Source organism: Micrococcus sp. 093350064-1 (genome assembly GCF_053627955.1).
The window spans coordinates 1-53,519 of the sequence record NZ_JBSEYU010000006.1; the positions used below are offsets into that span (position 1 = coordinate 1).

At 73.7% G+C, this 53,519-nt stretch carries 57 protein-coding genes and 2 pseudogenes (1 of these 59 running past the window's edge); 36 read left to right on the plus strand and 23 right to left on the minus strand.

The features are described 5' to 3' along the window. Positions 1-239 precede the first annotated feature (239 nt). A pseudogene (locus ACUW6W_RS07825) lies at positions 240-407 on the minus strand (helix-turn-helix domain-containing protein); the annotation flags it as partial. Positions 408-504: 97 nt separating this feature from the next. Next, positions 505-1,701, minus strand: a complete 1,197-nt coding sequence (locus ACUW6W_RS07830; protein WP_454180098.1) for a GNAT family N-acetyltransferase — start codon at positions 1,699-1,701, stop codon at positions 505-507. Positions 1,702-1,811: 110 nt separating this feature from the next. Between ACUW6W_RS07830 and ACUW6W_RS07835 the strand changes: the two are divergent. The 11 genes and pseudogenes from ACUW6W_RS07835 to ACUW6W_RS07885 all read left to right on the plus strand — a co-directional run. After that, positions 1,812-2,159: pseudogene (locus ACUW6W_RS07835) on the plus strand (GNAT family N-acetyltransferase); the annotation flags it as partial. Beyond that, the gene (locus ACUW6W_RS07840; protein ID WP_063189449.1) at positions 2,156-3,376 is read left to right on the plus strand and encodes a Fic family protein; all 1,221 of its coding nucleotides are present in this window, start codon (positions 2,156-2,158) and stop codon (positions 3,374-3,376) included. The pseudogene ACUW6W_RS07835 and the gene ACUW6W_RS07840, both read left to right, overlap by 4 nt. 220 nt (positions 3,377-3,596) lie before the next feature. After that, positions 3,597-3,938 (plus strand): alpha/beta fold hydrolase, encoded by a 342-nt coding sequence (locus tag ACUW6W_RS07845; RefSeq protein ID WP_063189451.1) that lies wholly within the window; start codon positions 3,597-3,599, stop codon positions 3,936-3,938. Positions 3,939-3,961: 23 nt separating this feature from the next. Continuing rightward, positions 3,962-4,558, plus strand: coding sequence for a DinB family protein (locus ACUW6W_RS07850; RefSeq protein WP_063189453.1), 597 nt, complete (start codon positions 3,962-3,964; stop codon positions 4,556-4,558). 43 nt (positions 4,559-4,601) lie between these two features. Then, positions 4,602-5,468 carry an 8-oxoguanine DNA glycosylase OGG fold protein gene (locus ACUW6W_RS07855; protein ID WP_145993066.1) on the plus strand — a complete coding sequence of 289 codons (867 nt, stop codon included), beginning with the start codon at positions 4,602-4,604 and terminating at the stop codon, positions 5,466-5,468. Between the two features lie 288 nt (positions 5,469-5,756). Next, entirely contained in the window at positions 5,757-6,008 is a 252-nt protein-coding gene (locus tag ACUW6W_RS07860; RefSeq protein ID WP_369022748.1) for a hypothetical protein, read from the plus strand. A 102-nt stretch (positions 6,009-6,110) separates the two neighbouring features. After that, a complete protein-coding gene (locus ACUW6W_RS07865; RefSeq protein WP_063189455.1) occupies positions 6,111-7,118 on the plus strand; it encodes a GIY-YIG nuclease family protein in 1,008 nt (335 codons plus the stop codon). A gap of 268 nt (positions 7,119-7,386) precedes the next feature. Continuing rightward, positions 7,387-8,094: a GntR family transcriptional regulator gene (locus ACUW6W_RS07870; RefSeq protein ID WP_041104849.1), complete on the plus strand. Its 708-nt coding sequence runs from the start codon at positions 7,387-7,389 to the stop codon at positions 8,092-8,094. Further along, positions 8,091-8,453 (plus strand): CidA/LrgA family protein, encoded by a 363-nt coding sequence (locus tag ACUW6W_RS07875; protein WP_063189456.1) that lies wholly within the window; start codon positions 8,091-8,093, stop codon positions 8,451-8,453. Before ACUW6W_RS07870 ends, ACUW6W_RS07875 begins: the two co-directional genes overlap by 4 nt. Next, a complete protein-coding gene (locus tag ACUW6W_RS07880; protein WP_063189457.1) occupies positions 8,450-9,184 on the plus strand; it encodes an LrgB family protein in 735 nt (244 codons plus the stop codon). Before ACUW6W_RS07875 ends, ACUW6W_RS07880 begins: the two co-directional genes overlap by 4 nt. Positions 9,185-9,361: 177 nt before the next feature. Continuing rightward, positions 9,362-10,114 (plus strand): metal-dependent hydrolase, encoded by a 753-nt coding sequence (locus ACUW6W_RS07885; protein WP_063189458.1) that lies wholly within the window; start codon positions 9,362-9,364, stop codon positions 10,112-10,114. A 182-nt stretch (positions 10,115-10,296) separates the two neighbouring features. Here ACUW6W_RS07885 and ACUW6W_RS07890 read toward each other — a convergent pair whose 3' ends face one another. Next, positions 10,297-11,799 (minus strand): long-chain-fatty-acid--CoA ligase, encoded by a 1,503-nt coding sequence (locus ACUW6W_RS07890; RefSeq protein ID WP_371450215.1) that lies wholly within the window; start codon positions 11,797-11,799, stop codon positions 10,297-10,299. A 262-nt stretch (positions 11,800-12,061) separates the two neighbouring features. Between ACUW6W_RS07890 and ACUW6W_RS07895 the strand changes: the two genes are divergently transcribed. Beyond that, positions 12,062-13,123 (plus strand): zinc-binding dehydrogenase, encoded by a 1,062-nt coding sequence (locus ACUW6W_RS07895; RefSeq protein ID WP_063189460.1) that lies wholly within the window; start codon positions 12,062-12,064, stop codon positions 13,121-13,123. 214 nt (positions 13,124-13,337) lie between these two features. Here the strand turns inward: ACUW6W_RS07895 and ACUW6W_RS07900 are convergent, their stop codons facing one another. Genes ACUW6W_RS07900 through otnK form a run of 6 tightly spaced genes read right to left on the minus strand, consistent with a single transcriptional unit; the run spans position 13,338 to position 19,284 of the window. Then, a complete protein-coding gene (locus ACUW6W_RS07900; protein WP_049147437.1) occupies positions 13,338-13,961 on the minus strand; it encodes a class II aldolase/adducin family protein in 624 nt (207 codons plus the stop codon). Positions 13,962-13,971: 10 nt separating this feature from the next. After that, entirely contained in the window at positions 13,972-15,369 is a 1,398-nt protein-coding gene (locus ACUW6W_RS07905; RefSeq protein WP_063189464.1) for a GntP family permease, read from the minus strand. Positions 15,370-15,411: 42 nt separating this feature from the next. Further along, positions 15,412-16,371 (minus strand): D-erythronate dehydrogenase, encoded by a 960-nt coding sequence (gene denD / locus ACUW6W_RS07910; protein ID WP_002855531.1) that lies wholly within the window; start codon positions 16,369-16,371, stop codon positions 15,412-15,414. A 10-nt stretch (positions 16,372-16,381) separates the two neighbouring features. After that, the gene (locus ACUW6W_RS07915; protein WP_002855529.1) at positions 16,382-17,170 is read right to left on the minus strand and encodes a DeoR/GlpR family DNA-binding transcription regulator; all 789 of its coding nucleotides are present in this window, start codon (positions 17,168-17,170) and stop codon (positions 16,382-16,384) included. Beyond that, a complete protein-coding gene (otnI, locus tag ACUW6W_RS07920; protein WP_113914404.1) occupies positions 17,167-17,964 on the minus strand; it encodes a 2-oxo-tetronate isomerase in 798 nt (265 codons plus the stop codon). The genes ACUW6W_RS07915 and otnI overlap by 4 nt, the downstream gene beginning before the upstream one ends. A gap of 42 nt (positions 17,965-18,006) precedes the next feature. Continuing rightward, a complete protein-coding gene (gene otnK / locus ACUW6W_RS07925) occupies positions 18,007-19,284 on the minus strand; it encodes a 3-oxo-tetronate kinase (RefSeq protein WP_454180099.1) in 1,278 nt (425 codons plus the stop codon). Positions 19,285-19,408: 124 nt separating this feature from the next. Between otnK and ACUW6W_RS07930 the strand changes: the two genes are divergently transcribed. Together ACUW6W_RS07930 and ACUW6W_RS07935 are read left to right on the plus strand one after the other, a co-directional pair. After that, positions 19,409-20,284 (plus strand): NAD(P)-dependent oxidoreductase, encoded by an 876-nt coding sequence (locus tag ACUW6W_RS07930; RefSeq protein ID WP_002855523.1) that lies wholly within the window; start codon positions 19,409-19,411, stop codon positions 20,282-20,284. 95 nt (positions 20,285-20,379) lie between these two features. Further along, a complete protein-coding gene (locus tag ACUW6W_RS07935; protein ID WP_002855522.1) occupies positions 20,380-20,535 on the plus strand; it encodes a hypothetical protein in 156 nt (51 codons plus the stop codon). Between the two features lie 43 nt (positions 20,536-20,578). Here ACUW6W_RS07935 and ACUW6W_RS07940 read toward each other — a convergent pair whose 3' ends face one another. Both ACUW6W_RS07940 and ACUW6W_RS07945 read right to left on the minus strand, forming a co-directional pair. Next, entirely contained in the window at positions 20,579-20,806 is a 228-nt protein-coding gene (locus tag ACUW6W_RS07940) for a sulfurtransferase TusA family protein (protein ID WP_010079839.1), read from the minus strand. 52 nt (positions 20,807-20,858) lie between these two features. Then, a complete protein-coding gene (locus ACUW6W_RS07945; RefSeq protein WP_113914405.1) occupies positions 20,859-21,986 on the minus strand; it encodes a YeeE/YedE family protein in 1,128 nt (375 codons plus the stop codon). A gap of 167 nt (positions 21,987-22,153) precedes the next feature. Here ACUW6W_RS07945 and ACUW6W_RS07950 point away from each other — a divergent pair, with 167 nt between their 5' ends. From ACUW6W_RS07950 to ACUW6W_RS07970, 5 genes are all read left to right on the plus strand, one after another. Next, positions 22,154-22,879, plus strand: a complete 726-nt coding sequence (locus ACUW6W_RS07950; protein ID WP_113914406.1) for a transcriptional regulator — start codon at positions 22,154-22,156, stop codon at positions 22,877-22,879. 139 nt (positions 22,880-23,018) lie between these two features. Next, entirely contained in the window at positions 23,019-24,563 is a 1,545-nt protein-coding gene (locus tag ACUW6W_RS07955) for an alanine/glycine:cation symporter family protein (protein WP_043281416.1), read from the plus strand. A gap of 98 nt (positions 24,564-24,661) precedes the next feature. Beyond that, positions 24,662-25,252 carry a DinB family protein gene (locus ACUW6W_RS07960; RefSeq protein ID WP_010079843.1) on the plus strand — a complete coding sequence of 197 codons (591 nt, stop codon included), beginning with the start codon at positions 24,662-24,664 and terminating at the stop codon, positions 25,250-25,252. An 11-nt stretch (positions 25,253-25,263) separates the two neighbouring features. Further along, positions 25,264-25,791: a hypothetical protein gene (locus ACUW6W_RS07965; RefSeq protein WP_020627046.1), complete on the plus strand. Its 528-nt coding sequence runs from the start codon at positions 25,264-25,266 to the stop codon at positions 25,789-25,791. A gap of 188 nt (positions 25,792-25,979) precedes the next feature. Beyond that, the gene (locus ACUW6W_RS07970; RefSeq protein WP_020627045.1) at positions 25,980-26,810 is read left to right on the plus strand and encodes an alpha/beta fold hydrolase; all 831 of its coding nucleotides are present in this window, start codon (positions 25,980-25,982) and stop codon (positions 26,808-26,810) included. A 7-nt stretch (positions 26,811-26,817) separates the two neighbouring features. On the opposite strand, the gene ACUW6W_RS07975 is transcribed toward ACUW6W_RS07970, so the two are convergent. After that, positions 26,818-27,555 (minus strand): Pr6Pr family membrane protein, encoded by a 738-nt coding sequence (locus ACUW6W_RS07975; RefSeq protein WP_020627044.1) that lies wholly within the window; start codon positions 27,553-27,555, stop codon positions 26,818-26,820. Between the two features lie 104 nt (positions 27,556-27,659). Between ACUW6W_RS07975 and ACUW6W_RS07980 the strand changes: the two genes are divergently transcribed. Then, positions 27,660-28,109 carry an SRPBCC family protein gene (locus ACUW6W_RS07980; protein WP_454180100.1) on the plus strand — a complete coding sequence of 150 codons (450 nt, stop codon included), beginning with the start codon at positions 27,660-27,662 and terminating at the stop codon, positions 28,107-28,109. A 45-nt stretch (positions 28,110-28,154) separates the two neighbouring features. Here ACUW6W_RS07980 and ACUW6W_RS07985 read toward each other — a convergent pair whose 3' ends face one another. Further along, positions 28,155-29,903 carry an ABC-F family ATP-binding cassette domain-containing protein gene (locus ACUW6W_RS07985; RefSeq protein WP_020627042.1) on the minus strand — a complete coding sequence of 583 codons (1,749 nt, stop codon included), beginning with the start codon at positions 29,901-29,903 and terminating at the stop codon, positions 28,155-28,157. Between the two features lie 61 nt (positions 29,904-29,964). On the opposite strand from ACUW6W_RS07985, the gene ACUW6W_RS07990 reads away from it, so the two are divergent. The 3 genes from ACUW6W_RS07990 to ACUW6W_RS08000 all read left to right on the plus strand — a co-directional run bounded on the left by ACUW6W_RS07990 (position 29,965) and on the right by ACUW6W_RS08000 (position 34,118). Then, a complete protein-coding gene (locus tag ACUW6W_RS07990; protein WP_020627041.1) occupies positions 29,965-31,143 on the plus strand; it encodes a cystathionine gamma-lyase in 1,179 nt (392 codons plus the stop codon). A gap of 189 nt (positions 31,144-31,332) precedes the next feature. After that, on the plus strand, positions 31,333-32,964 hold the full coding sequence (locus tag ACUW6W_RS07995; protein WP_063189474.1) for an amidohydrolase: 1,632 nt from the start codon (positions 31,333-31,335) through the stop codon (positions 32,962-32,964). Between the two features lie 233 nt (positions 32,965-33,197). Continuing rightward, entirely contained in the window at positions 33,198-34,118 is a 921-nt protein-coding gene (locus ACUW6W_RS08000; protein ID WP_036315591.1) for a glucose 1-dehydrogenase, read from the plus strand. Positions 34,119-34,148: 30 nt separating this feature from the next. Here ACUW6W_RS08000 and ACUW6W_RS08005 read toward each other — a convergent pair whose 3' ends face one another. Continuing rightward, positions 34,149-34,850 carry a ZIP family metal transporter gene (locus ACUW6W_RS08005; RefSeq protein ID WP_036337122.1) on the minus strand — a complete coding sequence of 234 codons (702 nt, stop codon included), beginning with the start codon at positions 34,848-34,850 and terminating at the stop codon, positions 34,149-34,151. Positions 34,851-34,904: 54 nt separating this feature from the next. After that, positions 34,905-36,206, minus strand: coding sequence for a tryptophan synthase subunit beta (gene trpB, locus ACUW6W_RS08010; RefSeq protein ID WP_454180101.1), 1,302 nt, complete (start codon positions 36,204-36,206; stop codon positions 34,905-34,907). A 246-nt stretch (positions 36,207-36,452) separates the two neighbouring features. Here trpB and ACUW6W_RS08015 point away from each other — a divergent pair, with 246 nt between their 5' ends. From ACUW6W_RS08015 to ACUW6W_RS08025, 3 genes are all read left to right on the plus strand, one after another. After that, positions 36,453-37,028 (plus strand): hypothetical protein, encoded by a 576-nt coding sequence (locus ACUW6W_RS08015; RefSeq protein WP_454180102.1) that lies wholly within the window; start codon positions 36,453-36,455, stop codon positions 37,026-37,028. A 91-nt stretch (positions 37,029-37,119) separates the two neighbouring features. Then, on the plus strand, positions 37,120-37,683 hold the full coding sequence (locus ACUW6W_RS08020) for a GNAT family N-acetyltransferase (RefSeq protein ID WP_371469898.1): 564 nt from the start codon (positions 37,120-37,122) through the stop codon (positions 37,681-37,683). Between the two features lie 17 nt (positions 37,684-37,700). Beyond that, complete coding sequence (locus tag ACUW6W_RS08025; RefSeq protein WP_454180103.1) at positions 37,701-38,732, plus strand: DMT family transporter; 1,032 nt, start codon at positions 37,701-37,703, stop codon at positions 38,730-38,732. Positions 38,733-38,771: 39 nt separating this feature from the next. On the opposite strand, the gene ACUW6W_RS08030 is transcribed toward ACUW6W_RS08025, so the two are convergent. Then, complete coding sequence (locus ACUW6W_RS08030; protein ID WP_270618105.1) at positions 38,772-40,007, minus strand: MFS transporter; 1,236 nt, start codon at positions 40,005-40,007, stop codon at positions 38,772-38,774. A gap of 24 nt (positions 40,008-40,031) precedes the next feature. Here ACUW6W_RS08030 and ACUW6W_RS08035 point away from each other — a divergent pair, with 24 nt between their 5' ends. Further along, entirely contained in the window at positions 40,032-40,541 is a 510-nt protein-coding gene (locus tag ACUW6W_RS08035; RefSeq protein WP_113914266.1) for a MarR family winged helix-turn-helix transcriptional regulator, read from the plus strand. Between the two features lie 15 nt (positions 40,542-40,556). Here the strand turns inward: ACUW6W_RS08035 and ACUW6W_RS08040 are convergent, their stop codons facing one another. After that, on the minus strand, positions 40,557-41,375 hold the full coding sequence (locus ACUW6W_RS08040) for a spermidine synthase (protein ID WP_454180104.1): 819 nt from the start codon (positions 41,373-41,375) through the stop codon (positions 40,557-40,559). A 35-nt stretch (positions 41,376-41,410) separates the two neighbouring features. Between ACUW6W_RS08040 and ACUW6W_RS08045 the strand changes: the two genes are divergently transcribed. Next, the gene (locus tag ACUW6W_RS08045; RefSeq protein WP_020624868.1) at positions 41,411-41,665 is read left to right on the plus strand and encodes a glutaredoxin family protein; all 255 of its coding nucleotides are present in this window, start codon (positions 41,411-41,413) and stop codon (positions 41,663-41,665) included. Positions 41,666-41,738: 73 nt separating this feature from the next. Then, the gene (locus ACUW6W_RS08050; RefSeq protein WP_113914264.1) at positions 41,739-42,218 is read left to right on the plus strand and encodes an SRPBCC family protein; all 480 of its coding nucleotides are present in this window, start codon (positions 41,739-41,741) and stop codon (positions 42,216-42,218) included. A 145-nt stretch (positions 42,219-42,363) separates the two neighbouring features. Here ACUW6W_RS08050 and ACUW6W_RS08055 read toward each other — a convergent pair whose 3' ends face one another. Further along, positions 42,364-43,638 carry a fatty acid desaturase family protein gene (locus ACUW6W_RS08055; RefSeq protein ID WP_454180105.1) on the minus strand — a complete coding sequence of 425 codons (1,275 nt, stop codon included), beginning with the start codon at positions 43,636-43,638 and terminating at the stop codon, positions 42,364-42,366. A 68-nt stretch (positions 43,639-43,706) separates the two neighbouring features. Then, positions 43,707-44,759 (minus strand): ferredoxin reductase, encoded by a 1,053-nt coding sequence (locus ACUW6W_RS08060; RefSeq protein WP_113914262.1) that lies wholly within the window; start codon positions 44,757-44,759, stop codon positions 43,707-43,709. 90 nt (positions 44,760-44,849) lie between these two features. Here ACUW6W_RS08060 and ACUW6W_RS08065 point away from each other — a divergent pair, with 90 nt between their 5' ends. The 4 genes from ACUW6W_RS08065 to ACUW6W_RS08080 all read left to right on the plus strand — a co-directional run bounded on the left by ACUW6W_RS08065 (position 44,850) and on the right by ACUW6W_RS08080 (position 48,246). Then, a complete protein-coding gene (locus ACUW6W_RS08065; protein ID WP_020624876.1) occupies positions 44,850-46,079 on the plus strand; it encodes a PucR family transcriptional regulator in 1,230 nt (409 codons plus the stop codon). Between the two features lie 99 nt (positions 46,080-46,178). Beyond that, positions 46,179-46,523, plus strand: a complete 345-nt coding sequence (locus ACUW6W_RS08070) for a hypothetical protein (RefSeq protein ID WP_010079880.1) — start codon at positions 46,179-46,181, stop codon at positions 46,521-46,523. Between the two features lie 259 nt (positions 46,524-46,782). Then, positions 46,783-47,898 (plus strand): type I restriction endonuclease, encoded by a 1,116-nt coding sequence (locus ACUW6W_RS08075; RefSeq protein WP_036314529.1) that lies wholly within the window; start codon positions 46,783-46,785, stop codon positions 47,896-47,898. Between the two features lie 135 nt (positions 47,899-48,033). Continuing rightward, positions 48,034-48,246 (plus strand): hypothetical protein, encoded by a 213-nt coding sequence (locus ACUW6W_RS08080; RefSeq protein ID WP_010079881.1) that lies wholly within the window; start codon positions 48,034-48,036, stop codon positions 48,244-48,246. A gap of 35 nt (positions 48,247-48,281) precedes the next feature. Here ACUW6W_RS08080 and ACUW6W_RS08085 read toward each other — a convergent pair whose 3' ends face one another. Then, positions 48,282-48,827, minus strand: coding sequence for a GNAT family N-acetyltransferase (locus tag ACUW6W_RS08085; RefSeq protein ID WP_113914261.1), 546 nt, complete (start codon positions 48,825-48,827; stop codon positions 48,282-48,284). A gap of 72 nt (positions 48,828-48,899) precedes the next feature. Here ACUW6W_RS08085 and ACUW6W_RS08090 point away from each other — a divergent pair, with 72 nt between their 5' ends. Next, complete coding sequence (locus tag ACUW6W_RS08090) at positions 48,900-49,409, plus strand: GNAT family N-acetyltransferase (RefSeq protein ID WP_044659331.1); 510 nt, start codon at positions 48,900-48,902, stop codon at positions 49,407-49,409. Here the strand turns inward: ACUW6W_RS08090 and ACUW6W_RS08095 are convergent. Continuing rightward, on the minus strand, positions 49,399-50,088 hold the full coding sequence (locus tag ACUW6W_RS08095) for a M23 family metallopeptidase (protein WP_020624712.1): 690 nt from the start codon (positions 50,086-50,088) through the stop codon (positions 49,399-49,401). The two genes, ACUW6W_RS08090 and ACUW6W_RS08095, sit on opposite strands and share 11 nt — an antisense overlap. A 12-nt stretch (positions 50,089-50,100) precedes the next feature. After that, positions 50,101-51,357: an NAD(P)/FAD-dependent oxidoreductase gene (locus ACUW6W_RS08100; RefSeq protein WP_454180106.1), complete on the minus strand. Its 1,257-nt coding sequence runs from the start codon at positions 51,355-51,357 to the stop codon at positions 50,101-50,103. A gap of 74 nt (positions 51,358-51,431) precedes the next feature. On the opposite strand from ACUW6W_RS08100, the gene ACUW6W_RS08105 reads away from it, so the two are divergent. Next, positions 51,432-52,199, plus strand: a complete 768-nt coding sequence (locus ACUW6W_RS08105) for a sulfite exporter TauE/SafE family protein (protein WP_036382325.1) — start codon at positions 51,432-51,434, stop codon at positions 52,197-52,199. Between the two features lie 21 nt (positions 52,200-52,220). On the opposite strand, the gene ACUW6W_RS08110 is transcribed toward ACUW6W_RS08105, so the two are convergent. After that, positions 52,221-52,829, minus strand: coding sequence for a TetR/AcrR family transcriptional regulator (locus ACUW6W_RS08110; protein ID WP_020624715.1), 609 nt, complete (start codon positions 52,827-52,829; stop codon positions 52,221-52,223). 72 nt (positions 52,830-52,901) lie between these two features. Here ACUW6W_RS08110 and ACUW6W_RS08115 point away from each other — a divergent pair, with 72 nt between their 5' ends. After that, positions 52,902-53,519: the 5' portion of an ATP-binding cassette domain-containing protein gene (locus tag ACUW6W_RS08115; RefSeq protein ID WP_069941208.1), read on the plus strand. 168 nt of this gene lie beyond the right edge of the window; the window shows 618 of its 786 coding nt (coding positions 1-618); the start codon lies at positions 52,902-52,904; its stop codon lies off the right edge, out of view.

Sequence of the window (53,519 nt, forward strand, 5' to 3'; positions counted from 1 at the left end):
GCAGAGCAGGGTGTTGATCATCGTCTGCAGCAGGTGGCGCATCATGTCCGGGGAGGCCTCGGACAGGGCTTCGCCCAGCAGGCCGGCAGGGTCGACAATATGAGGAGCGGTCATCGTGATGACTCCATTCGAGGATTCTGTGAGAGGTTGACTCGAAGGATCACACGGTGGCCGCGTCCACGTCTGGAACGACGTGCCCGACCACCGGGCGCTACACCACTATGCGGGACTCAACTCTGAAGGCCGGCTTCTCCCTGGGCGCGGTAGCGGGCGACCCAGGTGGCCACCGTGGGCCGGCTCACCCGGAACTCGGCTGCCACGTGTGCCTGCGGGATCCCGTCGTGCAGGTGGCGGTGGACCATCCTGAGTCGGCCAGTGGGGGTCAGGGGTGCGTTAGCGTGAGTCATGAGCGGGTCTTTTCGGGCAGGTCGGTGGTGTAGGAACTTCCATCCTGCGGGAGAGGCCCGCTCGTCTCATCTCAGCCCGTACCCCGTGGCAAGAACCTCATGACCCACAACACCTAGGCGGTTCTTCCGGAGCTGACGTTGTCTTCGCCGTCATAGATGGCCCCCCACCTCCCCGGTCGCTCGCGAGCATCGCGTAGACGAGGGTGTCCGTCCACTCGCCCTTGCTCCACAGGTCCTGCCGGTGGTGTGCCTCTCGACGCATCCCGAGCGTCTCGGCCAGTCGGGCGGACGCCGTGTTGCGGGCATCCATCTGTGCCACCACCCGGTGCAGGCCAGACGTCTCGAACCCCAGGTCCAGCAGCGCAGCCGCGGCCTCCCGGGCGAAGCCTTGACCGGCATGCCGCGGATCCAGTGCCCAGCCGATCTCCGCGACACCGCGCTCGCGGTCCGTCAGCCACAGGATCACGTCACCCACGGGGACGCCCGCGTGCTCCACCACCAGGGACACCGCCCCGGACGGGCCGCCGAGGTCGTCCCACGTGATCCGCTTGGCCAGCTTCGCCCGCGCGGTCGCCTCGTCCCAGGGCTCGTCCAGCAGGTGGCGCACCACCTCGGGCTGCATGTACATCTCCTGCAACCAGCCGAGGTCGTCCTCCCGGTGCGGCCGCAGCGTCAGCCGCGCGGTGGGCAACGGCCAGTCAGGGGCGCGGCCGCCCGCAGCCGCGCCCTCCTTGCGCCCCGCCGGAGGCGGGGCGTCGACGTCGGCGGGGACCGGCGTCGTCGTGCCGGACGCCCAGTCCTGGCGCAACATTGCGTAGGCCACGGACGCGAGCGGCTCGCCGCCGTCCACGGGCCAGCCGCGCCGGTAGTGCGCCTCCTTGACCCAGCCGGCCCGGCGGAAGGCGCGCAGCATGGGGACGTTGTCCTCGCGGGTCTGGCCCTCGAAGCGGTCCACCGCAGGCATCGTCTCGAAGACGTGCCGGGTGATCGCGGTGAGGATCTGCGCGCCGAGCCCGCGCCCGCGGAACCGCTCCGCCACGCGCAGGTCGAACAAGGGGGTGGGGTCCGTGAGGTCCTCCAGGCGCACCACGCCGACGCGGCCGTGCTCGGGATGCTCGATCCAGAAGGTGCGGTGGTCCTCATCCTCCCAGGCGCCGCCATCGACGGCCTTCTCCGCCTCCGGCCGGGTGACGCGCGGGCGCGTGTGGAACGGCCACGCGTTCTCGGTGAGCAGGGCGACGAGCGCGTCCCGGTCGGCGCCTGCCGGGTCGAGCGGAGTGAAGGTGACGTCCATGGGGCCGAGAGTAGGGGAGGGGACGTCACCGCCGCCCGTTGTCGTGACCCCATGGCCACGCCCCTCCTCGACCTCGCGGCGCGCCGCGCGAGGAAGCCCGGGACGCGCAGGCCGAGATCGGCTGGACCATAGCCCCGGCCCACGCCGGCCGGGGCCACGCCACCGAGCTGGCCTGTGCCCTGCTGGACCTCGCCTTCGCGGGCCTCGGCGTCCGACCCGTGGAGGCTCACGCCTTCGCGGACAACGCGCCCATCCTGCGCGTGATGGAGAAGGTCGGCCTGCGCCACGAGGGCACCTTCAAGGAGGAGTCACTGCACCGCACCCGCGGCTGGGTGGACGGCGTCACTTACGCGATGCTCGCCTCGGAGCATCGGGCCCGGGGCAGACGGCTTTCCACCTCACGACGCCCAGAAGTACGCAACGCTCTAGACATAACGTTGCGTAAGGTTGTGGCATGAGCAACGATCCGCGCCCGACCCCGTGGGCCGTCGGCTGGGAACAGCGCCCCTGGACCGCGGACCCGGACGACGCTGGCGCCCTCACCCGCCGCGCTCGCCTGCGCGCGTCGGGCCCGTATCGAGCCGCGCTCCCAGCCCGTATCGCCCGACTCGGGTTCGACCTGCCCTCCGATCTGGCGACCGAGGTCGAGGAGGCGACGGCCGCCGTCGTGCGCTTCGACGCCGAGATCAGCCACGCCCTCCCGGGGCTCACTGGAGAGATCGCCCCGATCGATGCGGTGCTCCTGCGCACTGAGTCCGCGTCCTCCTCGCAGATCGAGCACATCACCGCGGGCGCACGAGCCCTCGCCCTGGCGACTCTCGGCGAACGCACCCGCCCGAACGCAACGCTCGTGGCGGCGAACGTGAGGGCCATGGGCGCTGCTTCCCAGCTGGCCGCCGACCTCGACGAGCCCGCCCTGCTGGCCGCCCATCGTGCCCTCATGGACGGTCAGGAGCATGCCCGGCCGGGCGCCTACCGCGATGCGCAGGGGTGGATCGGGGGCGGGGTGCCCACGCCGCACACGGCGCAGTTCGTCCCGCCCCACCCGGAGCGCCTGCGTGCCGGGATGGACGATCTCTTCGCCTACCTGCGACGCACGGACGTGCCCGCCCTCGTGCAGGCCGCCATCGCGCACGCCCAGTTCGAGACCATCCACCCGTTCGCGGACGGCAACGGCCGCACCGGGCGCGTCCTCGTGCACGCCGTGTTGCATCGGGCCGGCGCGATCACCCGTATGGGGGTGCCCCTCTCCGCGGGACTCCTCACGGACACGGCCGGATACTTCGACGCCCTCACCGCCTACCGCGACGGCGACCCCGCGCCCATCGTGCGCCGCTTCGCGCAGGCCGCCCTGGCCGCCGTCGGCAACGGCCGAGAGCTCGTCGCGGACCTGGACGAGGCCCTGACCGGCTGGCGCGAGCGGCTCACCGCCCGGCGGGACGCGGCGGTCTGGCGGGCGCTCGCGGTGATCATCGCGCAACCCGCCGTGACCGTGGACCACCTGGCCCAGGTGCTGGGTGTCTCGCGCCCGGCCGCCCAGCGGGCCGTGGACCAGCTTGTCGAGGCCGGTGTGCTGCAGCCGGTCTCCAGCCAGCGTCGGAACCGGGTGTGGCTGGCCACCGAGGTGCTCGCCTGTCTGGACGAGTTCGCCGCGCGTGCGGGCCGGCGGGGTTGACGGGGGCGGTCTACAGGGTTGACCAGCCTCAGTGCCGTATGTAGTGCCCCGGCCATGGTCAGGCGAACACACGAGGTGAGGCCCGCGGGATGACTCGCGGTCCGTCAGCCACAGGATCACGTCCCCACGGGCATACCCACGTTCCCCACCACCAGAGACACCGATCCGGCAGGGCCAGCCGAGGTCGTCCTCCCGGTGTGGGCGCAGCGTCAGGCGCGCGGTGCGCAACGGCCAGTCAGGGGCGGGGCCGCCCGCAACCGCGCCCTCCCCGCGCTCCACCCGGGACGTCGACGTCGGCTGGGTGCCACGCTTCGACGTCGACGTGCTGGAGGCCGCCCTGCGGCCCGTCCACGAGCGGCCCCGGTGGGAGGAATGGGGGCAGATCGCCGCGCCAACCCTGCTGATCACCGGGGAGAACGGGTACGTGCCCGCCGGAGAGCTGGACGAGATGCGGCGTCGGCGCCCGGATGTGCGGCACGTGCAGGTGCCCGGCGCGGGGCACGACGTGCACCTGGACGCGCCGGAGCGGGTGGCGGAGCTCGTGCGGGGGTTCGCGGCCTGATTGCTCTGGGGCAGGATCACCTCATGGACCACAAGCAGATCCTCCACGACGGGCTGCGCCGCCAGCGTGCGGCCCTCCTGCAGAAGCTCGAGGGCCTCAGCGAGCGCGACGCCCGCCTGCCGCGCACTCCCACCGGCACCAACCTGCTGGGACTGGTCAAGCACGCCGCCGTCGTCGAGCTGGAGTACTTCGGCGAGACGTTCGACCGCCCCGCGGAGGTGCAGCTGCCCTGGGCGGCGGCGGGGCAGTCGGAGGAGGACAACGTGGACATGTTCGCCGCCGAGGGGGAGTCCCTCGAGGACGTCCTCGAGTTCGCCCGCCGCTGCTTCGCACACGCGGACGCGACCATCACGGCCCTCGGCGCCGACGCCCACGGGCGGGTGGCGTGGTGGCCCGACGACAAGGCGGAGGTCACGCTCGCGCAGATCATCGCGCACGTCGCCCTGGACGAGGCCCGGCACGCCGGCCACGCGGACATCCTGCGGGAGCAGATCGACGGGCAGGCCGGCCTGCGCGCCCCGGGGAACAACCTACCCGTGTGGGACGCCGACCGCTGGGCCGCCCACGTGGACCGTCTGACCGCCATCGCGGAGGGGAGCGGCAGGCCGGGCCGGAACTGAAGGCACATGCCTCCCGTTCCGCCGCTGGGCCTACGCTGTGGCCATGACGAGTATCCCCGCTGCCGCCGTACCCCCTGCCCTCCAGCGCTCATTCGATGCGTGGGCTGCCGCCGGCAGGCCCGCCGACGAGCCCACGCGTTGGTCCTTCGATCACTGGACGGCCCACGTGCCCGACCTGCCCGCCTGCCTCGAGCGCGAGCCGCTGACCCGCGCCGTCGTCACCGGTTACGCCGCGAAGGTGACCGCCGAGGACCGCGCCGTGCAGCGGGACGCCTTCATCGCCGCGATGGTGTGGGGATACGGACGGGTCGGCTACGGCCCCTCCCGGGTGGAGCGCATCATGGCGCAGCCCGGGTTTGAGGAGCAGCTCGCCGACGTCACCCGCATCACCCTCGAGCAGGGCGGGCCCGCGGCCTTCGAGCACATCCGGCAGCAGCGCAAGAGCGGGGTCGGCTGCCTCAAGCACCTCGGCGCGGCCTTCGGCACCAAGTACCTCTACTTCCTCACCAAGGCCCACCGGGAGTCCGACATCGCCCCCGTCCTCGACTCCGTGGTGCGCGCCTGGTTCGCCGAGCATGTGAAGGACGTCGACGTCCGGATCGGCGGCGGTTGGACCTGCCCCCGCAAGTACGCCACGTACGTGGAGACCATGCAGGCGTGGGGTGAGGAACTCAAGATCCCGGCCGACGACGTCGAGCGGCTCATCTTCCTCCAGCAGCAGGACTCCACCCAGGAGCCCTGGCGGGAGAGCTGGAGTTCCGCCGCCGCGGACCCGGAGGCCGGCGAGCTGCTCGAGGCCCTCCGCCTCGCGCTGGCCGACCTGGGCGCCGGGGACGACGCCGAACCCCACCTGCAGGCGCTGGAGGATGTCATCGCCGACGCGGAGGACCGGGCGCCCGACGAGGCGTGAAGCCCCGCCCGCCGGAGTGTCGGCCGGCAGAGGTGGGCGTGCCGCATGCTCGACGCGGCACTGGTTGACGCGTGGCCTGGCCACGGGCTGTCGGCGGCGGTTCCCATCGATGGTTGGGCCTGCTCCCGTGGCTCGTCGGGCTCCGGCTCCTCACTGGAGGTGTGGCTCAGTGGCGGAGGCACTGGCCGAGTGCCTGGAGCAGCTCCTCTCCGTTTGCGGGGGAATCTCACACCTGACCCGCACAGAACCCGGCTTACAGCCGGTTCCCCCTCCAAGCAGGATGGCCCCATGACGCGCCTGCTCTCCGGGGACTCCCTCACGCTCGACCTCGCACCGGAGGACCCCGCCGACCTCCTCGCCCGCCTGTGCGCGGTTGGCGTCGAGATGAACGTGTCCGCTGAGCAGCTGATCGGCGACGAGTCCGGCGTGCACCGCGGCCTGTACCTGCGCGTCGTGGACCACGTCCCGTGGCTGCGCGACTTCGCTTGCGACGACCTCCACGTCTTCGACCCCGAGGACCGGTGGATCCTGGCGCGGTGAGGGGTCAGCGATCCATCGCAAGGGCGCCTACCGTGTCCAGGACCCGCCGTAGGCTCGAGGCGCAGCCGGGGTAGATGTCCCGGACGAAGAGAGGACATTGGCATGACCACCAAGGTGGGGTTCATCGCGGCCGCTTCCCATGCTCTGCAGAACGGTCCCCAGCTGTTCGCACGCGTCGAGGACGGCGGTGTGGTCATCGGTGGGCGTAGCGGCGAGGTCGTGCCGGATTCGACCGGGCTATACGCGGTTGTCGCGCAGGATCCTGACGCGGCGCGAGCCGAGCTGCGATTGTTCACGTCTGTCAGTCGAAGCGATGTGCTTTACATCGGCAAGGCCGAGGGCAGCCTGCGGGCCCGCCTGGAACGCAAGCATTTCGCGGACGGCGGCACCGCGCACTCCACTCTGCGCCGCACCCTGGCCGCACTCCTGGTGGATCGGCTGGACCTGGAGCCGGTCGCCGTCGCCTCCGCGGGTCGATTCACCCTCACCCCGGAGAGCGGCGAGCAGCTGACCACCTGGATGCTGCGTCACCTCGCCGTCCGCGTGTGGCAGGCACCCGCCGGGTTCGCGGAAGTGACACCGCTCGGAGACATTGAGAAGCCTGTGATCGACACGCACACCCCGCCGTTGAACCTCATCTACGGCGGCACCAGCCCCGAAGCACAGCTGCTCCGCCAGCGCATCCGGAAGGCCCGCACGGCCATGGCGGAGCAGGCGAAGCGTGGTGTGGACGTGGTGGGGGCCGATTCGTCGGCGCGCGCGACCGTCGGCGACTTGTTCCGCCGCCGCCCCCGCCAGTACGGGCTGCGGGGAAGCGTGGGTCTCTGGGAGGAGCTCGCTGAACGGCTCGACGACACCCCCATGCCCACCAGTGAGTATGAACTCGGCCGGCTCCTGCGCGATGCGCTCGATCGCTCCCTCGAGGGGGCCGAGCCTTACGACGAGGACAAGGTCAATGTGGAGCGGTTCAACCGCGGAGGCATGAGTCAGGGCCTCGTCCATCTGCCCTGGTGGGAGGACCAGGCCATCCCCCTCCTCCTCGACCGCTGGGGAGCCTGGGCGGACACCCGGGGTCTCCTCGGCCCGGAGGACTACATCGGGAGCTGGTGACCCGACAGTGTGTGGTGCCTGCCGCCGTCCTCGATGGCCTCCTTCGCCACCGGCCGGGTGACGTGGGGCGCACAGGGAAGGGCCACGCGTTGCCGGTGAGCAGCGCAATGAGCTCCGCGCGGTCCGCGCCGGCGGGGTTGAGACAGGTGATGGCGACGGTCATGGGGCGAGGGTGGGCGCCGGCATCTTGGGCCCCTCCCCACCCGGGCGCCTTCCGAGTCCGACACAATGCATACATCCATGCATGCATCTGATTATTCTGGCCCGCATGACTCCACTCTCCGACCCCTTATGGGGCAGTCGTGCCACGGCTGCCGGCCGCCTGGCCCACGACGTCGCCTGGCGCATCGTCCGCGGTGAGATCGCCGCGGGGGAGATGCTCACCGAGGTCCAGCTCTCCACGGAGGCCGGCATCTCCCGGACGCCGGCCCGGGAGGCCCTCCTCCAGCTCGAGCGCTGGGGCCTGGTGCGGCTCCTCCCCAAGAAGGGCGCGGCCGTGCAGGCCCTCACGCCGCAGAGCGTGGCCGACCTCACGGCCCTGCGCGGCCTCCTCGAGTCCACCGCCCTCGCCACGGTCGCCGCGCGGCCCGACGCCGTCGGGCCCCTCGTCGCCACGCTCACCGCCAACCTGGAGCAGCAGCGCGCCGCCCTGGACGCCGGCGACCTCGCGGCGTTCTCCGCGCTGGACGTGCGCTTCCACCGGGACGTGATCGCCACGTGCGGCAACGCCGCCTTCGACGAGGTCGTGCGCACCTTCGCCCCCCGCCTGGCCCGCCTCATCCACGCCGCCACCGGCGGATCCGTCGACGCCGCCCGCCGCCTCCTCGATGGGCACGCCGAGATCTGCGCTCAGCTGGCCGCCGGGCGCGCCGCAGACGCCCAGCGCGCCCTGCAGGCGCACCTCGACGCCGCGGGGAGCGGCGTCGTCCCCGGCCTGCCGCCCGTGGGCCCGTCCGAGGCAGGTGAACCCCGATGATCGAGGGCCTGCTGATCCTGCTGATCTGCCAGCTGGCGGGCACGCTCGTGGCCGACACGCTGCACCTGCCGATCCCCGGGGCCGTGCTGGGCATGCTCCTGCTGCTCGGCCTGCTCGCGTGGCGCCGGCCGGCCGAGGACGCGCCGGTGATGACGGCGAGCCATCACCTGCTCCAGCACCTGCCGCTGCTGTTCGTCCCGGCGGGCGTCGGCGTCGTCGCGGTGCTGGGCCTCATCGGGGAACACCGGGCGCTGATGCTGGTCGGCTTCGTGGTGCCCTGGCTGCTGGGGCTGGTGGTCACCGCCGGCGTCGCCGCCCCGCTCGCTCGCCGCCTCACGGACAAGGAGGACGCACAGTGAACGCCGCCGAACTCACCGACTCCCTCGCCGAGGCCTGGGACGGGCTCCTGCACACACCGCTGTTCGGCATCGCGCTGACCCTCGCCGTCGCCGTGCTCGCCCGCCGCCTGTGGCTCGCCGCCCGGCAGACCGCCCTGCTCACGCCCGTGCTCGTGACGATCGTGCTGGTGGCCGCGTTCCTGGCCCTGACCGGCATCGACTACGAGACCTACATGATCGGCGGCAGCTACCTCACCTTCCTGCTGGGCCCCGCCACCGTGGCCCTCGCCGTCCCCCTGTACCGGGCCGGCCCTGACATCCGGAAGCTGCTGCTGCCGGTCGCCGTCGGGGTCACCGTCGGCTCGCTGACCGCCATGGTGAGCGCCGTGCTGATCGTGCGGGCGATGGGCGGGGACGCCGCGCTGGCCGCCACGTTCGCCCCCAAGTCCGCGACGACGCCGATCGCCATGGCGGTGGCCGACGCCGGCGGCGGGATCGTCTCCCTCGCCGCCGTGCTCCCCGTGCTCACCGGCGTGCTCGGCGCCGTGTTCGCCCCCTGGGTGCTCGACCGGCTGCGTGTGCGCGACCCCCGCGTGCGCGGCCTAGCCATCGGCGTGAGCTCCCACGGCATCGGCACCGCCCGTGCCCTCGCCGAGGGGCCGAAGACCGGCGCGTTCTCCGCCCTCGCCATGGCCTGCTCCGGTGTGCTCACCGCCCTGCTGGCCCCGCTGGTGCTGGCGATGACGGGGTGAGGGGCCGGGCGGTCGCCCCCGGCCGGGCAGCCGCCTCGACCCGCTCCAGCCGCGGCGGCGTCCTTACCGTGTCCGCCCCGCCTGCCACCCTGGTCCTCTTCCTTCCCCGCGGGCCGCCCGCCGGCCCGCACAGGCGCGGTGACGCGGCCCGGTCCTGCGAACGAGAGGACCTCACCCATGATGGGCCCGTCCCACGCGGCCACCGGCGCCGCGGCCTGGCTGGCGCTCACGCACTGGCAGTCGCCGATCGCCGTGCTGCACCTGCCCGCCGAACTCCAGCTGCTCGGCGCCGTGACCACCGCCGGCGCGGCCATGATCAGCGACTGGGACCACCCTCGCGCCACCGTCGTCCACGCCCTGCCGCCCCTGACCGAGTGGCTGAGTCGCGGCATCCGCCACGTGGCCGGCGGGCATCGGCGCGGCACACACTCGCTGGTGGGGATCGCGGCGTTCACCGCCATCGCGACGGCGGCCGCCTCCATCCAGGTGCCGATCGCGGGGCACGTCTACACGCCGGGGCAGGGGGTCATCGCCGCGTTCCTGGCGGCCGTGGCCGCCAAGGCCCTCCGACTGCTCCCGAACCGGGGATGGAGGGCCGCGTGGGCACTCGGCATCCTGGTCGCGGTGTCGGCGACCGTCCTCAGCGACGGGCTGTGGTGGATCCCCGCCTCCGTGGCCGTCGGCGTGAGCGTGCACATCCTCGGCGACGCCCTCACCAACAACGGGGTGGCCCTGCTCTGGCCGCTCAGCCCGGAGCCCCCCGCACGCCTGTGGTGGTGGCAGTCCTCCGGACGGTTCCGGCTCCCCCTTCTCGGCCGGACCGGGTCCTGGCGGGAGTGGGCGCTCGTCTCGGTGGTCACCGCGTTCACTGTGGTGCGGGCCGTGCGGCTCCTCCCGCTCGCCGCGCGGGGGGTGGCGGCACTGTTCTGAGCGGCGGCACCCGGCCACGGCCTCGAGCAGCTCGTCCGACCCGGGGTCGCAGGCGTCGCATCCGCAGTCCGGCAGCAGCGCGTGCACCTGCCCCGGGGCGCCGACCGCCACCCGGCGCGACGGCGGCGCCCGCCTCCGCGAGCACCTCGGCCCACACGCGGGCCCGGGCGGTCATCCCGAGCTCACTCCGTCGGCGTCAGTTCCCGCTTGAGGATCTTGCCGGTGGCGGTCTTGGGCAGCCCGTCCCGCACGGTCACGGTGCGCGGGTACTTGTAGGGCGCCACCTGGGACTTGACGTGCTGGATCAGCTCCTCCTCCGTGGCGTGCGCACCGGGGGCGAGCACCACGTGCGCGGCGACCTCCTGGCCGAGCTCCGGGTGGGGCACCCCCACCACGGCGGCCTCCGCGACGGCCGGGTGCTCGTAGAGCACCTCCTCGATCTCGCGCGGGTACACGTTGAGCCCGCCGCGCAGGATCATGTCCTTCGTGCGGTCCACGATGTAGTAGTTGCCCGCGGCATCGCGCCGGGCGAGGTCGCCGGAGCGGAACCAGCCGTCCTCGGTGATGGCCTGGGCAGTGGCTTCCGGCTTGCCCCAGTAGCCCTTCATCACGTTCTCCCCGCGGATCCACACCTCGCCCAGGGTCTCCTCGTCGCCCTCGGGCACGACGGCCCCGTCCGGCGTCACCAGCTGCAGTTCGCACCCGCGGACGGCGCGTCCGATCGAGCCCGGCTGATGCGCCTCACCCGGATGGTTGAAGCACGCGACCGGGGAGGTCTCGGACAGGCCGTAGCCCTCCAGGATCTCGCAGTCGAAGGTGGCCTCGAAGCGGCGCAGCAGCTCCACGGGCAGGGCCGATCCGCCGGAGACGCCCAGGCGCAGGCTGGCCAGGTCCTCCGGATGGTCCTTGGCCGCGGCCAGCACGGCCCCGTACATGGTGGGCACGCCGATGAACACGTCCACCGCGCACTCCCGGACGGTCTGCGCGGCCACGGCGGGATCGAAGCGGGGGATCAACGCCAGGCTGGCGCCCGTCGTCACGGGCGCCATGAGCGCGCACGTGAGGCCGAAGACGTGGAACAGCGGCAGGCAGCCGAGCACGGTCTCCCCGTGCTGGAGCTGGATCAACGTCTCCGCCACGGTGTCCGCGTTGGTGCCCATGTTCCGGTGGGTCAGCTGGGCCCCCTTGGGGCGGCCGGTGGTGCCGGAGGTGTAGAGGATGACGGCGTCGTCCTCGAGGTCCCGCTCGACGGTCTCGGTCACCGGGCCGGGGCTCGCCGCGAGGTGCGGGGCGAGGCCGTCCTCGCCGAGGGTGCGCAGCGGCACACCGCGCTCGCGGGCGCCCTCCATGGCTTCCTCGGACGGCACGGACCACAGCATCGACGCGCCCGAGTCCTCCAGGTAGTACTCGATCTCGCGGCGCTTGAACAGCGGGTTCATGGGGACGACGACGGCGCCCAGCTGCAGGGCCGCGAAGAACACCACCGGGAACGCCGGGATGTTCGGCACCATGAGCGCCACGCGGTCCCCGGGGCCGATGCCCTCCTGCCGCATGAGCCCGGCCAGACGCTGGGACTGGTCATGCAGCTCCGCGTACGTCATGCGGTTCTCGCCGAGGATCAGGGCGGTGGAGTTCGGGTGTTCGGCGGCGGTGCGCTCGAGGCGGGCGGGCAGGGTGAGGGTCACGACGGGCCTCCGAGGGGAGTCGGATGTGATGGGAACCACAGCGTAACGCCCGGCGTCGCTCGTTCGCTGTGAGCCGAGCGAGGTGTGTCGGCCGACCTCACGCCAGCGACATCACCGCGGGCCTGCCCGGCGGTGATGTCGCTGACGCGCCGCCATCCACCGGCCCCGCCTGCGTCGCCGATCTGTCGTCTTCACAGCACAGGGGCGCAAGACTGTTCCCCGCACACCGCCCGGACCGCCGGGCCAGACCGGAGGACAGACCATGACCGCACAGACCCTCGCCACCCCTGCCATCCCCGCGACGATGAAGGCGGTCGTCATGCGTGCGCCGGGCGACGTCGTCGTGGAGGAGGTGGACACTCCGCGCGTCGCCCAGCCCACGGACGTGGTCCTGAAGCTGGCCGCCGCGTGCGTGTGCGGCTCGGACCTGTGGCCCTACCGCGGCCACAACGACGTCGACCACCGGCGCATGGGCCACGAGTACGTCGGCACGATCGTGGAGAAGGGCGAGGACGTCGCCACCCTCGAGGTCGGCGACTTCGTGATCGGCTCGTTCATGCTCTCGGACAACACGTGCGAGATCTGCCAGGCCGGCTACCAGTCCCGCTGCGTCAACGCCGGCGAGTACACGGGCAGCCAGGCGCAGTACATGCGTGTCGAGCTCGCGGACGGCTCCCTCGTGAAGGTGCCCGGGGGTGAGCCCTCGGACCCGGACCGCCTGGCCGACTACCTCGCCGCCTCGGATGTGCTCGGCACCGGCTGGTACGCCGCCGTCGCCGCGCAGGCCGGCCCCGGCAAGACCATCGCCGTGGTCGGCGACGGCGCCGTCGGCCTGTGTGCCGTCCTGGCCGCCAAGACCCTCGGCGCGGAGAAGGTCATCGTGTTCTCCCGCCACGAGGATCGGGCCGCGCTCGCCCGTGAGTTCGGCGCGGACGTCGTGATCGCCGAGCGCGGTGAGGAGGGGGCCGCGGAGGTCAGGGAGCTCACCGGCGGACTGGGCGCGCACGGCGTGGTCGAGGCCGTGGGCACGCAGGGCTCCATGGACCAGGCGCTCGCCTCCGTGCGCCCGGGCGGACACGTCGGGTTCGTGGGCGTCTCCCACGACCAGACCCTGGACGGCTCCGACCTCTTCGGCCGGCAGATCCACCTGGAGGGCGGCCCCGCCCCCGTCCGCCGTTTCCTGCCCGAGCTGATCGAGCGGATCCAGTCCGGCGAGATCCAGCCCGGCCGCGTGTTCACCGCGCGCATGCCGCTCGACGAGGCCGCCGAGGCGTACCGGGCCATGGACGAGCGCCGCGAGATCAAGGTGCTGCTGGAGGTCTGAGGCACCCGCGCGCTGAGCGTGTCCGCCTCCGCTTGGAAGGTGGGCGGCCCGGCCACGTCCGCGCCGGCCACCCCCGTCCTTCGAGGAGGACCTCCGCTCATGACGTGCCCTTCCCATGCGGCCACCGGCGCCGCAGCCTGGCTGGCACCGACCGGGCCGACGTCGCCTGCCGCGTGGCTGCACCACGCCCCGCGCGCCAGCCATCGGCCTCGGGTCACTGCGGCCCGAGGAGCTCCTGGACCTGCGCCTCGGTCAGCGGGCGGGTGGGGCGCCCCTCCAGCAGGAAGGCGAGCTGCGCCGACACCTCCAGCTCCTCCGCGGCGTTGACCGCGCTCTCCAACGTGGCACCGGCGACGATCGAGCCGTGGTTGGCCAGCACCACGCCGGGGGACCGGCGCCCGGCCCCGAGGATGTCGTCCAGCATCTCCGCCGAACCGGGTCGGTGGTAGGGGACGGTCGGCACGTCCCGGCCCAGCCGCATCACGAAGTACGGGGTGAGGGGCGGGATGCCCCCGTCCTCGGCCAGGCAGCTGTACGCCGTCACGTAGGTCGAGTGCAGGTGCACGATCGCCTGTGCCTCCGGGCGGGCCTCGTACATGGCCCGATGCATCACCACCTCCTTGGACGGCCGGGGACCAGCCTGGTGCCTCCAGTGTTCATCCAGCACGGAGAGCGCCTCGGGGTCCAGCCGGCCGAGGGAGGAGTTGGTGGGCGTCATGAGATACCCGCCCTCGATCCGGACGCTGATGTTGCCGGCGCTGCCCACGGAGAATCCACGGGAGAACAGGCTTGCACCGAACTCGGCGATCTGACGGCGCAGCAAGGACTCGTCGGTCACGGGGCTCCTCTCAGACGAGTGCGTTGGCGATGAGCAGGGCGACCAGGGTGGTCGCCCAGGCGATCGTGGTGGGGATGGACCACGCGAGGATCTGATGCTTGGCGTTCTTGATGCCCAGCATCCGGTTCACCACCCAGAAGAAGCTGTCGTTGAAGTAACCGAAGAACAGCGAGCCGAGGGCGGCGGCCTGCGCGGCCAACACCATGTTCACATCCGGCATGGCCGCGAGGATGGGTGCGGAGATCGAGGCGGAGGTGATGATGGCCACCGTACCGGACCCCTGGATGAGGCGGACGATGGTCGCGATGACGAACGGGATCAGGATGGTCGGCAGGGGGAGGCCGGCCACTGCCTGGCCGATGGACTCCGCCGTCCCGGACTCGCGCAGAACGCCGCCGAGGGCTCCGCCGGCGCCGGTGACCAACAGGATGATGCCCGCCGACTGTACGCCGAACTCCATGTCGTCCAGAGTCTCCTGGCGCGACTGGTTGCGGGCGAGGCCGTAGATCGCCACGAGGACGCCGAGCAGCAGGGCGATGACGGGGTTGCCGATGAAGGCGAGCGTGGAGACCAGCCCGGCAGGCAGGGCACCTTCGTTGTCCTCCACCATGGTGGCGGAGAAGGTGTTCAGGAAGATCAGGACGATCGGCAGCAGGATCGGCAGGATCGAGATGAACAGCCCGGGCAGCTCGCGTTCCCGGACGGCGGCACGCTCCTGGAACTCCCCGAAGGCCTCCGCGGGGGAGAGGCGTTCGCCCGTGTCCCGTTCGATCATGGCCTCGATCTTCGGACCCATGACCTTCGCGTACAGGGTCACCGCGATCATGGCGGGGAAGCTGAGGATGAGGCCCCAGAGGATCATCTCGCCGACGTTCACGTCGAAGATGCCGGCGGCGCCGAGCGGGCCCGGCGTCGGGGGGACGGCGTGGTGGGTGACGACCAGGCCGCCGGCGAGGGCGATGCCCAGGGTGAGGATGGACCGCCCGGAGGTCCGGGCCAGCGACCGCACGAGCGGCTGCAGGATCACGAAGGCGGAGTCCACGAAGATCGGGATGGAGATGACGAAGCCCGCGCCGGCGAGCGCCCACTCCTCCTTCCCCTTACCCAGCACGCGGATGAGGGAGTAGGCCAGCTTTTCCGCGGCCCCCGAGACCTCGAGGATGCGCCCCATCATCACGCCCATGCCGATGACGAGGCCGATGGTCCCGAGGGTCGAGCCGAAGCTGGTGGTGATGGCCTGGATAACGGCGTCCGGGGCCATCCCGGCCGCCAGACCCGCGATGGAGGCGGCGATGACCAAGGCCAGGACGGCGTGGATCTTGGTCCGGATGACGAAGAAGATGAGCAGGGCGACGGCTGCCGTGAGGCCGACCAGCGCACCGATCTCGGAGGCTTCGAGCCCGTTCATGGTGGTTCTCCTAGTGGTGTGGATCCGAGGGGTGAGGCCGACTCAGGCGACGAACTCGCGGTGGAACTGACGGACGGCGGCCTCGAAGCTGCTGTCTGGGCGGAAGCCGAGGGACAGGGTTCGCTCGACGTCGAACTCGCCGGGCCACGAGCACACGATGTCCATGACCCGCTGATCCGGGCGTGGGACGACCCGTGCCCGTGCCTCGGGCCCCCCGACGGCCTCGAGGGCGTCGAGCATCTCCGCCACGGTCACGGAGACGCCCGGGATGTTCAGCACCCGCCAGCCCCCTAGCCGCTCGGACTCCACGATGAAGGCGTGCACGAGGTTCTGCACCGCCGTGTCGGGGGAGGACAGCCACATCCGGGTGTCCTCCGGCACCGGCAGCTCAGCCTGCAGACCCTGGAGGGGCTCGCGGATGATGCCGCTGGCGAACGAGGACGCGGCCGAGTTCGGCTTCCCGGGTCGCACCGAGATGGTGGGCAGCCGGCAGACCCGGCCGTCCACGTACCCCTTGCGCGAGTACTCGTTGACCAGCAGTTCGCCGATGGCCTTCGTCGCCCCGTAGGTGGACTCGGGCTGGGTGGCCAGGTCTTCGGGGACCACCGTCGGCACGGCGCTGCCGAACACGGCCAGGGAGCTGGTGAAGACGAACCGGGGCCGGGCCCCGGTGCCACGGGCGGCCTCCAGCAGCCGCTCCGTGGCGTCCACGTTCACGCGCAGCGCGAGGTTGAAGTCCTGCTCGGCGCCGCCGGAGAGCACGGCGGCGAGGTGGAAGATCCCTGCCGTGTCTGCGGTGATGGCCTCGGCCAGGACCGCGGGGTCGGCCATGTCGCCGACCCGGGAGCTCACCCGGGGGTCCTCCACAGGGCAGGGCGCCAGGTCGAGCGAGACGACGGAGTCCACCGGCACGGGCAGGCGGCCGGCGTCCTGGGCCTGGAGGAGGGAGCGGATCACGCGGCTGCCGAGGAAGCCGGCGCCGCCGGTGACGACGATGTTCATGGGTGTTCTCCTACGTGGGAAGGGTCGGGAGGGGGGTCAATAGGAGGTCCACACCGACCGCGGTCGCCCGATCGCGGACGGCGTCGGGCAACGCGGGGTCGGTGACGATCGCGTCGAAGGCCCGGAGGGGGAGGGCCTTGAAGGTGGACACGCGCCCGTACTTCGAGGAGTCCGCGACGAGCACGCAGCGGTCCGCGTGCTCGGCGATGCTTCGCTTCACGATCGCCTTGCCTTCGGTGGGCACCGAGAGTCCGCGGAGGTCGAACGAGGACGCCGAGATGAACGCCAGGTCGATGTTGAAACCCGCCAGCTCCGCGGCGGCAGTGGGCCCGTCCGTGGACAGGTTCCCGGCGTCCAGGCGGCCGCCGAGCACGTGGATCTGGGCTCCCGGGTGCTCGCCGACGGCCGCCGCCACGGCCAGGTCGTTGGTGACCACGTCGACCCGTTCCGCGGCGGGGCGGGCCGCAAGCAGTCGGGCCAGGGCGAGCATGGTGGTCCCGGCGTCCAGATAAAGGAGGTCCCCCGGGCGGATCAGCTCTGCGGCTCGGCGGGCGATGGCCGCCTTCTCCCGGGGCCGGATCCCAAGCTTCACCCGATGCGTCGCGTCCAGGGACAGGCGCGCCGGCTTGGCGACGCCGCCAGCCACGGAGACGAGGCGGCCCTCCTCCTCGAGCCGCTTCACATCCCGGCGCACGGTCATGGAGGACACGCCCAGCTCATCCGCCAGCGCGGTCACGGAGGCAGAGCCGCGCTCCACCACGAGGTTGACCAGACGCCGCCGCCGCTCGTCCGCGATCATGCCCGTTCTCCGGGGCGCTGGGACCCGCGGTGTGCCGCGAACCAGCCGAGGCCGTCCTCGGTGCGCCCGGCGGGGCGGTACTCGCAGCCCACCCAGCCCGTGTAGCCGGCCTTGTCCAGGTGCGCGAACAGGTGCTCGTAGGCGACCTCTCCGGTGTCCGGCTCATGACGGTCCGGGACGCCGGCGATCTGCACGTGGCGGGTGAGGTCCACAGACGCGTCCACCAGTCGGGTGAGGTCCCCCTCGGTGATCTGGGCATGATAGAGGTCCAGCTGCAATCCGACGTTGGGGCGGTCAACCTCCTCCAGCAGCTCCCGGGCCTGCGGGACGCGGGACAGGAAGTACCCCGGCATGTCCACCGCATTGATGGGCTCCAGCAGGACCTCCACGCCGTGCTGCGCCGCGGCGTCGCAGGCGCGGCGGATCCGCTCCACGTAGCGGCGTCGGGCGTCGGCGTCGTCGGGATCCGCGATGCCGGCCATCACGTGCACCCGCGGGCACGCGAGGGCACGCGCGTACTCCAGGGCGGTGGCGATGCCGCGTTCGAACTCCGCGTCGCGGCCGGGCAGGGACGCGAGCCCCCGCTCCCCCGCGTCCCAGTCACCGGCTGGGGCGTTGAACAGCGCCTGGGTCAGCCCGGCCGAGCGCAGGGCCGCCGCGACCTCTGCGGCGGGGTACTCGTACGGGAAGAGGTACTCGACACCGGTGAAGCCCGCCTCCGCGGCGGCGGCGAAGCGCTCCAGGAAGGGACGCTCGGTGAACATCATGCTGAGATTCGCGGCGAACTGCGGCATCGGTGGATCCTCGGTGTCGGGCGGGCGATGGTCGGTGGAGGGTCAGGCCCGGGGGTCGGTGAGGCGCTGAGCGGCGGTGAAGAAGTCCTCGTCCCCGAAGTTCCCGGACTTCAGCGCGAGGTCCACCGCACCGTCCAGGCTCGCCGTCCACGGGACGCCGGGGGCGATCTGGGGACCAACGCGCAGCCCGGTGACGCCGAGCGCCTGCGTCACCGCACCGGAGGTCTCGCCCCCGGCAACGACGAACCGGCTCACCCCGCGTTCGCGCAGCGCGGCCGCCAGGGTGCCGAAGAGGCGCTCGATGGCCGTGGACACGCGCTGCCTTCCGTGGACCTCCTGCAGGCGACGGACCTCGTCGGGTCCGGCCGTCGCGTACACGAGGGGGGCGGGGCCGCCGTCCTGGGCGAGGACGAAGGCGAGGATCTCGTCTCGGAGGGCCGTGGCGTCCTCCAGCGTGCGGACGACGTCGACGGCCAGGGACGGGGCGATCTTGCGATAGCGATCGACCTGTCGATTCGTCATCTCGGACGCCGAGCCGGACAGCACCACGGTGCGCCCCGGGGTGAACCGCCAGGCGTCGGCCGCGGTCGTGGCGGCGCCGGTGATCGCGCGGCCGGTGAGCGAACGGGCCAGTCCGGAGCCGAGGCCGGAGCCGCCCGTGGTCAGGCGTAGGCCGGACACTGCCGCGCCGATGGTGTCGAGGTGGGTGTCGTCCAGGGTGTCCAGCACGGCATACCGGACCCCTTCGGAGCGGAGGCGGTCTAGCTCGCCGCGCAGCACCTCGGACCCACCGCCCACCACCGTCGAGGGGACGGACGCGGCCCGTCCGCTGCTCTGCCGTTCCATGAGCCGGACCAGGTCCGAGTCCCGCATGGGCGTCACGGGATGGTCCTTCATGCCCGACTCCTGGAGGAGCCGGTCGTGCACGAACAGGTGTCCCTGGTAGACGGTGCGGCCGTTGACCGGGAGGGCCGGGGCCACGACGGTGAAGTCCTCGCCGAGGTGCTCCAGCAGAGCGTCCGTCACGGGGCCGATGTTGCCCTCGGCGGTGGAGTCGAAGGTGGAGCAGTACTTGAAGACGATCCGCTCCGCACCGAGGCGTTCGAGGGCGCGGCAGGCCTCGAGGCTCTGGGCGGCGGCGTCCCCGGGCGGGATCGAGCGGGTCTTGAGGCTGATGACCACCGCGTCCGCGTCCACGTGATCGGGGACGTGTGCGGCACCCGAGAACTGCACGGTGCGGAGCCCACCGTCCACAAGGGCCCCGGCGATGTCCGTGGCTCCGGTGAAGTCGTCGGCGATCACTCCTGCTCGCAACGGCATGGTGCACCTTTCTGATCGGGCGGGGTCGCCCGATTTGTTCGACTCTGTGAACATGGGACGGAATTTCACATAAGCTAACATCGAAGGGCCAGATTGTGAACCGCACCACGGAAGGCGCCGCCGTATGACTTCTCAGGCACAGAACGTCACCTTCGTCGGCATCGGCGCCATCGGCTTGCCGATGGCCCTCTCGGTGGCGGCGGCGGGGTTCGACGTCACGGGGGTTGACTTCTCCGAACGCCAGCGAGTGGCGGCGCTGGAGCAGGGGCTGCCGGCCGCGGCCGACGCTGCCTCGGCGGCCGAGGCGGACGCCGTGATCGTGATGGTGGCAACCCCCGACCAGCTGTCCTCCGCAGCCCTGGGCCAGGACGGGCTCGTCGCCCGCATGCGGCCCGGGAGCACGCTGATCGTGATGAGCACCGTGGGCCCGGAGGCGGTGCGCTCGCTCGTCGCGCCGGCCGCCGAACGGGGCATCGGACTGGTGGACGCCCCCGTCACCGGCGGCATCGCGCGTGCGGCACGCGGAGAGCTGCGCATGTTCGTCTCCGGTGACCCGGCGGCCATCGACGCGGGACGCGCCGTCCTGGACGCCATGGGCGCCGTGGTGGACTGCGGGGCGGAGCCGGGGCGCGGCCAGTCGTTCAAGGTGGTCAACCAACTGCTGTGCGCGGTGCACATCGTCGCCGGAGCCGAGGCCCTGGCCCTGGCCGAGCGTCTGGGGCTGGACCCCGCCGAGGTGCTCGACGCCGTGGCGGACGGCGCCGCCGGGTCGTTCATGCTCTCCGACCGGGGGCCCCGGATGCTCGAGGGCCTGGACGCACAGGTCGCCAGCGCGATCGGGATCTTCGTGAAGGACTCCGCCCTGGTGAGCGCCACCGCCGCCGAGGCCGGGATCGCGGTGCCCGTGCTGGAGGCCGCCAAGCAGAAGTACCTGGACGCCGCCGAGGCCGGTCTGACCCTGAAGGACGATTCGCAGGTCATCCAGACTTACCGGTCCTGACCTCGCTCTGAACCGGACCCGTGTGATGGCGGCGGCGGCACGCTCCGCCCCGCCTTCGCCCTCGTGTTGCACCACCGCACGGTGCACCCGACGTCGTGATCGCCGAGCGTGGCGAGGAGGGTGCCGCCCAGGTGCGTGAGCTCACCGGCGGCCACGGTGCGCACGGGGTGTGCGAGGCCGTCGGCACGCAGGGCTCTATGGACCGGGCCATGGACGAGCGCCGCGAGATCAAGGTGCTGCTGGAGGTCTGAGACACCCGCGGCGGGTGGGCCGGCCGCGGGGTTCCTCTGCCCCTCAGCCCTTCTTCACGGTGATCGTCCACTCCGCGGCGCCGCGCTTCACGAAGTCGGTGACCTCGTGGCCGTTCTCCGCGGCCCAACGGGGCAGGGAGTCGGTGGCCTGGGTGCAGTCGAAGTCGATCACGAGCTCATCCCCCGTGGGGATCTGCTCCATCGCCTGGTTGGCCTCCACGAGCGGGAAGGGGCAGACCTGGCCGTCGGTCTCGAGCAGGTGCTTCGCCATGATGTTCTCTCCTTGATGTCGGTGGTCAGAGGTCGTTCGTGGGCGGGTCGGCTCAGCCGATCGGCGTGAGCTTCACGGGGCGGGCCGCCCCGGCGTCCGCCGCCGCGCCCTCGGCCGAGGTGAGGCCGGAGGCGGAGGTGGGGGACGGCGTCGCGCCCTTCCCACGGTGGTTGAGGATGAAGAGCTTGGCCGCCAGGCCGGTGCCGAGCACCATGAACACGAGCGCGGTCCAGCCCTGGAAGCTGAAGGTCGCGGTGTTCACCATCGCGTTGCCGATGGTGCAGCCGCCGGCCCACGCCGCGCCCCAGCCCATGCCGAGGCCGCCGATGATCGAGCGGACGGTGGTCTGCGCGTCGGGCACGCGGACGCGGAACTCGCCGGAGGCCTTCGCGGCGATGAACGAGCCGATCAGCAGGCCCGTCACCATCAGCACGCCCCAGTCCACGAGCTCGAGTTCGCCCGTGCCGAGGAACGCGCCGATGTTCGCGGACGGGCCGGTGATGCCCAGGCCGGACTCGCGGCCGGTCGCCCAGGAGAGCGGCCACGCGAGGATCGCCAGCACGCCGATGATCGCGGCGGTGACGAACGGGTGCCACGCCTTCTCGGTGAGCACGTGCGCGAGGCCGGTCTTGGCGGCGGGCAGGCGGAAGCGGGTCATGGCTGCCTCGCGACGCAGGTGATGACGCACGGCCAGGCCGACGCCGGCCACGAGCAGCGCCACGAACACCCACGGGGACAGTCCCGTGAGCTGCTGGAACGAGCCCGTCTGCGTCTCCACGGAGCGGACGGCCTCGGTGGTGCCGGCCAGCGGTCCCTTGCGGAACGCGGTGGCGCCCACGATGTAGAAGATCAGTGCGAACCACGAGCCCACGAGGCCCTCGCCCGCGCGGTAGTACGTGCCGGTGGCGCAGCCGCCCGCGAGCACGATCGAGAAGCCGAAGATCAGGCCGCCGATGATCGTGCCCAGCCACGGGAACGTCTCCGCCTCCAGGGTGATCACGCCCAGGGCGTCGAGGGCGAACACGCCCACCGACTGGACGGCCACGATCACCATGAACGCGGTGAGCCATCGGGTGGACCGGATAGTGAACAGGTCGCGGAAAGCGCCCGTGACGCAGAAGCGTCCGCGCTGGAACACGAAGCCCAGGACGAGGCCGAGGAGGAGTCCGGTGATGATCATGCCTGCCATGAGACAGGGTGCGGCCGGTCCCGCGCGCCGGGCAGGACGTGCGGGGTAACAGTCGCAGGGCTGTGCCGGGGACGACGCGCGGGGGCGCCGTGGGCGACGCTTGACCCTCCCCTTGGGGGAACGCCCACGCTGGGATCACCTGAGAGAAAGGTCGCCCCATGAGCCCCCCGATGACCGTCGGCGAGTTCGCCCTCGCCACCGGACTGAGCGCGAAGGCGCACGCGGCCGAGCTGCGACGCCGCCGCGACCTCGAGGACCGCGCGCTCGCGCTCGCGGCCGCCGGTGTCTACGCGGCCCCGGATCCTGACGACGACGGCGCCCCCGCCCGTCCCGGCCCCGTGGCGGAGCGCACGGTCGGGCCGACGCCGTGGGCCGGCGTCGTGCAGCGGGTGGCCCTGGACGAGGCCGGTGAGGAGGCGACCACCGAGCGCGCGAACAACGCCTTCGCGACGCTGTTCCAGGCGCTCGCGGAGGCGGGGTCGGCACCCGCCGGGCCGCTGTGGACGGCGCTGCGTCCCGTGCCGGGCGCCGCCGACGTCGTGGAGACCGTCCTGGCCGTCCCGCTGAGCGGTCCGGCTCCCGCGGGCCTCAGGGTCGACGGGCACGAGGTGGTGACCGGGACGCTGCCGCGCCGGGTGGAGCGGTACGTGGACGTGCGGGCCGATGCGGGCGACGTCGACCTCCTCGACGACGCCCCCGGCGGCGCGCTGCCCCATCCGGATCTGCTGGGGCTCATGGACGCGTTCGACGTGGAGGACGCCGGCGCCGCGCCGGAGATCCGCCAGATCCTCGCGGACCCGGAGGCCGGACACATCGAGCTGGCGGTGACGGTGCGGGAGGAGGCGGTGACGGTGCAGGAGGAGGCGGGAGCGGGGCAGGGGTGAGCCGGCGCGGGGACGGCACGGCGTGTCTGGCCGGCCGACCCTGCCGGTCCCGCGCAGACCCCCCGGGGGCTCAGGGGTGCCCGAGGTGGCCCGAATGTGATGGAGTGCACGGATCCTGTCCACGACCTGGGAAGTGACCATGGAGCAGTTCGTCACCGCCGCCAACTCGATCATGTGGAGCCTGCCCATGGTCGTCGGGCTCCTCGCCCTGGGCCTGTACTTCACGATCCGCATGGCGGCTCCCCAGGTGCGGCTGCTCAAGGACATGGTGGGCCAGCTGGTCAGGGGAGGATCGTCGTCGGCGGGGATCAGCTCGTTCCAGGCGTTCGCCATGGCCCTGGGTGGGCGCATCGGCGTCGGCAACATCGCGGGCGTCGCGGCCGCGATCTACCTGGGCGGCCCGGGCGCGCTGTTCTGGATGTGGGTGACGGCGATCCTCGGCGCCCCCGTGGCGCTCGTGGAGAGCTCGCTCGCACAGCTCTACAAGCACAAGGTCCGCGGCGAGTACCGCGGCGGGCCCGCGTACTACATCCTCGAGGGGCTCGGCCGGAACTGGCGGTGGCTGGCGGTCGCCTACGCCGCGGCCACCGTGTTCGCCACGGTCTTCACCGGCCCGCAGATCCAGGCCAACGCCGTCACCGCCGCCACGACCGAGGCGTGGGGCTGGGACCCGCTGTGGGTGGGTCTCGGGATGGCCGTGCTGTTCTGCGTGATCGTGTTCGGCGGCATGCACCGCCTCGGCCGCACGGTGGGCCTCGTGGTCCCGTTCATGGCCGGCGCGTACATCCTGGTGGGGCTCGTCGTCGTCGCGGTGATGTGGCAGGAGGTCCCGGCCATGTTCTCCCTGATCTTCACCAGCGCCTTCGCCGCCGACTCCGTCTACGCCGGCATGCTCGGCGCCGCCATCGCGTGGGGCGTGCGCCGCGCCGTGTACTCCACCGAGATCGGCACCGGCTCGGGCGCCCAGGCCTCCGCCGCCGCCCACGTCTCCCACCCGGTGAAGCAGGGCCTGGCCCAGGCGTTCTCCGCCTATGTGGACACCCTGTTCGTGTGCACCATGACCGGCCTGGTGATCCTGTCCACCAACAGCTTCAACGTGCTCGGCACGGGTGAGGGCCCCCCGATCGTGGAGCATCTGCCCGGCGTCGAGGAGGGCCCGGCCTGGGTGCAGATCGGCATCGACGTCGTCCTGCCGTCCTTCGGTCCGTCCTTCGTGGCCGTGGCGGTGTTCCTGTTCGCCTTCACCACGCTGCTGTCCTTCGCGTTCTACGCCGAGACGAACCTCGCGTACCTGATCCCGAACAAGAAGGCGCAGCGCATCTGCATCGCGGCCGCCCGCCTGCTGCTGGCCGCCTCCATGGTCATCGGCTCCGTGCAGACCTCCGCGTTCGTGTGGTCCCTTGCCGACTTCGGCGTCGGCCTCTACACGTGGGTGAACATCCTCGCGCTCGTGCTCCTGAGCCCCGTGGCCATCCGCCTGCTCAAGGACTACGACCGCCAGCGCCGCGCCGGCCAGGACCCCGTCCTGGACCCGGCCGCCATCGGCGTCCGCAACGCCCACCTGTGGGAACAGATCCACGCCGCCTACGAGCGCACCGGGGACGTGGACGAGGCCATGGACCACGTCGCGGACACCGCCCCGGACACCCGGGCCATCACCGTGGTCCCGCGCCGGGAGGGCTGAGGACCGACGACGGCGGCCCGGGGCGCCGGACGTCCGCGACGACGTCGGGCCACGGGCCAGGGCCGTCCGCGCGGCCTGAATCCCGGCAGGCTCACCCCATGGACCACAAGGAGATCCTCCATCAGGGGCTGCGCCGGCAGCGCGACGCCCTCTTCGCGAAGCTGGACGGCCTGCCCGAGCGGGAGGTCCGCCTGCCCCGCACCCCCACCGGCACCAACCTGCTGGGCCTGCTCAAGCACGCGGCCACGTGCGAGCTCGAGTACTTCGGCGAGGTCTTCGGCCGCCCCGCCGGCATCCCCCTGCCCTGGGACGCGCCGGGGGTGGGCGAGGAGGACGGCGCGGACCTGTTCGCCGCCGAGGACGAGACCCTCGAGGACGTCCTCGACTACGCGCGGCGATGCTTCGCGCACGCGGACGCGACCATCGAGGCCCTCGTCCTCGACGCGCGGGGGCGGGTCCCCTGGTGGCCCGCGCACCTGGCCGAGGTGACTCTGGCGCAGATCCTCTCCCACGTGGCCCTCGACGCGGCCCGCCATGCCGGCCACGCCGACATCCTGCGCGAGGGGATCGACGGGCAGGCCGGCCTGCGCGGCCCCGGGGACAACCTGCCCGGCTGGGACGCCGAGCGGTGGGCCGCGCACGTGCGGCGGCTCGAGGGGATCGCCCGGGGTGCGGGCCCGGTGCGCTAGCGTCCGCGGTGATGACTCCCCGCTCGCTCGCCGGTCTGGCCCTCACCGTCGCCGCCCTGATGTCCGCCTTCGTGCTGATGGCGCCGACGGCGCCGGGGCTGTTCGTCGGCGTGCTCACGGTGGGGACCTTCGGGTTCGGCCCGTTCTACGGGGAGCCCTCGCGGCAGCTCGTGGACCGGCCGTGGAGGCGGGACACGCGCTGGCGCGATCTCGCCCGCCGGGTCCGCACCGACTGGCTCTCCCGGCAGCTGGGCGCCGTCGGCTGGAACGCGGCCATCAGCCGCCGCATCACCGGCCGGGCCGACCTGCGGCGCATCCGCACCGCCGCCGTGGGCTCCCTCGTCAGCCACGCCGCCTCCGCGGGTCTGCACGCGGTGGCGGGCGTGGCGCTGGCGGCCGTCGGGCATTTGGTCTGGGGCGTGGTCGCGGTGGCCCTGGGGCTCGTGGTGCACGCCTGGCCGGCCCTGCTGCAGGTCTCCGTGCTCGGGCGCATCGACGGACTCCAGACGCAGATCCGCGGGGACCAGCTGCTCTGGTGACCGGCCGGCACCGGGCGGCCCGGCCGAGCACTTTGTGGGCCGAATCCGACGGATGAGCCCCTGAATCGGGCACGGGAGCGTCGCATTCGGCCCGCAAAGCGGTGGGGAGGGGGCAGCGGGGAGAGGGTGGCGAGGAGAGGGCGGCGGGGAGAGGGCGGCACCGCGCGCTCAGCCCTACGCTCGGACCCATGACCGAGCACACATCCGAGCACACCCCCGAGAACCCCCACGTCGTCCGCCGCGGCTCCGGCGTCCCGCTGATCGCGGTGCACGGCAACAGCGTGGACCACCGGCTGCTGCTGCCGCTCGACGACGCCCTCGCCGAGGCCGGGGAGGTCGAGCGGATCTACGTGGACCTGCCGGGCTTCGGCCGGACCTCGGCCCTCCAGGACGACGGCGGCCTCCCCGAGCTCGCCGCCTGGCTCGTGGACTGGATCCGCGCGGAGGTCGGCGAGCGGCCGTTCGCGGTGCTCGGCAACTCCCTCGGCGGCCTGCTCGCCCGGCACGTGGCGGCCGAGTTCGGCGCGCAGGTGTTGGGGCTGGGGCTGCTCGCGCCCGTCGTCGACCCGGACGAGGACCGGCGCACCCGCACCGACCTGGTGGTGCGCGAGCGCGACGACGCCTTCATGTCTACCCTCGACCCCGACGACGCCGCCCCGTTCCTCGAGATGTCCCCGCGGCTGACGCGGGACACGTGGGAGCGGTTCCGCGAGCACGCGCTGCCGGGCGTCCGCGCCGTGGACGAGGAGGCGCTGAAGCGCCTGTCCGCGCGCTACGTCCTGGACGCCGTGCCGGAGGAGGCCGCGCCGCCGTTCGAGGGGCCCGCCCTGATCCTCACCGGCCGGGAGGACCACCTCGTCGGCTACCGGGACCAGGCCGCGCTCCTGGAGCATTACCCGCGCGCCACCTACGCGGCGCTCGACGCCGCCGGCCACAACGTGCACCTGGACCAGCCGGAGGTCGCCGAGGCGCTCGTCCGCGCGTGGGCGGTGCAGGTGGGCCGCGCGGCGTCGGACTGAGGCGGGGTCAGGGGGAGGGACGGGCCTCCACCCGGGCCTCCGCCTCGGCGCCCGCCCCCACCCCGACGCCGGCCCGCGCCAGCAGGCCGTCGGCCACCCGCAGCAGGGCGGCGACCGCCACGAAGAACACGAGGATCGCCACCACGTAGACGGCGACGCCGTCGTAGCCCAGCCGCGGGACGTCCAGGATCGTGTACGGGTACCAGTCCAGCCACGGCCCGCGCAGCAGCGTGAACGCCAGCCAGGCGAGCGGGATGAGCGTGGACAACCACACCACCCGCCACGTGATCTGCCGCCGCGGCCCGAAGACCGCCCACAGCACCGGGGTGAGGATCGGCGTGACGATGTGCTGCAGGGTGTCGTTGAACCGCTCGACGGCGGTCATCGGGTCGGCGTCCCGCAGCAGCACGTTGAACACCACGCCCGTGATCACGATGCACACCACCCCCGTCACCCGCAGCACCCGGAACAGCGTGCCCGGCCGGTGCAGGCGCAGCGCCAGCAGCAGGGACGTCAGCCCCACCAGGAAGTTCGAGAGGAACGTGAAGTACGTGGGCTGGTTGAGCATGTGCTCCCAGCCGCCCTCGAGCACGCCCGCGTAGCCCGCGTCGGCCGGCAGGTCCGAGGACTTCCACGAGCCGATCCACAGTGAGAGCAGGTTGCCGCCCAGGGACAGGGCCGCGGCGACGGCGAAGGCAGGCCGCGCCGTCGTCGTCCAGCGGCCGGAGGGGGTGGGGAGGGTCATGCGCCCATCCTGCCGGAGCGCGACGCCGCCCCCGGTGCACTGGCCGAGCCGCTCGGGCCGGCGGGCGTGTCCCGGCCGGCGGTCCGGACCCTACGCTCGGCACCATGATCCGGACCCCCTGGACCCGCACCTCCGCCGGCGCGAGGCGCGCGCGCCGCCCCCGACAGTTCCGCCGCGTGACGACGACCGGGCCCGCCGCCGTGGACGTGGCCTGGGCCCGCTACGCCGACCTGCGCCTGTGGCCGCGGTGGGCTCCGCAGATCCGCGCCGTGGAGGCGCCACGGCGCCGGCTGCGGGCCGGGCTTCGCGGCGTGGTCCACGCGCCCCTGGGGCTGCGCGTCCCGTTCGTGGTCGAGGAGGTCGACGATGACGCCCGCACCTGGCGGTGGACGGTGCGGGTGGCCGGGACGGCGGTCTCCATGACGCACGACCTCACCGCCACCCCCCGCGGCACCCGGGCGGGGCTGACGGTCCACGGGCCCGCCGTCGTCGCCCTGGCCTACCGACTGCCGGCCCGCGTGGCGCTGCGGCGGCTGTGCCGGGCGCACCTCTGAGGGCGGACCGCCGGGCCGGGCCTGTGGCCAGGGGCCCCGCCCGCCTCACACCGCCGCGGCGTCGGTCCGCAGCTCGACGCGCGGCCAGTCGGCGAGGTCGGCGAGCATCTGCCGGTCGTGGGTCACCACGACGACGGCCTGCTCCGTGACCTGCAGGGCCTCGGTCATCTCGTCCACGAGCGCGGGGGAGAGGTGGTTCGTCGGCTCGTCCAGCAGCAGCACGTGGGGGCGCTCGATGAGCACCATCGCCAGGTGCAGACGGGCCTGCTGCCCCTGGGACAGGCGTCCGACCGGGGTGTCCGCGGCCTCGGCGGTGAGCAGCCCGAGCGAGGGCAGCGTGGGGGCCGGCAGGGGACGGCCCAGGTCGTCGACGCCGGCCTCGTCCGCGCCGACGCGGCGCACGTGCTCCTCGAACACGGCGGCGGCGGTGCGCTCCTCGTCCCACGCGGGGGTCTCCTGCGCCACGAGGCGCACGCGCACGTCGGCGCCCACGGTCACCAAGCCGCTCGTGGGCTCCAGGTCCCCGGCGAGCACGCGCAGCAGCGTGGACTTCCCGGCCCCGTTCGGGCCCGTCACCAGCACGCGGCCGCCCGGCACGAGGGCCGCGCCCATCGGCTGCTCGAGCCGCCCGGCCACGCGCACGGCGTCCGCGGTGAGCAGGACGTCGTCGCCCGCCGTGCCCGGCCCGCCCGCCGTGCCCGCCGCCGCGTCCGCGCCGTCCCGCGGGTCGCCGTCGGGCATGTCCGCGAACGGCCAGTCCAGGCGCAGGGGCGGCTCGGGCACGGTGATCCGGTGCGCCTCCAGCTCGTCGAAGCGCCGGTTGAACATCTGCACGATCCCCGCCGACCGGCTCGAGCGCTGGTGCTTGCCGGTGCCCTTCGGGGGCCGCCACGAGCCCTGCATCTGCTCCCGCGCGTCCTCCACGGCCAGCTCCAGCCGCTCGCGCTCGGCGTTCTGCTCGGCGTACTCCTGCTCCCAGGCGGCCCGGGCGCGGCGGCGCCCCTTCGCCCAGCCGGCGTACCCGCCGGAGTACCGCCGCGGCCGCCCGTCCTGGCTGGGATCCAGGTCCACGATGTCGGTGCACACGGCGCGCAGCAGGGCGCGGTCGTGGCTGACGACGGCGACCCCGCCCGGGTGCTCCACCAGCCGGCGGGTGAGGAAGTCCAGGGCGACGTCGTCCAGGTGGTTGGTCGGCTCGTCCAGCAGCAGCAGGTCCGGCCGGGAGCCGAGGGTGACGGCCAGGCGCACCCGGTGGCGCTGGCCGACCGAGAGCGATGTGAGGGGGTGCTCGCGGTCCGTGCACGCGTGCAGCCCCTCGAGGTCCATGTCCACGCGCCGGCCGGCGTCCCAGGCGTCGTAGAGGTGGGCCCGCTCCAGCGCGGTGGAGTACCGGTGTCCGGCGCCGGCGTCGTCGGGGGCCTCGGCCAGGGCGGCCGCGGCGGCGTCCAGGGCCTCGAGTGCGGCGTGCGGGCCCGTGAGGGCGTCGCGGACCAGGTCGCCCACCGTGCGGGAGCGCCCGTCGGCCCGCGCCCGCAGCGCCTGCGGGACGAACGCGAGCGTGCCCGCCCGCGTCACGCGGCCGACGTCGGGCGTGATCCGGCCCGTGAGCACGTGGAGCAGCGTGGTCTTGCCGCGCCCGTTCTCACCCACGATCCCGAGCCGCGAGCCGGCGTTGATCCGCACCGTGGCGTCCGTGAGCACGCGGTGCCCGCCGAGCGAGACGGTCAGGTGCTCGCCGCGCAGGTGGGCGGCGGGCCCGGCGGGCAGGGCGGGGGAGGGAGGGCCGGAGGTCATGTCCGCCAGTCTAGGGAGGGGGCGCGCTGCCGCGTCCGGGGTCGGGACTACGCTCGGGGCCATGTCCGCCGCCCCGCCGCCGCCCGCCTTCGGCACCGTCCTGCACCACCGCGCCCACGGGATGGCCCCGGGGGAGTCCATCTCCCCGCCGCTGGTCCACGCGAGCGCGTTCCACCTGCCCGGCGCGGACCCGGACGGCGCCCCCACCGCCCCCGGCGCGGACGTGCCTTTCCAGTACGCGCGCTGGGCCACGCCCACCTGGTCCGCGCTCGAGGCCGCCCTGGGCGCGCTGGAGGACGCCGACGTCGCCGTGGTCCCCTCCGGCATGGCCGCGATCGCCGCCGTCCTGCTGCCCCTGCTGCACCCGGGGGACCGCGCCCTCCTGCCCGCGGACGGCTACGGGCCCACCCGCGCCCTCGCCGCCGAGCACCTCACGCCCCGAGGCGTGCACGTGGACCTGGTCGCCACCCAGGGGCTCGCCCATGCGGACCTGAGCGGCTACGACCTGGTGCTCGTGGAGACCCCCTCCAACCCGGGGCTGCGCGTGGCGGACCTGGCGGACGTCGCCGCCCGCGCCCACGCGAACGGCCGCCGGGACGGCGCGGGGGCCCTCGTGGTGGTGGACAACACGCTGCTGACCCCCCTGGGGCAGCGCCCGCTGGAGCTGGGGGCGGACGTGGTCGTGGCCTCGGACACGAAGGCCGTCAACGGGCACACGGACGCCCTCGGCGGGCACGTGGCCAGCCGGGACCCGCAGGTGATGGCGCGGGTGCGCGGCTGGCGGACCCTGGCCGGCGGGATCCTGGGCACCCACGAGGCCTGGCTCATCCACCGCGGTCTCGAGACCCTCGAGGTCCGCTTCGCCCGGATGTGCGCCTCGGCGCAGGCGGTCGCGGAGCTGGCCGCGGGCCACCCGGCGGTGCGCGCCGTGGTCTACCCGGGGCTGGCGGACCACCCGGACGCGGAGGTCGTGGCGCGTCAGATGACGGCGGCGGGCGGCCTCGTCGGGCTGCGGTTCGCGGACGCGGCGGCGGCCGAGCGGTTCATCGCCGCGGCGCAGTACGTGGTGCCGCAGACCAGCTTCGGCGGCACGCACACGGCGGCCGAGCGCCGCGCCCGCTGGGGCGACGACGTCCCGGACGGTTTCGTGCGTCTGTCCGTGGGCGTGGAGCCCACCGCCGAGCTGCTGGCCGACCTGGAACGCGCGATGACCGCCGCGGGCGGCGGGCCGACCGCCTGACCCGCGCCCTCCGCACTTTGTGGGCCGAATACGACTCTCCCGGGGGCTCTGGGGCCCGGGAGAGTCGTATTCGGCCCTGAAAGTGAGCGCCGCCGAGACCTCACCCTGACCCGCGTCCCGGCTACGCTCGCGGACGAGGCCGCCCACCCGCGCCTCGCCCGCCCGCCCCGTCCCAGGAGGCCCCGCCCCATGCAGCTCGACCTGATCGTGGAGAACGCCCGCCTCATCACCGGCGACCCCGCCCGCCCGTCGGCCTCGCGGCTGGGGGTGTGGCGGGGCGTCGTCGTCGGGGTGGACGAGGAGATGGACGGCCTCGCGACGCGCGAACGTCTCGACGCGCGGGGGCGCACCGTCCTCGCCGGGTTCAACGACGCCCACGCGCACAGCGTCTGGTTCGGCCAGTCCCGGCTGGACGTGGACCTCGAGGGCGCGCGCACCGCGGAGGAGGTCCACCGCCGGGTCCGCGCCCGCGCCGCCGAGCTCGACCCCGGCGCCTGGGTGACGTGCACCGGCTTCGACCCCGGCCACCTCACCGGCCCCCAGCCGGACCGGGACGACCTCGACGCCGCCGCCTCCGGGCGCCCGGTGCTCATCCGCCACAACACGGGCCACGCCGTCACGGTGTCCGGGGCGGTGCTGGTCCTGGCCGGTGTGGGGGAGCAGGTGCTGCAGCAGCCCGAGGGCGGGCGGATCCTCACGGATGCCGCCGGCCGGCCCACCGGCCTGTTGGAGGAGACCGCCATGAGCCTGGTGACCCGGCTGCTGCAGCCGGAGTCCCACGAGCACATCGGCGCGTGCCTGGCGCGGGCCTCGCAGGAGTACGCGGCCGAGGGCATCACCTCGGTGACGGATGCGGGGGTGGCCGGCGGGTGGATCGGGCACAGCCCGCTCGAGTTCGGCGCGTATCAGCGCGCCCGGGACGCGGGGCTGCTGCGCACCCGCTTCCAGACGATGGTCACCCTGGACGCGCTGCACCCGGTGGACGGCCATCCCGACGACGGCACGCACCTCACCCTCGACGCCGGCGTGCGCACGGGCGTGGGCGACGAGTGGCTGCAGATCGGGCCGGCGAAGGTGTTCACGGACGGGTCGATGCTCGGACAGACCGCCGCGATGACCGAGGACTACTGCGGCCACGGCCACGGCCGCGGCTACCTACAGCAGGACGCGGGGGAGATGCGCCGAGCGTGCCTCGGTGCGGCGGCCGCCGGCTGGGCGCTGGCCCTGCACGCGATCGGCGACGCCGCCCTGGACTTCGCCCTCGACGTGATCGCCGAGGCGCGGGGCCGGTTCGGGCGGCCCGTGATGCCGCACCGCGTGGAGCACGGCGGGGTGGTCCGCGACGATCAGGTGGCCCGCATGGCCGAGCTGGAGGTCGTGATGGCCACCCAGCCGAACTTCATCAGCGCGTTCGGCGGGTCGGTGCGGGAGCGGATCGGGCCGGAGCGGGCCGCGCTCTCGTACCCGGCCGGGCGGCTGCTGCGCGCGGGCCTGGTGCTGCCCGGCAGCTCGGACCGTCCCGTGGCCGGCGGCCGCCCGCTGGAGGTCATCCAGGACTTCGTGCTGCGCCGCACCGAGACCGGCGAGCAGTACGGCCCGGACGCGGAGCGGCTCACGGTGGCCGAGGCCCTGCACGCCTACACGGTCGGCTCCGCGGAGGCGACCGGCTGGGGCGGCCGCAAGGGACGGCTCGTCGCGGGCCAGCTCGCGGACTTCACGGTGCTCAGCGAGGACCCGCGCGCGGTGCCGAGCGATCAGATCGCGGCGATCGACGTCGTCGCCACCGCCGTGGGAGGGGAGTTCGTGCACGGCGGGCTGTGACGCCCGGCCCCGGCCCCGACGCCCCGCGACACCCGCCCCCCGCGACGAGCCCTGCGATATGGCCCCTACCCGCCCGGTTTAGGGGCCATATCGCAGGGCTCGTCGTCCAGGGGAGCGGGTGGGGCACGTCCGGTGACCCGGCGGTCAGCCGTGGCTCTGCCGGGGGGCTGCTCCCTACGCTCGGAGAACGGCGCGCAGACCGCGCGCCGCCCCGAGACCATGAGGAGCACCCCGTGGCGCACGACGACGCGAACACCACCACCACCGACCAGCTCACCCTGCAGGACCCCACGAAGCGCTACCCCGTGATCAGCCCGCCGGAGCAGTCGTTGCCCGGCACCGGCCTGGACGCGGAGATGACGCCGAAGGCCGACCTGGGTGAGAAGTCCTACCGCGGCACCGGCCGTCTCGAGGGCCGCAAGGCGCTCATCACCGGCGGCGACTCCGGCATCGGCGCGGCCACCGCGATCGCGTTCGCGCGCGAGGGCGCCGACGTCGTGATCACCTACCTGCCCGAGGAGGAGAAGGACGCCCAGCACGTCCTCGAGGTCCTGCAGGCGGAGGGGCGCACCGCCGCCGGGATCCCCGGCGACCTCCGCGACAAGACGTTCTGCGCCGACCTCGTGGCCCAGGCGGTCGAGAAGCTCGGCGGGCTGGACGTGCTGGTGAACAACGCCGGCAAGCAGGTGGCGCAGGACTCGATCGAGGACATCGACGACGAGCAGCTCGAGGCCACCTTCGACGTCAACATCCTGGCCCAGTTCCGCCTGGTCAAGGCCGCCCTGCCGCACCTGAAGCCGGGTTCCACGATCATCAACACCACGTCCGTGGTGACCTACATGGCCCCGCCGCAGCTCGTGGACTACGCCTCCACCAAGGCCGCCATCAACACCTTCACGAAGGCCCTGGGCCAGCAGCTGGCCCCGAAGGGCATCCGCGTGAACGCCGTGGCGCCCGGTCCGATCTGGACCCCGCTGCAGCCCTCCGGCGGCCAGAAGCCGGAGGCCCTGCCGGAGTTCGGCCAGTCCACTCCGCTGGGCCGCGCCGGGCAGCCCACCGAGCTCGCCCCGGCGTACGTGTTCCTGGCCTCGCCGGAGTCCTCCTATGTGGTGGGCGCGACCATCCCGGTGACCGGCGGCATGCCCACCCCGTGACCGGAGCCGGGCGTTCCTGTCCCTGGGCGGTCACACCACCAGGGACAGGAACGCGCCGAGCGCGAAGCCGACCACGGTGAGCAGCCCGGCCTTCTCCCCGCCCTTCTCTCGGGCCTCGGGGATCATCGTGTCGATCAGCATGACCAGCAGGGCGCCGGCCGCGAAGCCCTGGATGCCGCCGGTCAGGGCAGGGGAGGCGACGTCGGCGATCAGCCCGCCGCCCCACGTCGCCAGGGCGCAGACCACCGCCACGAGCGACCACTGGATCAGCAGGTGGCGGCGCGTCTTGCCGCCGTCGAGGGAGTCGGCCGTGGCGGCGATGGACTCGGGCAGGTTGGACATGAAGATCGCCACGAGCAGCGCGAGGGACACGCCCTCGCCCGCGACCAGCCCGATGCCCAGCACGAGCTGTTCCGGGATGCCGTCCAGCAGCGCGCCCACGGTCAGCGCCGCACCCGAGGACGAGCCCCCGGACCTCGCGGCGGAGCGCTCCACCGCACGGTCGCCGAGGAAGTAGGCGGCCGCGCCGAGCGTCAACCCGATGCCGACGGCGGCAGGTCCGGCCGCCTGCACGCCCGCCTCCGCGAGCTCGAAGGACACGGACGCGATCAGGGCGCCGGCGCCGAAGGCGAGCACGAGTCCGATCGTGCCCATGTGCCAGCGGCGCAGGGTCGCCAGGACGGCGCCCACGAGCAGGGAGGACGCGGCGACCGCGCCCCACATCAGGGTCATCACGGCAGCCAGGCTACGCGCTGACCGGGGGCGACGCCGGGCCGCCGCCTCAGCTCAGCGCACGACCTCGTCCGCCTCGCCCGTGAGACCGAGCTTCTCGGCCACGTAGTCGACGTCCTTGTCCCCGCGGCCGGAGAGGTTGACCAGGATCCGCTCGTCCCGTCCCATCTGCGGGGCGAGGCGGATCGCGTGCGCCACGGCGTGCGCGGACTCGAGCGCGGGGATGACGCCCTCGAGCCTCGTGAGCCGCTGGAACGCGTCGAGCACGGCCGCGTCGTCCTCGGCCACGTACCGGACGCGGCCGACGCGCGCGAAGTGGGCGTGCTGCGGACCGACGCCCGGGTAGTCCAGGCCCGAGGCGATCGAGTGCACGGGGTCTGGGGTGCCGTCGTCGTCGGCGAGGACGAGGGTGGCCATGCCGTGGAGGACGCCGTCGCGGCCCTGGGTCATGGTCATCGCGTGCTCGCCCTTGGTCGCGGAGCGGCCGCCGGGCTCGACGCCCACGAGCGCGACGTCGGCGTCGTCGAGGAACGCGGTGAACGCGCCCATCGCGTTGGAGCCGCCGCCCACCGCGGCGACGACGGCGTTCGGCATCGCCCCGAACCGCTCCTGGAACTGGGCGCGGGCCTCGCGGCCGACCACGGACTGGAAGTCGCGGATCATCGTGGGGAACGGGTGCGGGCCCACCACGGAGCCGATCGCGAACAGGTACTTCTCCGGGTCCGCCGCGTACACCTCGAACGCCGAGTCCACGGCCTCCTTCAGGGAGCGGCCCTCGCGCTCCACCGAGACCACCTTCGTGCCGAGCAGGCGCATGCGCACCACGTTGGGGTGCTGCTTGGCCACGTCGATCGCGCCCATGTGGATCTCGCAGTCGAGGCCGACCATCGCGGCCGCCGTCGCCAGGGCCACGCCGTGCTGGCCGGCGCCGGTCTCCGCGATCAGGCTGCGCTTGCCCATGCGCTTGGCGAGCAGCGCCTCGCCGATCGTGTGGTTGATCTTGTGGGCGCCCGTGTGGTTCAGGTCCTCGCGCTTGAGCACGATCCGTGCGCCGCCGAGCTCGTCGGAGAGGCGGTCCAGCGGGGTCAGGGGGGAGGGACGCCCGACGGCGTCGCGCAGCAGGCGTCGGTATTCGGCGTAGAACTCGGGGTCCTGGCGCGCCTCGGCGTACGCGCGGGCGACCTCGGCCATGGGGCCGGCCAGCTGCGGGGGCAGGTGGGCGCCGCCGTACTGGCCGAACATGCCGTCCGCGGAGACGTCCAGGTCCGGGGTGGTGACGAGGTCGCAGGCCTCGGCGAGGGTGCGGGGCTCGGGGGCGCCTCTCAGGGCGTTGTCCTCGGGGTTGCGGTGGGTCATCGGGGGTCCTCCTGGGATGGGGCCCGCCGGAGCCGCTCATGATCGAGCCGCCCGGCAGGCGAGCGGCTCGTCGTGTCAGATGCGCATGACCGGGGCCGCCCTCAGGCGGCCCACCACTGCTGCGCGCGCATCTGCATGGGGCCAGCGTACTGCACGCCGGGCGGCGTGGGTCTCACCATGTGATTGCAAATCTCAGAATATGGACATCGCTCCCCGTCTCAGTGAATCGCGATTCACCCTGGATCCATGACCATCACCGCCGTCGACACCCCGTCCCCGACCGCCGAGGCCGCCGCTGTGCTCGCCGCCACTCCGGGCATGCGGTACGCCGATTTCCTCACCGCCGCCCCCGCAGTGCCCGGCATCGTGGCCGTGGTGGCCGAGGAGTCAGCCCGTGCCGCCCTGGGCCTCACCCCCGCTGCCGGTGACGTCCTCGCCGTCGACGTGGCCGACGAGAGCCTGCAGTGCCGCGAGGTGCGCGCCGCCTTCCAGTCCGGTCGTACCGGCGCCTCGCAGCTGCGCCAGGCGTTCGCCGCCCTGCTGGCGGGCGAGCTCGGCCTGGACGTGGAGCGCACCAGCCCGGGTGCGGCGGGGACGGGCTTCGCCCTCACCCCGGAGTCCGAGGAGACGCTCACGGCGTGGATGCGGGAGCACCTGACGCTGCGCGCCTGGGTCGCCCAGGACGCCTCCGCCCTCGAGGGGGTCGCCCGAGAGGTGGCCGCCGACCTCGCGCCGGCCCTGCAGCCGGGCGCCCTGGAGGCCCCCGTGGCGCAGCGGGTCGCGGCCATGCGGGCCTCCGCCCGCCGGTCCGCCACGCTCTGAGCCGGCCGGTCGCCCGGGCGACGCCCTCGTCCGTGGCGCTCGGTCTCGTCGTGCCGGGAGATCACCCCGAGGCCGCTGACAGGATGGGTGCATGAAGCACGAGATCGTCCTCACCCGCGGGGACCTCACCCTGCGCCCCCTCACCCCCGACGACGGCCCCGCCCTGCGCGAGCTCGTCGACGCGGCCATGTGGGCGGGGAACAGCGCGCCCCTGCCGGTGGACGGCGCGGCCATGTCGGCGCACCTCGCCGAGCTGAGCGAGCGGGAGGGCACCTTCGCGTTCGCCGTCGAGCAGGGCGGGGAGCTGGTGGGGCGCACGAGCCTCTATGACCTGGTGCCGGGGCTGCGGGTGGAGGTGGGACACACGGTCTACGCCCGTCGGGTGTGGGGCACCTCCGTGAACCCCGGCTGCAAGCTGCTGCTGTTCGGGCACGCGTTCGAGGAATGGGCGCTGGAGCGGGTGGCCCTGCGCTGCGACCACCGCAACGCCCGTTCACACGCCGCCATCGCCCGCCTGGGCGCGACGTTCGAGGGCACTCTGCGCCGCTTCCGCCCGGCGGCGGACGGCACGATCGCCGACGTCGACTACTTCAGCGTGGTGCGCGAGGAGTGGCCCGCGGTGCGCGCTGGGCTCGACGCGCGCCTGGCCGCCTAGAGGTGTACAACGGGGGGATGCCACCCGAACCCTCTGCCCCGTCCGCCGAGCGCGAACCCGCCCGCCCCCGCCCGGCCGACGTCGCCGCCCGCCCGGACGCCCCTTCCCCGCGGGCGACCGCCCTGCTGTTCGCGCTCGCGGTGGCCGCCGGCTCCGTGATGCCGCTGCAGGGCCGCATCAACTCCCGCCTCGCCCACCTGACGGGCGACCCCGTCCTCGCCGCGCTGTGCTCCTTCGCGGCGGGCTTGGTCGTCATGGTGCTCGTGAGCGTGCTGACGCCGCGGGGCCGCCGGGGCCTGGCCCGCATCCGCCCGGCCCTGGCCGCGGGGTCCGTGCGCCCGTGGTATGCGGTGGCGGGCGTGATCGGCGGGCTCCTGGTGCTCACCCAGTCCGCGACGATCGGTCCCCTCGGCGTGGCCGTGTTCACGGTCGCCGTGGTCACCGGGCAGGTGGTCGGCGGGATGGTCGTGGACCGGCTCGGGCTCAGCCCCGCCGGGGTGCAGCGCCTGACGCCGCGGCGCCTCACGGGGGCGGCGCTCGCCCTGGCCGCGGTCGCCCTCGTGGTGTGGCCCTCACTCGGCGAGGTCGGCGGCGGGCCCGGCTGGGCGCTGCTGGCCCTGCTGCCCCTGCTGGCCGGTCTGGCCACCGCCGGACAGCAGGTGTTCAACGCCCGTCAGACCACGGCCTACGGCACCGCCATCCCGGCGACCCTGGTCAACTTCACCGCCGGCGTCCTCTTCCTCGGGATCGTGTGGGGCGGGATCGCCCTGGCCTCCGGCCACGGCCTGCCCGCGCTGCCGCACGACTGGCGGCTCTACCTCGGCGGCCCGCTGGGGTGCGTGTTCATCGGGGTGGGCGCCATGGTCGTCCCGCGCCTGGGCGTCTTCGCCGCCACCCTCGGTCTGGTCTCGGGCAACCTCCTGGGCTCCCTCGTGGTGGACCTGGTGGCCCCCACCGACGGATCCACGGTCACCACGACGACGGTGCTGGGCACCCTGGGCGCCCTCGCCGCCGTCGCGCTCGCGTCCTGGCCGGCGCGGCGCCGGTAGCGCCGCCCGCGGCGGCAGGCCGCCGTCACCGCGCGGGACTCAGGCGCGGGCCACGGTCTCCCGCCGCCCGTGCCGGCGTCCGTGCATCACGAAGTAGTACCCGGCGGCGACCACGAGCACGCCCGCCAGGGCCGCGTACATGGCGCCGTAGCCGGCTGAGGCCACAAGCCCGCCGAGGAGCACGGGACCCAGGCCCAGCCCCACGTCCGCGAACAGCATGAGGGTGGAGATGCCGGCGCCGAGCTGGTGGGAGGGCACCGCGTTCACGGCGATCGCCTGGGCCGCGGGCATGAGCGTGCCGTAGCCGAGGCCGCTCAGCGCCCCGGCCAGCACCACCTGCCAGTCGCGCGTGGCGAAGGCCAGCACCAGGAGCGCGGCTGTGAAGCAGAGGAGGGCGGGGTAGACGACGGCGTCGTCCCCCCGGCGGTCCTGCAGGGTGCCCAGGGTGAGGCGCATGACGAGCATCGCCGCGGCGTAGGCCAGGAAGAAGAGGCCGGCGCCGGCTGTGAGCCCGCGCTCCACCGAGTAGGCGTTCAGGTAGGTGAGGATCCCGGCGTAGCTCAGGCCCACCAGCAGCATGAAGCCACTGATCGGCAGCACCGCCGGGTGCAGCACGGAGCGCAGGCGGAAGCCCACCGCGGGGGCGGGGTGCTCCAGGGGGACCTCGCCGGCGGCGCGCTCGCCGTCGACGTCCGCCGCGGCGGGCGCCTCGCGCACCAGCAGGCCCAGCACGAGGCTGACCACCGTGATCCCCAGAGTCGCCCGGAACAGCCACACGTAGCCGATGGAGCCGGCGAGGAAGAGCCCCAGGGCGGGGCCGATCGCGGTGGCCAGGGTGGTGCCCAGCGCGAGGTGGCCGGTGGCCTCCGCGCGTCGCCCGTCGGGGATGGCCGCCTGGGCCAGGGCCATGACGGCGGTGCTGGCGAAGGCGTAGCTGGCGCCGTGGAGCATGCGCACCGCCACCAGGGCCGGCAGTGAGGAGGCGACGAGGTAGAGCGTGCAGGACAGTGCGACGGCGACCAGGGCCACCACCAGGACGCGGCGCTTGCCGAAGCGGTCCACCACGTGGCCGGTGACCACGCGGCTGAGGGTGGCGCCGATGACGAAGGCGCTCGAGGCCAGCCCCGCCCCGGCGTCCGAGGCGGCGAACTGCCGGACCGCGTACACGGCCATGGTGGTGACGAGGGCGTAGAACGCGAGGAACTGGAGGAAGGAGACCACCCAGGCGAGGACGAAGGTGGGGGAGGCGATGCGTTCCTGCTCGGCGATTTGCATGATGCAAAAGGTAGCATCGTTTGCATGATGCAATCATCTGAGGGGGCGTGGCCCGACCCGGTCCGCGGGATCATGTACGAGCACATGCTCCTGCTGCGGGTGGCCACGCAGGGGGTGGCCCCCTACGGTCGGTCGAGTGCGCTGGAGCGCAGCGCCACCGTGCTGCTCGCCCGCCTGGAGGCGGGCGGGGCCATGAGCGTCGCCGAGCTGGCCGAGGCCTTCGACCTCGACGTCTCCACCGTCCACCGGCAGGTGGCCGCCGCCATGAAGGCCGGCCTCGTCGAGCGGGTGGAGGACCCCGACGGCGGCCCCGCCCGGCTGCACCGCCCCACGGAGGAGGGACGCGCCCGCCTCACCGCGGAGCTGAGCTCCCGCGCGGACAACGTGGCGCAGATCGTCGCCTCCTGGCCCGCCGAGGACGTCGCTGAGTTCTGCAGGCTTCTGCGACGCTTCAACGAGGGGGCGGAGGAGCGCCGGGGCCACCCGTGGCCCCGGCCGCAGGCTGGCCCCGGGGCGGAGGACCCCCGGCCCTGAGCACCGCGCCCGCCCTCAGGTGTGACGGATGCGGGCGGCCAGCGCGGCCGACTCCGCCGGGTCCAGCACGGCCGCCGGATGCGGACCCGCCGCGGCGAGGCGCTCCGTGCAGCCGGCCTCTCCCAGCGGCGCCCCCGCGGCCAGCACGACGTTGCCCCAGTCCAGGCGCTCCAGCATCCCGTGGTCCGCGAGCGTCCACGGGCCGGGCACCCCGGCGTCGGCGGCCGCCTCCTCGAGGGCGCCCAGCTCCGCGCCCAGGAAGCGCAGGCCGGCGTCGTCGCCGATGTTCACCAGCAGCACCCCGCCCGCCGTCAGCAGCTCGAGCAGCTCCCCGTAGAACGCGGCGCCGCGCAGGTGCTCGGCGCCCTCCTCGCCGGTGCCGATGTCCAGCACGACGGCGTCGAACCGCTCCCCGTCCAGCGCGAGGTCGACGGCGGCCAGGCGCGCGTCCGCGACCACGGAGACGAGGTCCGTGCCCGCCGGCAGGGGCAGCTCGGCGAGCACGAAGGACACGAGCTCCCGGTCCAGGTCGACCACCGTCTGCTCCGAGCCGGGTCGGGTCGCCTGGAGGTAGCGCGGCAGGGTCAGCGCGCCCGCGCCGAGGTGCAGGACCCGCACCGGCGCGCCCGCCGGAGCGACGCCGTCGAGCACGTGGGCCATGCGGCGCAGGTACTCGTAGCGAATGCGCAAGGGGTCGGCCAGGTCCACGTGGGACTGGACGGCCCCGCCGATCTCCAGGACGAACCCGCCGAACTCGTCGGGGGCGATGCGGGCGTCCACGCCCGACGTGGACAGGTGGACGGTGCGGCCGGAGGGGGAGGGCTGGGCGGGCATGCCCCCAGCATCCCACCCCTCAGTACGCTGGACGGATGAGTCAGAACGTCCTCACCGTCTACGGCGCCGACTGGTGCCGCGACTGCCTGCGCACCAAGCGCCAGCTCGACGAGCTCGGCGTCGCCTACGACTACGTGGACCTCGTCGCCGACCCGGCCCAGGCCGATGCCGCCGAGCGGATCTCCGGCCGGAAGAACATCCCCGTGGTCGTGTTCCCCGACGGTGACCACCAGGTGGAGCCGACCAACGAGGAGACCGCGGCCAAGCTCACCGCGCTGGGCCTGATCTGAGATCGGGGGCCGCTCCCGGAGCGAGCCCCGCCGACCCTCTCGGCGGGTGCGCATCGGGGTCTACGCTCTCCCCATGGAGCACTTCGACGAGACCACCCTGCCCGCCCCTGAGGACCGCGTCGTGTCCGCGACCCACCACGTCGACGCCCCGGCCGGCGTCGTCTTCGAGCTGATCGCGGACCCCTCCCGCCAGCCCGAGTGGGACGGCAACGACAACCTGGCCGAGGCCGCCCCCGGGCAGCGGGTGACCGCCGTCGGGGACGTGTTCGTGATGACCCTGCAGAAGGGCGTGGACCGCGCGAACCACGTGGTCGAGTTCGAGGAGGGCCGCCGCATCGCCTGGAAGCCCTCCGAGGTCGGCGGGGAGCCGTTCGGCCAGCTCTGGCGGTGGGAGGTCGACGGCGACGACGAGGGCGGCTGCCGCGTCACCCACACCTACGACTGGACCGCCCTGACCGACCCGAAGCGCATCCAGAAGGCGCTGCGGACCGGAGAAGAGCAGCTCCGCGCGTCGATCGACCGGCTCGCGGACCTCGCCGAGCGTCAGGGCTGAGCCGGCCGCGCACCCGGCCGAGGGGAATCCGTTGCGGTTCTGACCCTTCTGGCGGTCGAACGAGCAGCCAGAAGGGTCAGATCCGCAGAAGATCCGGCCCGGGCGCGGGGCGGTGCCGGCGTGGACGGCCACGTCGCGCGCCGCTTCACGGCAGCGCCAGCCGGAACACCTTCTTCCACGCGGAGCCCACCTGCCGCAGCAGCGGGCCGGTCGTGTACGGCAGGCCGTAGCGGGCGCAGATCTCACGGACCTGGGGCGCCACCTCGGCGTACCGGCTGGACGGCAGGTCCGGGAACAGGTGGTGCTCCACCTGGTGGGAGAGGTTGCCGGTCATGAAGTGCATCAGCTTCGAGCCGGAGATGTTCGCGGAGCCGATCATCTGCCGCACGTACCAGTCGCCGCGGGTCTCGCCGTCCACCATCTCCTCGGAGAACGTCTCCGCACCCTCCGGGAAGTGCCCGCAGAAGATGACCGAGTGCGCCCAGATGTTGCGCAGGCCGTTGGCCAGCAGCGTGCCCGCGAGCGTGGCCTTGCCCGAGCCGGTCAGCACCTCGGCGACGGCCGGCGTGGCCACGTAGTCCTTCGCGAACTGCCGGGCCGCCTTGACACCCACGGAGCGCAGATCCGTCATCAGCTCCTCGCGGGACTTCTCGCGGGCCTTCACGCGGTCCAGCTCGAGGTCGTAGAGGGCGATGCCCCACTCGAAGATCGGGGCGAGGCCCGCGTTGATCACCGGGTTGAGCAGGTGGCGGGGCCGCCACGGCTCGGACTCGTCCATGCGCAGGACGTTGTAGCCCACGTCGCGGTCCTTGCCGACGACGTTGGTCCAGCGGTGGTGCAGGTCGTTGTGGGTGTTCTGCCAGGCCCGCGACGGCGTCACGAAGTCCCACTCCCACGTGGTGGAGTGGATGTCCGGGTCGCGCATCCAGTCCCACTGGCCGTGGAGCACGTTGTGCCCGATCTCCATGTTCTCCACGATCTTCGCGACCGTGAGCATGGCTGTTCCCGCCACGAACGCGGCGGGGTGGCGTGCGTTGAGCAGGAGGGCGCGGCCGCCGAGCTCGAGCCGGCGCTGCCAGCGGATGACGCGGCGGATGTAGGCCGCATCGGAGGCGCCGCGGCGGGAGAGCACGTCGTCGCGGATCGCGTCCAGCTCCCGGCCCAGCTCGGCCACCTGCGCGTCCGTCAGGTGGGCGGCGCCGGGCGGGCGCACCGCCGGGCTCCCGACGACGCCCGGCAGCCCCGGCGTCGCGGTGGCGGTGGTGGGGCGGGACTCGGGGGTGTGCGGAGCCCAGCTCGTGGTGTCGGGGCGGTCCTGTGGCAGGACCCGGGCGGCGCGGCCGCGCACGGTGGTGCCGGGGATGGCCAGGGCCAGATCGTCCGGGGCGGTGGCGCCGGTGCGGCTGGGGGTCTGGGTCATGCGGTGCTCCTGGGGACGGGAGGCGGGGGATGGTCGGGGAGGCCCGGGTCGCGGGCCGGGCGTCAGGTTCAGAGGTCGAGGCTCAGCGGGCCGGCGGCGGCGCTCACGCAGGTCTGGACCAGCTCGCCGGGCTCGCCGTGCACCTGCCCGGTCCGCAGGTCCGTGACCTGGCCCGAGCGCAGCGGCGTGAGGCACGCGTGGCAGATGCCCATGCGGCAGCCGGCGGGCGCGGCGACGCCGGCCTCCTCGGCCACCACGAGCAGCGGCACGTCGCCGGGAGCGTCCACTTCGACGTCGGCGTGCTCGAACACCACGCGGCCGCCGGCCCCCGCCACGCCCGGGGCGAAGTCGGCCTGGAACCGCTCGATGGTGAGGTCCGCGGCCGCCTCGCGCCGCCACAGGGCCTCGGCGTCGTCGAGGAACCCGGCCGGCCCGCACGCGTAGGCGGCGCGCTCGCGCCAGTCGGGGCAGACGCCTTCGAGCTGCGCGGGGGAGGAGAGGTCGAGGCGGCCCGCCTCCGCGGTGTGGTGGTGCACCACGCGCAGGCCCGGGAACTGGTCGGCCAGCTCGGCCAGCTCCTCGCGGAACAGGGCGTCCTCGGGGGTGCGGGAGGAGTGGATGAGCACGACGTCGGCATCCCGGCGCGCCGGCACGAGCGTGCGGATCATGGACATCACCGGGGTCAGGCCCGAGCCGGCGGTGAGCATGAGCAGCGGGCGCGGCTCATCCGGCAGGGTGAAGTCGCCCTCGGGGATGTCGAGGAAGAGGACGTCGCCGGGCTTCGTGTGGCGCACGAGCGTGCCGGAGACGAGGCCGATGTCGGACACCGTGATCTCCGGGTCCGCGCCCGCGGGTGCGGAGAGCGAGTAGGAGCGCCACTGCCGCACCCCGTCCACGTCGACGCCGACGCGTGCCCACTGGCCGGCGTCGTGGGCCCGCCAACCCGGTCCGGGGCGGAACGCGATGGTGGCGGCGCCGGGCGTCGCGCGGGTGACGGAGGTGACCACCCCGCGCAGCTGGCGGGAGGAGTGCACGGGGTCGAGCAGGCCGAGGACATCCTGCGGCGTGAGCGGGTGCAGGAGCGTCGACGCCAGACGGGAGAACAGAGACGGGCCGACCATGGCTCCAGTCTATGGCTCGGCATGCCGCAGTTCTTCGTCTTCAGCGTACGATCTGGGCCATCACTTCATCGCGAGGAGACAAGATTGAGTGTGACGCAGACCACCCCCGCCCCCGACTGGCGCCCGCCCTGGCAGTCCCTCCCCGACGACCTCGCGGAGCGCCTGGCCCCGGCGATCCCCGGGATCATGGAGCGCATCATCGAGACGGTCCCGGACCAGATCCCCGCCTACGCGGCGGCGCGCGACGGCCACTACGGCAAGAACCTCACCGCCGGCGTGACCACCGCCCTCGAGCAGCTGATGAGCCTGCCCGGCACCACCCGCCCGGCCCTGAACAGCGAGTCCCGCGTCCTCATGGCCCGCCTGGGGGCCGGCGAGTTCCGCGAGGGGCGCTCCATGGACGCCCTGCTCGGCGCGTACCGCACCTCCGCGCGGATCGTGTTCCGCGAGCTCTCCGCCGAGTGCGCGCGCCTGGGCCTGGAGATGTCCGTGGTGATCGAGCTGGGCGAGTCCATCTGGGCGTACATCGACGAGCTCTCCTCCGTCAGCGCCCAGGCGTACGCGGAGGCGCAGTCCGCCCAGGCGGGCGTGCTCGAGCTGCACCGCGCCGCCCTCGCCACCGCCCTGGTCCGGGGCGGGACCGAGGAGAAGGAGGTGCAACGGCTGGCCGCGCTCGCGGACTGGCGGCTGCCGCGCCGGCTGGCGGTGGTGGTGCTGCCCGCGGACGCCGGCGTCGCCGTCCGGGAGAGGCTGGGCCGGGCCGGGCTCGTGGTGGAGCGGGACTCGGAGGTGGTCGCCGTGATCGACGCGACGCCCTCCCAGGGCCGCCGCGAGCGCATGCTGCGCCTGCTGGCGGGGACGGCCGCCGTCGTCGGGCCGGCCGTGGACTGGCCGCTCGTGCCCCACTCCTACCGGGTGGCCCGCACGCTGGCCGTCCAGGAGGCGGCGGGCCGGACGGCGGAGCCCGCGCAGGGGGAGGACGACGACGGCGCCCCGTCCCCGATCCTCGCCGCGGACCACCTGGCGCGCGTGGTGCTGGGGGCCGAGCCGCGCGTCGTGACGCAGCTGGCCGAACGCGTGCTGGCGCCCCTGGACGAGGTGAGCGAGGCGAAGCGGGCGGTGCTGGAGGAGACCCTGCTCGCCTGGCTCACGCACTGGGGCCAGCGGGCGCCGATCGCCGCGGAGCTCGGCGTGCACCCCCAGACCGTGGGGTACCGGGTGGGCCGGCTGCGCGAGCTGTTCGGGGAGGCCCTCGAGGACCCCGACGCGCGGTTCGACCTGGAGATCGTGCTGCGGGCGCGGCGGGACGGGGTCGGGTGAGCGGGGCGGCAGGGGGTGCCGTCTGACGGGGGCCTTCACTAGCGTGGGTGGACCACGCATCCCGACGAGGGACCCCGACGAGAGAAGAGGGACAGTGCCATGACGAACGCCCCGAACCGCGACGAGCTCCCCCTGCCGGACTACGACCACATCCCCAACGGCACGCTGCCGACCCGGATCACCGGCCTCGACGAGTCGCAGGTGGAGCAGCTGCTCGCCTACGAGCGCGCCCACGGCGACCGCCTGCCCGTGGTGCAGGTCCTCGAGACGCGGCTCGAGGCGCTGCGCTCCGGCGCCCAGCCCTCCGGCGATCAGGTGCCGGACACCCCGGAGGTCGGCGGCTCCCGCACCGGCTCGCCCGTGACCCCGGAGACGAGCGGCCCGCCCGTGGAGCCCCTGAGCCGCGGCATCCCGGCCGACCCGCAGCACCCCGGCAACCGCTGAGCCGGCCGGGCGTCGCCTGACAGGGCGGCCCCCCGCGGAACGCGGCCACGACGCCCCGTCTCCTTCCTGTGAGAGGCGACGCGTCGTGGCCGCCTCGCGTTCCGGGCGATCCCGCGGTCCGGCCACGGAGCGCCTGCGAGGGTCCCCGTAGCGTGTTTGTGAGCTGGGTTATATTTCGACACAGCTGCGGCGGGCCTTCGGGCGCTGACGTGCGAGGCTGCCGGATTCCCGGCTCCTACTCACGGATGGGTGAAACGGCATGACTGAATTCGAGGACAAGCTTGCGCAAGTGGCTCGGCGAGCCCGCGACTACGCAAGCTCCCTGGACACGGAAGAGGCGACGAAGAACGCGCTCGTCATGCCATTCATCTCGCAGGTGTTGGGCTACGACGTGTTCGATCCCCAGGAGGTCGTCCCGGAGTTCGTCGCAGATCTGGGCCTGAAGAAGGGGGAGAAGATCGACTACGCCATCATGCGGGAGGGGAAGGTCAACATCCTCGTGGAGGCCAAGAAGGTCGGCTCGGAGCTGTCCCTGGCGCACGCGAGCCAGCTGGTGCGCTACTTCCACACCAGTGAAGCGCGGATCGGCGTGCTCACCAACGGGCGGGTGTGGAACTTCTACACGGACCTCGACAAGGCCAACATCCTCGACGAGCGTCCGTTCCTCGTCCTCGATCTTCTGGACATCGACCCGGTCACCGTGCCGAAGCTCGAGCAGCTGGCGAAGGGATCCTTCGATCTCGACTCGGTCATCGCCGCAGCCGAGGAGCTGAAGTACGTATCGGCCATCAAGCGCGAGATTTCTGCCGAGATGGCTGCGCCGAGCGATGAGTTGGTGAAGGTCCTCGCCAAGCGCGTGTACTCCGGGTACATGAACGCCAAGGCGGTGGAGACCTTCACCCGGCTCACCGAGGAGGCTGCGCGCCAGTACATCAACGATCGCGTCAACGCGCGGCTGAAGACTGCCCTGGGCGACCAGGTCGCTCCGGTACTGGCGGCTCCCGCTGAGCCCGTGGCCACCGGCGATCAGACGGTCCTGTCCGACGAGGAGAACGGTCAGGAGGGCCAGCTCAAGCCGGGCGTGGTGACGACCGAAGAGGAGATCGAGGGTTTCCGCATCATCAAGGCGATTCTCGCCGGAATCGTGCCGATGAACCGCGTCTACATGCGCGACGCAGCCTCGTACTGCAGCGTCATCCTGGACGACAACAATCGGAAGCCGATCGCGCGCCTTCACTTCGACGGGAAGGTGAAATATCTGGTGCTGTTCGATGCGGACAAGAACAGGACGCGGGCCGACCTCGAGAACTTGGAGGACATCTACGAATCCGCCGAGGCACTGCGGAGCGTCGTCAGCTCCTACGTCGGGGCCTGAGCGGACTCTGACCCGCCTACTGACCGGATCCGGCCCGCGGGCGGGCAGGACTGTGCCCCGCCGCCGTCGATGCGCCACCCTGGTGCGCACGCCCCGGTGGGACAGACCCGCCGGGCGCCGACCCGAGAGGACGTCATGACCCATCACGAGCGCGACGACCGCCAGGCCCTGGCCGCCGGCGAGACCTACCTGATCCACGTGCTGGAGACCTCCGACCCGCCCGGCAACCCGGACCACTACCGGATCACGGACGCGGTCGAGGCCCACCACGCGTCCACCGGCTCCTACGACGTCGAGGCCGGCGGCCTGGACGCCGCCCGCGAGCTGCTCGCCCGCCACGCCAAGTGAGCGACCGGGGCTGAGACGTCCGGCCGGGCCGCGCCTCACGCGCCCGGCCGGAGCCTCATCCCCAGCACGGTGCGCGCCTCGAGCCCCAGAGCCGCGCGGGCCTCGGGCGCGCCGGTGCGGTCCTCGCCCACCACGGTCATCCCGATCCGCTCGGCCACCCGGCGCGAGGCCGTGTTCTCCGGGTGGATGATCGCCACGAGCTCGTGGTGCCCCAGCACGTCCCGGGCGTGGTCCCGGCAGGCGGCGGCCGCTTCGGTGGCGTAGCCGCGCCCCCACAGGTCGGCCCGCACGTGGTAGCCGACCTCCAGGCGAGGCTCCCCGTTGACCTCCTGCCACGTCAGGCCGCAGTCGCCCACGAAGCCGGACCCGCCGTCGTCGTGGGTCTCGATGATCCACAGCCCGTGCCCGTCCTGCGCGTACCGGCGCCGGTTGCCCGCGATCCACGCCGCCGCCTCCGCGCGCGTGCGCGGGGCGGGGTAGAAGCGCATCACCACGGGATCGGCGAGGAGGCCGGCCAGGTGGTCGAGGTCGGCGTCGGCCATCTCGCGGAAGCGCAGACGGGCGGTGGGGGCGGGCGGCATGCGCCCAGGCTAGCGGCGGGCGGATGCGCCCCGCCTCTTGTCTGCGCGGGGCCGGGCTGGTCGACTGTGCCCATGCCGCATTCCCTCTCCCTGCGCCCGTTGCGGGTGGATGACGCCGAGGCCATGGCCGCGGTCCTCGCCGACCCGGACCTGTACACGTACACCGGCGGGACGCCGCCGGGCGAGGAGGAGCTGCGGCAGCGGTACGCGATCCTCGCGCGCGGTCGCTCCGAGGACGGCGCGGAGGACTGGGCCAACTGGATCGTGGTGCTGGAGCCGGAGGGCCGGCCGGTCGGCTACGTCCAGGCCACCATCCCCGTGGACGGGGGACCCACGCAGATCGCCTGGCTGATCGGCACGCCGTGGCAGGGCCGCGGGCTGGCGAAGGAGGCCGCCGGCCTCCTCAAGGGCGAGCTGCGGGACCGGGGGGTGCGGCGCCTCGTGGCGGATGTCCACCCCGAGCACACGGCCTCCCAGCGGGTCGCCCAGGCGATCGGCCTGGCGCCGACGGACGAGGTCGTGGACGGGGAGGTCCGCTGGGCCGGGTCCGTGGACGACGGCGGCGGCCCGGTCACCGGCTGAGGCCGCGGCGCCGCTCCGGGTAGGAGCCGCCGAGCTCCACGCCCCGCTCGGCCAGGTAGGCCTCCGGGTCCACCGGCTCGCCGTCCACGCGCAGCTCCAGGTGCAGGTGCACGCCGGTGGCGGCGCCGGTCTGCCCGACGCCGGCCAGGTGGTCCCCGGCGGAGACGCGCTGGCCCGCGTCCACCACGGTGGAGTCCGGGGCGGCGTGCAGGTAGCGCCACACGTGGCCGTCCCCGGCGTCCACGGCGAGCAGGTTGCCGCCCGCGTCCCCGCCGGCCTCCACGAATAGGACTCGGCCGTCGGACACCGAGTGGAAGGGCGTGCCCTCCGGCACCCCGCCGAGGTCCACGCCGTCGTGGCGGGTCAGGGCCTCCTCGGACACCCCCGAGGGCACCACGCCCTCGCCGAACGGGTTGGGGCGGGGCCCGAAGCGGGAGGTCACGCGGCCCTGCACGGGCTCGGCGTACCCCTGCGTGTTCACCGTGGGCGGGGCGGGGGTGAAGCCGCCGTTCCAGCGCCGCCGCTCGGCGCCCGCGCCGGCGTCGTCCCGGCCGGCCGGACCGAACGCGAGGACCAGCGCCAGGACGGTCGCGATCAGGGCCAGCGCCCCCACTGCGGCCAGCACGCCCCCGGCCACCCCGCTGCCCGGGGAGCCGGCGCCGGGGGTCGGGGTGGTCATCCCCTCAGTCTGTCATGCAGGGTCGGGACGGCCTCGGCCTTCGCCCACGGCATCCCGGCCCGCCACCAGCTCCCGCCCGCGCTCGTAGTCCTCGTCCGCGTTGTAGGTCAGCACGCCCACCACGCGGTCCTGCGCGTCCGTGTACCAGAGAGTGAACCCGCCGGTGCGCTCCACCATGCGGGCCTGCTCGTGGCCGTCGCCCCACGCGGCGTGCTTGAGCGTGTGCTCGCCGATGGTGCTCCAGAACCCGGGCACGGCCTCCCACCGCCGCAGGGACTCCGGGTCCGCCGTCGCCGCGTGGGCCAGCACGGAGGCCTGGCCGGCGCCGCCCGGCACGCCGACCTCGGTGCGGGCCGCGTTGTGCCCGGCGACCTCGCCCATGCCGAGGGCGTCGCCCCAGTGCTCCACGGGGATCGGCCGGCCGGCCACGGCGTGGTGGGCGCGGGCCACGTCCCCGGCCACCCACACGCCCGGCGCCGCCGCCAGGTGCTCGTCCGCCACGATCCGCCCCTCGTGCATGGTCAGCTCGGAGTCCTCGAGCCACCCGCCCCCCGGCTCGACCCCCACCGCGGCGAGGATCAGGTCCGGGGCGAGCGTGGCGCCGTCGTCGAGGTGGACGGTGCGCGGGGCGCGCACCTGCCCCACCCGCACGCCGGTGCGCAGCTCGACGCCGGCGCCGATCAGCCACTGCGCGATCCGATCGCCCGCCTCGCGGCCGAGCCGCTTCTGCTGCGGCACCTCGTCCGGGGTGACCAGCGTGGTGGCCACCCCGCGCAGGGCCAGGGAGGCGGCCGCCTCGCAGCCGATGAACCCCGAGCCCACCACGACGGCGGAGCGCGCGTGCCCGGCGGAGGCCACCAGGCGGCGGGCGTGGTCGAGAGAGCGCAGCAGGTGCACCTCGGCGTCGGCCTCGACGTCCGGCAGGGGGACCGGACGGGCGCCCAGGGCCAGGATGAGCCGCTCGAAGCGGATCGGCTCCTCGGCGGCCCACAGCGTCCGCGCACCCAGGTCCGCGTGGGTGACGGTCACGCCCCGGCGCAGCTCGACGGCGTCCGGCAGCTCGTCCAGCACCGTCGGGTCGGGTTCGGCGGTGCCGCGCAGCAGCTCCTTGGACAGCGGCGGGCGCTCGTAGGGGTGGTCCACGTCCGAGGTGAGCATGAGGACGGGGCCGGGTCCCCCGGCGTCGACGTAGGCGCGGGCGGCGCTGACGCCGGCGGGGCCGCTGCCCACGATCACGAGCGGGTACGGAGTGGAGCTGTGCTGGGCCATGCGGCCAGCATGCGCACCCGTCACGGGCGGGCGCCAGGGCCGACGGGCACCCCCGGCTCCGGCATACTGCCCGCATGGACCCCTCCCTGGTGTGGCTGCCGGCCGTCGTCGCGCTGGCCGCGATCACCGTGGGCGGCACGCTCCAGCGGGTGAGCGGAATGGGCGTCGGCATGATCGCCGCACCCACGCTGTCCCTGCTCCTGGGCCCGGTGGCGGGGGTGACGCTGTCCAACGTGGCCGCCTCGGTGTCCGCGGTGCTGCTGTTCGCGGTGCTCCACAGGCACGTGGACTGGCCGCGCTTCGTCCGCCTCGCACCCCTGCTCGTGGCCGGCTCGTTCGCGGGGGCGTGGGCGGTGCGGGTCCTGGACGCCCACGCCCTCGAGATCCTCCTGGGGTCCTCCGTGCTGGTGGCCGTGGCCGCCGTCCTGGGCCTGCAGCAGCGCTTCACCGCCCAGGGGAACGGGGCCGTGTTCGCCTCCGGCGCCGTCGCCGGGTTCATGAACACCACCGCGGGCATCGCCGGGCCGGCGCTCGCGGTCTACGCGGTGGCGAGCCGGTGGGACCAGCGCTCGTGGGCGGCCACCCTCCAGCCCGTGTTCCTGCTGGCCAATCTCACCTCGCTGGTCACCAAGTCGCTGTTCGGCGCGGCCGTGCCCGCGGGGCTGCACGTGCCGTGGCCGGTGTGGGTCGCCGTCGTGGCGGGCGGCCCGCTGGGTGTGCTGCTCGGTTCGGTGGTGGCCCGCCGGGTGGACCCCGAGAAGGCGCGCGTCCTCGCGATCTGCCTGGCCGGCGTCGGGGGCACGGTGGCGCTGGTGCGCGGTGTGGCCGGCACTCTGGGCTGAGGCGGGGCCGGCGCGCAGGCGTCAGGGCAGGAGGGAGCGCACGGCCGCGGCCAGCGTGTCCCGCACGTCGTCCACCGTCAGGTCCTCCGGGGCCAGGTGCCGCTCGACCGACAGCGTGTGCACGAGCATCAGGAGCATGGCCGCGGTGTGCGTGACCTGCTCGTCCGGGACGTCGGCCAGCACGCGGTGCTCACGCAGCAGGCCGGCCAGGAAGTCCCGCCGCCGGACGGTGAGCGTCCGGTAGGCTCTCCCCACGGCGGGCTCGCGCAGGCCCACGGCCTGGAACTCGTGGAGGAGCAGGGGCCAGGAGCCCGTGGTCTCGAGCACGACGTCGGCCAGGGCCTCCGCCACGCGGGCCACCAGGTCCTCGCGCGGCAGGTCGGGGTCGTCCAGGGCGTCGGCGACGCCGTCCATGGCTCGGGTGGTCGCCCGCTCGAACTGGACGGTGCAGGCGGCGGCGAAGAGGTCCGGCTTCCCCGCGAAGCCGGAATAGACGGCGCCCTTCGTGTAGCCGGCCTCCGCCGCGATGCGGGCGAGGGAGGAGCGCGCGTAGCCCTCCCGTCCGAACACCCGGGCCGCGTGGTCGAGGATGGCCGCGCGGACATCCTCGCGGCGGGGTCGGGTGGCCATGTTGCCCTCTCGATGCCGATGGTATTGAATACCGATGGTATTGAATCCGCCTCGACTCGGCAAAGAGGGCCTATGTCTTCCACTCCCACCGACGCCGATCACCATGGCCCCGGGCCCGCCCCCGTCCCGGCGCACCTCGACGACCTCCCGCCCGCCACCCTCGTGGCGCGCGGTCTGACCCTGCGCGGCGGTCGCGGGCCGGTGTTCGGCCCCCTCGACCTCGTGCTGCCCCCGCAGACCCACCTGGCCGTGCTCGGAACCCAGGGCTCGGGCCGCTCGGCCCTGCTGCTCGCCCTCACGGGGCGCCTGCAGGGCGTGCGGGGCGAGCTCGTGCTCACCGGCGGCCCCGTGGACGTCGCCCTGGACGGGCCGGAGCGGCCCGCCGCCCGCGCGTACCGGCCCCCGATCGACGCCGCGCGCCACCCGCACGCCCTCCGCGCCCGCACCGCCGTCGCCCACACCACCGACGTGGTGGAGCTCGAGCCGGCGCTGACCGCGGCCGAGGTCGTGGACGAGCGCTGCCTCGCCGACGGCGTGCGCCGCCGCGCCGGCCGCGCGCGCTTCGCCCTCCTCGCGGACGCGGTGAGGCTGAGCGTGGCGCCGGAGGCCGTCGTCGGGGAGCTGCCTGCACCCGAGCGCGCGCTGCTGGCCGCCGTCGTCGCCTGCCTGCGCCCGGCCCGCCTCGTCACC

What these genes read in the sequence shown, in the direction of transcription:
- ACUW6W_RS07830 (WP_454180098.1), bottom strand. Translation starts at nt 1,701, where the DNA reads ATGGACGTCACCTTCACTCCGCTCGACCCGGCAGGCGCCGACCGGGAC.
- ACUW6W_RS07840 (WP_063189449.1), top strand. Translation starts at nt 2,156, where the DNA reads ATGAGCAACGATCCGCGCCCGACCCCGTGGGCCGTCGGCTGGGAACAG.
- ACUW6W_RS07850 (WP_063189453.1), top strand. Translation starts at nt 3,962, where the DNA reads ATGGACCACAAGCAGATCCTCCACGACGGGCTGCGCCGCCAGCGTGCG.
- ACUW6W_RS07855 (WP_145993066.1), top strand. Translation starts at nt 4,602, where the DNA reads ATGACGAGTATCCCCGCTGCCGCCGTACCCCCTGCCCTCCAGCGCTCA.
- ACUW6W_RS07860 (WP_369022748.1), top strand. Translation starts at nt 5,757, where the DNA reads ATGACGCGCCTGCTCTCCGGGGACTCCCTCACGCTCGACCTCGCACCG.
- ACUW6W_RS07865 (WP_063189455.1), top strand. Translation starts at nt 6,111, where the DNA reads ATGACCACCAAGGTGGGGTTCATCGCGGCCGCTTCCCATGCTCTGCAG.
- ACUW6W_RS07870 (WP_041104849.1), top strand. Translation starts at nt 7,387, where the DNA reads ATGACTCCACTCTCCGACCCCTTATGGGGCAGTCGTGCCACGGCTGCC.
- ACUW6W_RS07875 (WP_063189456.1), top strand. Translation starts at nt 8,091, where the DNA reads ATGATCGAGGGCCTGCTGATCCTGCTGATCTGCCAGCTGGCGGGCACG.
- ACUW6W_RS07885 (WP_063189458.1), top strand. Translation starts at nt 9,362, where the DNA reads ATGATGGGCCCGTCCCACGCGGCCACCGGCGCCGCGGCCTGGCTGGCG.
- ACUW6W_RS07895 (WP_063189460.1), top strand. Translation starts at nt 12,062, where the DNA reads ATGACCGCACAGACCCTCGCCACCCCTGCCATCCCCGCGACGATGAAG.
- ACUW6W_RS07905 (WP_063189464.1), bottom strand. Translation starts at nt 15,369, where the DNA reads ATGAACGGGCTCGAAGCCTCCGAGATCGGTGCGCTGGTCGGCCTCACG.
- denD (WP_002855531.1), bottom strand. Translation starts at nt 16,371, where the DNA reads ATGAACATCGTCGTCACCGGCGGCGCCGGCTTCCTCGGCAGCCGCGTG.
- ACUW6W_RS07915 (WP_002855529.1), bottom strand. Translation starts at nt 17,170, where the DNA reads ATGATCGCGGACGAGCGGCGGCGGCGTCTGGTCAACCTCGTGGTGGAG.
- otnI (WP_113914404.1), bottom strand. Translation starts at nt 17,964, where the DNA reads ATGCCGCAGTTCGCCGCGAATCTCAGCATGATGTTCACCGAGCGTCCC.
- otnK (WP_454180099.1), bottom strand. Translation starts at nt 19,284, where the DNA reads ATGCCGTTGCGAGCAGGAGTGATCGCCGACGACTTCACCGGAGCCACG.
- ACUW6W_RS07930 (WP_002855523.1), top strand. Translation starts at nt 19,409, where the DNA reads ATGACTTCTCAGGCACAGAACGTCACCTTCGTCGGCATCGGCGCCATC.
- ACUW6W_RS07940 (WP_010079839.1), bottom strand. Translation starts at nt 20,806, where the DNA reads ATGGCGAAGCACCTGCTCGAGACCGACGGCCAGGTCTGCCCCTTCCCG.
- ACUW6W_RS07945 (WP_113914405.1), bottom strand. Translation starts at nt 21,986, where the DNA reads ATGATCATCACCGGACTCCTCCTCGGCCTCGTCCTGGGCTTCGTGTTC.
- ACUW6W_RS07950 (WP_113914406.1), top strand. Translation starts at nt 22,154, where the DNA reads ATGAGCCCCCCGATGACCGTCGGCGAGTTCGCCCTCGCCACCGGACTG.
- ACUW6W_RS07955 (WP_043281416.1), top strand. Translation starts at nt 23,019, where the DNA reads ATGGAGCAGTTCGTCACCGCCGCCAACTCGATCATGTGGAGCCTGCCC.
- ACUW6W_RS07960 (WP_010079843.1), top strand. Translation starts at nt 24,662, where the DNA reads ATGGACCACAAGGAGATCCTCCATCAGGGGCTGCGCCGGCAGCGCGAC.
- ACUW6W_RS07965 (WP_020627046.1), top strand. Translation starts at nt 25,264, where the DNA reads ATGACTCCCCGCTCGCTCGCCGGTCTGGCCCTCACCGTCGCCGCCCTG.
- ACUW6W_RS07970 (WP_020627045.1), top strand. Translation starts at nt 25,980, where the DNA reads ATGACCGAGCACACATCCGAGCACACCCCCGAGAACCCCCACGTCGTC.
- ACUW6W_RS07975 (WP_020627044.1), bottom strand. Translation starts at nt 27,555, where the DNA reads ATGACCCTCCCCACCCCCTCCGGCCGCTGGACGACGACGGCGCGGCCT.
- ACUW6W_RS07980 (WP_454180100.1), top strand. Translation starts at nt 27,660, where the DNA reads ATGATCCGGACCCCCTGGACCCGCACCTCCGCCGGCGCGAGGCGCGCG.
- ACUW6W_RS07985 (WP_020627042.1), bottom strand. Translation starts at nt 29,903, where the DNA reads ATGACCTCCGGCCCTCCCTCCCCCGCCCTGCCCGCCGGGCCCGCCGCC.
- ACUW6W_RS07990 (WP_020627041.1), top strand. Translation starts at nt 29,965, where the DNA reads ATGTCCGCCGCCCCGCCGCCGCCCGCCTTCGGCACCGTCCTGCACCAC.
- ACUW6W_RS07995 (WP_063189474.1), top strand. Translation starts at nt 31,333, where the DNA reads ATGCAGCTCGACCTGATCGTGGAGAACGCCCGCCTCATCACCGGCGAC.
- ACUW6W_RS08005 (WP_036337122.1), bottom strand. Translation starts at nt 34,850, where the DNA reads ATGACCCTGATGTGGGGCGCGGTCGCCGCGTCCTCCCTGCTCGTGGGC.
- trpB (WP_454180101.1), bottom strand. Translation starts at nt 36,206, where the DNA reads ATGACCCACCGCAACCCCGAGGACAACGCCCTGAGAGGCGCCCCCGAG.
- ACUW6W_RS08015 (WP_454180102.1), top strand. Translation starts at nt 36,453, where the DNA reads ATGACCATCACCGCCGTCGACACCCCGTCCCCGACCGCCGAGGCCGCC.
- ACUW6W_RS08020 (WP_371469898.1), top strand. Translation starts at nt 37,120, where the DNA reads ATGAAGCACGAGATCGTCCTCACCCGCGGGGACCTCACCCTGCGCCCC.
- ACUW6W_RS08025 (WP_454180103.1), top strand. Translation starts at nt 37,701, where the DNA reads ATGCCACCCGAACCCTCTGCCCCGTCCGCCGAGCGCGAACCCGCCCGC.
- ACUW6W_RS08030 (WP_270618105.1), bottom strand. Translation starts at nt 40,007, where the DNA reads ATGCAAATCGCCGAGCAGGAACGCATCGCCTCCCCCACCTTCGTCCTC.
- ACUW6W_RS08035 (WP_113914266.1), top strand. Translation starts at nt 40,032, where the DNA reads ATGATGCAATCATCTGAGGGGGCGTGGCCCGACCCGGTCCGCGGGATC.
- ACUW6W_RS08040 (WP_454180104.1), bottom strand. Translation starts at nt 41,375, where the DNA reads ATGCCCGCCCAGCCCTCCCCCTCCGGCCGCACCGTCCACCTGTCCACG.
- ACUW6W_RS08045 (WP_020624868.1), top strand. Translation starts at nt 41,411, where the DNA reads ATGAGTCAGAACGTCCTCACCGTCTACGGCGCCGACTGGTGCCGCGAC.
- ACUW6W_RS08050 (WP_113914264.1), top strand. Translation starts at nt 41,739, where the DNA reads ATGGAGCACTTCGACGAGACCACCCTGCCCGCCCCTGAGGACCGCGTC.
- ACUW6W_RS08055 (WP_454180105.1), bottom strand. Translation starts at nt 43,638, where the DNA reads ATGACCCAGACCCCCAGCCGCACCGGCGCCACCGCCCCGGACGATCTG.
- ACUW6W_RS08060 (WP_113914262.1), bottom strand. Translation starts at nt 44,759, where the DNA reads ATGGTCGGCCCGTCTCTGTTCTCCCGTCTGGCGTCGACGCTCCTGCAC.
- ACUW6W_RS08070 (WP_010079880.1), top strand. Translation starts at nt 46,179, where the DNA reads ATGACGAACGCCCCGAACCGCGACGAGCTCCCCCTGCCGGACTACGAC.
- ACUW6W_RS08075 (WP_036314529.1), top strand. Translation starts at nt 46,783, where the DNA reads ATGACTGAATTCGAGGACAAGCTTGCGCAAGTGGCTCGGCGAGCCCGC.
- ACUW6W_RS08080 (WP_010079881.1), top strand. Translation starts at nt 48,034, where the DNA reads ATGACCCATCACGAGCGCGACGACCGCCAGGCCCTGGCCGCCGGCGAG.
- ACUW6W_RS08085 (WP_113914261.1), bottom strand. Translation starts at nt 48,827, where the DNA reads ATGCCGCCCGCCCCCACCGCCCGTCTGCGCTTCCGCGAGATGGCCGAC.
- ACUW6W_RS08090 (WP_044659331.1), top strand. Translation starts at nt 48,900, where the DNA reads ATGCCGCATTCCCTCTCCCTGCGCCCGTTGCGGGTGGATGACGCCGAG.
- ACUW6W_RS08095 (WP_020624712.1), bottom strand. Translation starts at nt 50,088, where the DNA reads ATGACCACCCCGACCCCCGGCGCCGGCTCCCCGGGCAGCGGGGTGGCC.
- ACUW6W_RS08100 (WP_454180106.1), bottom strand. Translation starts at nt 51,357, where the DNA reads ATGGCCCAGCACAGCTCCACTCCGTACCCGCTCGTGATCGTGGGCAGC.
- ACUW6W_RS08105 (WP_036382325.1), top strand. Translation starts at nt 51,432, where the DNA reads ATGGACCCCTCCCTGGTGTGGCTGCCGGCCGTCGTCGCGCTGGCCGCG.
- ACUW6W_RS08110 (WP_020624715.1), bottom strand. Translation starts at nt 52,829, where the DNA reads ATGGCCACCCGACCCCGCCGCGAGGATGTCCGCGCGGCCATCCTCGAC.